Annotated in this window: 53 protein-coding genes, 1 pseudogene and 1 riboswitch (2 of these 55 only partly in view); of the genes and pseudogenes, 35 read left to right on the plus strand and 19 right to left on the minus strand. The window is 61.2% G+C overall.

Going from position 1 to position 55,361, the window contains the following annotated elements; all coding sequences use genetic code 11:
* The 18 genes and pseudogenes from AB5Y94_RS02155 to AB5Y94_RS02240 all read left to right on the plus strand — a co-directional run.
* Positions 1-289, plus strand: partial view of a CaiB/BaiF CoA transferase family protein gene (locus AB5Y94_RS02155; RefSeq protein ID WP_368204630.1) — the 3' portion only. 866 nt of this gene lie to the left of the window's left edge; 289 of the gene's 1,155 nt are visible here — the last part of the coding sequence; the start codon falls outside the window, past its left edge; its stop codon occupies positions 287-289.
* Between the two features lie 147 nt (positions 290-436).
* A complete protein-coding gene (locus AB5Y94_RS02160; protein ID WP_005298523.1) occupies positions 437-847 on the plus strand; it encodes a VOC family protein in 411 nt (136 codons plus the stop codon).
* Between the two features lie 102 nt (positions 848-949).
* Positions 950-1,639 carry a phosphate regulon transcriptional regulator PhoB gene (gene phoB, locus AB5Y94_RS02165; protein ID WP_005298527.1) on the plus strand — a complete coding sequence of 230 codons (690 nt, stop codon included), beginning with the start codon at positions 950-952 and terminating at the stop codon, positions 1,637-1,639.
* 9 nt (positions 1,640-1,648) lie between these two features.
* Positions 1,649-2,944: a phosphate regulon sensor histidine kinase PhoR gene (gene phoR, locus AB5Y94_RS02170; RefSeq protein WP_005298529.1), complete on the plus strand. Its 1,296-nt coding sequence runs from the start codon at positions 1,649-1,651 to the stop codon at positions 2,942-2,944.
* Between the two features lie 377 nt (positions 2,945-3,321).
* On the plus strand, positions 3,322-4,296 hold the full coding sequence (locus AB5Y94_RS02175; protein ID WP_005298532.1) for a PstS family phosphate ABC transporter substrate-binding protein: 975 nt from the start codon (positions 3,322-3,324) through the stop codon (positions 4,294-4,296).
* 150 nt (positions 4,297-4,446) lie between these two features.
* Positions 4,447-5,253 (plus strand): M48 family metallopeptidase, encoded by an 807-nt coding sequence (locus AB5Y94_RS02180; RefSeq protein ID WP_368204632.1) that lies wholly within the window; start codon positions 4,447-4,449, stop codon positions 5,251-5,253.
* The gene (locus AB5Y94_RS02185) at positions 5,241-5,747 is read left to right on the plus strand and encodes a GNAT family N-acetyltransferase (protein WP_017783481.1); all 507 of its coding nucleotides are present in this window, start codon (positions 5,241-5,243) and stop codon (positions 5,745-5,747) included. The genes AB5Y94_RS02180 and AB5Y94_RS02185 overlap by 13 nt, the downstream gene beginning before the upstream one ends.
* A gap of 109 nt (positions 5,748-5,856) precedes the next feature.
* Positions 5,857-6,759, plus strand: coding sequence for an ROK family protein (locus AB5Y94_RS02190; RefSeq protein WP_019839095.1), 903 nt, complete (start codon positions 5,857-5,859; stop codon positions 6,757-6,759).
* A gap of 42 nt (positions 6,760-6,801) precedes the next feature.
* Entirely contained in the window at positions 6,802-7,527 is a 726-nt protein-coding gene (locus tag AB5Y94_RS02195; RefSeq protein WP_368204633.1) for a copper homeostasis protein CutC, read from the plus strand.
* Between the two features lie 34 nt (positions 7,528-7,561).
* Positions 7,562-7,654, plus strand: a pseudogene (locus tag AB5Y94_RS02200) (copper homeostasis protein CutC); the annotation flags it as partial.
* Between the two features lie 199 nt (positions 7,655-7,853).
* Positions 7,854-8,465, plus strand: a complete 612-nt coding sequence (locus AB5Y94_RS02205) for an FKBP-type peptidyl-prolyl cis-trans isomerase (protein WP_005298548.1) — start codon at positions 7,854-7,856, stop codon at positions 8,463-8,465.
* Between the two features lie 129 nt (positions 8,466-8,594).
* On the plus strand, positions 8,595-9,476 hold the full coding sequence (locus tag AB5Y94_RS02210) for an ABC transporter ATP-binding protein (protein WP_017783484.1): 882 nt from the start codon (positions 8,595-8,597) through the stop codon (positions 9,474-9,476).
* A gap of 73 nt (positions 9,477-9,549) precedes the next feature.
* The gene (locus tag AB5Y94_RS02215) at positions 9,550-10,563 is read left to right on the plus strand and encodes an ABC transporter permease (RefSeq protein WP_368204634.1); all 1,014 of its coding nucleotides are present in this window, start codon (positions 9,550-9,552) and stop codon (positions 10,561-10,563) included.
* Entirely contained in the window at positions 10,560-10,886 is a 327-nt protein-coding gene (locus AB5Y94_RS02220) for a DUF2845 domain-containing protein (RefSeq protein WP_010634719.1), read from the plus strand. Before AB5Y94_RS02215 ends, AB5Y94_RS02220 begins: the two co-directional genes overlap by 4 nt.
* A 461-nt stretch (positions 10,887-11,347) precedes the next feature.
* Complete coding sequence (locus tag AB5Y94_RS02225) at positions 11,348-12,367, plus strand: amino acid ABC transporter substrate-binding protein (RefSeq protein WP_005298555.1); 1,020 nt, start codon at positions 11,348-11,350, stop codon at positions 12,365-12,367.
* A 60-nt stretch (positions 12,368-12,427) separates the two neighbouring features.
* Positions 12,428-13,615 (plus strand): amino acid ABC transporter permease, encoded by a 1,188-nt coding sequence (locus tag AB5Y94_RS02230; RefSeq protein ID WP_368204635.1) that lies wholly within the window; start codon positions 12,428-12,430, stop codon positions 13,613-13,615.
* Between the two features lie 9 nt (positions 13,616-13,624).
* A complete protein-coding gene (locus AB5Y94_RS02235; RefSeq protein ID WP_042006542.1) occupies positions 13,625-14,719 on the plus strand; it encodes an amino acid ABC transporter permease in 1,095 nt (364 codons plus the stop codon).
* A gap of 13 nt (positions 14,720-14,732) precedes the next feature.
* Positions 14,733-15,476 (plus strand): amino acid ABC transporter ATP-binding protein, encoded by a 744-nt coding sequence (locus AB5Y94_RS02240; RefSeq protein ID WP_005298561.1) that lies wholly within the window; start codon positions 14,733-14,735, stop codon positions 15,474-15,476.
* A gap of 105 nt (positions 15,477-15,581) precedes the next feature.
* On the opposite strand, the gene AB5Y94_RS02245 is transcribed toward AB5Y94_RS02240, so the two are convergent.
* Positions 15,582-15,797: a DUF1107 domain-containing protein gene (locus tag AB5Y94_RS02245; protein ID WP_005298562.1), complete on the minus strand. Its 216-nt coding sequence runs from the start codon at positions 15,795-15,797 to the stop codon at positions 15,582-15,584.
* A 171-nt stretch (positions 15,798-15,968) separates the two neighbouring features.
* Between AB5Y94_RS02245 and yfcD the strand changes: the two genes are divergently transcribed.
* Positions 15,969-16,472, plus strand: a complete 504-nt coding sequence (yfcD, locus tag AB5Y94_RS02250) for an NUDIX hydrolase YfcD (RefSeq protein WP_017765756.1) — start codon at positions 15,969-15,971, stop codon at positions 16,470-16,472.
* A 63-nt stretch (positions 16,473-16,535) separates the two neighbouring features.
* Here the strand turns inward: yfcD and AB5Y94_RS02255 are convergent, their stop codons facing one another.
* The gene (locus AB5Y94_RS02255) at positions 16,536-17,462 is read right to left on the minus strand and encodes a phenylacetate--CoA ligase family protein (protein WP_010634714.1); all 927 of its coding nucleotides are present in this window, start codon (positions 17,460-17,462) and stop codon (positions 16,536-16,538) included.
* 126 nt (positions 17,463-17,588) lie between these two features.
* Here AB5Y94_RS02255 and AB5Y94_RS02260 point away from each other — a divergent pair, with 126 nt between their 5' ends.
* Complete coding sequence (locus AB5Y94_RS02260; RefSeq protein WP_368204637.1) at positions 17,589-18,062, plus strand: peroxiredoxin; 474 nt, start codon at positions 17,589-17,591, stop codon at positions 18,060-18,062.
* 124 nt (positions 18,063-18,186) lie between these two features.
* Positions 18,187-19,155: a calcium/sodium antiporter gene (locus AB5Y94_RS02265; protein WP_005298570.1), complete on the plus strand. Its 969-nt coding sequence runs from the start codon at positions 18,187-18,189 to the stop codon at positions 19,153-19,155.
* Positions 19,156-19,223: 68 nt separating this feature from the next.
* On the opposite strand, the gene AB5Y94_RS02270 is transcribed toward AB5Y94_RS02265, so the two are convergent.
* Positions 19,224-20,375 carry a type III PLP-dependent enzyme gene (locus AB5Y94_RS02270; protein ID WP_005298572.1) on the minus strand — a complete coding sequence of 384 codons (1,152 nt, stop codon included), beginning with the start codon at positions 20,373-20,375 and terminating at the stop codon, positions 19,224-19,226.
* 508 nt (positions 20,376-20,883) lie between these two features.
* Positions 20,884-20,994, plus strand: a riboswitch (glycine riboswitch).
* A gap of 250 nt (positions 20,995-21,244) precedes the next feature.
* On the opposite strand from AB5Y94_RS02270, the gene AB5Y94_RS02275 reads away from it, so the two are divergent.
* Positions 21,245-22,621: a sodium:alanine symporter family protein gene (locus AB5Y94_RS02275; protein ID WP_005298574.1), complete on the plus strand. Its 1,377-nt coding sequence runs from the start codon at positions 21,245-21,247 to the stop codon at positions 22,619-22,621.
* Positions 22,622-22,731: 110 nt separating this feature from the next.
* Here the strand turns inward: AB5Y94_RS02275 and AB5Y94_RS02280 are convergent, their stop codons facing one another.
* Together AB5Y94_RS02280 and AB5Y94_RS02285 are read right to left on the minus strand one after the other, a co-directional pair.
* Entirely contained in the window at positions 22,732-23,433 is a 702-nt protein-coding gene (locus AB5Y94_RS02280) for a protein ligase (protein WP_368204638.1), read from the minus strand.
* Between the two features lie 99 nt (positions 23,434-23,532).
* A complete protein-coding gene (locus AB5Y94_RS02285) occupies positions 23,533-24,930 on the minus strand; it encodes a nucleobase:cation symporter-2 family protein (protein ID WP_025202058.1) in 1,398 nt (465 codons plus the stop codon).
* 246 nt (positions 24,931-25,176) lie between these two features.
* On the opposite strand from AB5Y94_RS02285, the gene AB5Y94_RS02290 reads away from it, so the two are divergent.
* A complete protein-coding gene (locus AB5Y94_RS02290) occupies positions 25,177-26,316 on the plus strand; it encodes a diguanylate cyclase (protein ID WP_368204640.1) in 1,140 nt (379 codons plus the stop codon).
* Positions 26,317-26,350: 34 nt separating this feature from the next.
* On the opposite strand, the gene AB5Y94_RS02295 is transcribed toward AB5Y94_RS02290, so the two are convergent.
* Both AB5Y94_RS02295 and AB5Y94_RS02300 read right to left on the minus strand, forming a co-directional pair.
* The gene (locus AB5Y94_RS02295) at positions 26,351-26,599 is read right to left on the minus strand and encodes a YciN family protein (RefSeq protein WP_005298586.1); all 249 of its coding nucleotides are present in this window, start codon (positions 26,597-26,599) and stop codon (positions 26,351-26,353) included.
* Positions 26,600-26,738: 139 nt separating this feature from the next.
* Complete coding sequence (locus tag AB5Y94_RS02300) at positions 26,739-28,118, minus strand: MATE family efflux transporter (RefSeq protein ID WP_368204641.1); 1,380 nt, start codon at positions 28,116-28,118, stop codon at positions 26,739-26,741.
* Between the two features lie 120 nt (positions 28,119-28,238).
* Here AB5Y94_RS02300 and AB5Y94_RS02305 point away from each other — a divergent pair, with 120 nt between their 5' ends.
* Both AB5Y94_RS02305 and AB5Y94_RS02310 read left to right on the plus strand, forming a co-directional pair.
* Positions 28,239-29,096 carry a helix-turn-helix transcriptional regulator gene (locus AB5Y94_RS02305; protein ID WP_368204643.1) on the plus strand — a complete coding sequence of 286 codons (858 nt, stop codon included), beginning with the start codon at positions 28,239-28,241 and terminating at the stop codon, positions 29,094-29,096.
* Between the two features lie 68 nt (positions 29,097-29,164).
* Entirely contained in the window at positions 29,165-30,859 is a 1,695-nt protein-coding gene (locus tag AB5Y94_RS02310; RefSeq protein ID WP_017765762.1) for an NAD-dependent malic enzyme, read from the plus strand.
* A 129-nt stretch (positions 30,860-30,988) separates the two neighbouring features.
* Here the strand turns inward: AB5Y94_RS02310 and AB5Y94_RS02315 are convergent, their stop codons facing one another.
* The 4 genes from AB5Y94_RS02315 to AB5Y94_RS02330 form a co-directional block, all read right to left on the minus strand.
* Positions 30,989-32,041 carry an OmpA family protein gene (locus AB5Y94_RS02315; RefSeq protein ID WP_368204644.1) on the minus strand — a complete coding sequence of 351 codons (1,053 nt, stop codon included), beginning with the start codon at positions 32,039-32,041 and terminating at the stop codon, positions 30,989-30,991.
* 218 nt (positions 32,042-32,259) lie between these two features.
* Positions 32,260-33,261, minus strand: a complete 1,002-nt coding sequence (ompA, locus tag AB5Y94_RS02320) for a porin OmpA (RefSeq protein ID WP_005298595.1) — start codon at positions 33,259-33,261, stop codon at positions 32,260-32,262.
* Positions 33,262-33,692: 431 nt separating this feature from the next.
* Positions 33,693-34,727, minus strand: coding sequence for an OmpA family protein (locus AB5Y94_RS02325; RefSeq protein ID WP_017766527.1), 1,035 nt, complete (start codon positions 34,725-34,727; stop codon positions 33,693-33,695).
* 309 nt (positions 34,728-35,036) lie between these two features.
* A complete protein-coding gene (locus tag AB5Y94_RS02330; protein ID WP_211051549.1) occupies positions 35,037-35,633 on the minus strand; it encodes a hypothetical protein in 597 nt (198 codons plus the stop codon).
* A 259-nt stretch (positions 35,634-35,892) separates the two neighbouring features.
* On the opposite strand from AB5Y94_RS02330, the gene AB5Y94_RS02335 reads away from it, so the two are divergent.
* Together AB5Y94_RS02335 and AB5Y94_RS02340 are read left to right on the plus strand one after the other, a co-directional pair.
* Positions 35,893-36,159, plus strand: a complete 267-nt coding sequence (locus AB5Y94_RS02335; protein WP_005298604.1) for a DNA-binding transcriptional regulator — start codon at positions 35,893-35,895, stop codon at positions 36,157-36,159.
* 204 nt (positions 36,160-36,363) lie between these two features.
* On the plus strand, positions 36,364-37,725 hold the full coding sequence (locus AB5Y94_RS02340) for a sodium-dependent transporter (RefSeq protein ID WP_017783395.1): 1,362 nt from the start codon (positions 36,364-36,366) through the stop codon (positions 37,723-37,725).
* A gap of 73 nt (positions 37,726-37,798) precedes the next feature.
* On the opposite strand, the gene AB5Y94_RS02345 is transcribed toward AB5Y94_RS02340, so the two are convergent.
* Complete coding sequence (locus tag AB5Y94_RS02345) at positions 37,799-38,665, minus strand: patatin-like phospholipase family protein (RefSeq protein ID WP_005298608.1); 867 nt, start codon at positions 38,663-38,665, stop codon at positions 37,799-37,801.
* Between the two features lie 33 nt (positions 38,666-38,698).
* Complete coding sequence (locus tag AB5Y94_RS02350) at positions 38,699-40,156, minus strand: diguanylate cyclase (RefSeq protein WP_368205005.1); 1,458 nt, start codon at positions 40,154-40,156, stop codon at positions 38,699-38,701.
* Between the two features lie 306 nt (positions 40,157-40,462).
* Here AB5Y94_RS02350 and AB5Y94_RS02355 point away from each other — a divergent pair, with 306 nt between their 5' ends.
* The 4 genes from AB5Y94_RS02355 to AB5Y94_RS02370 all read left to right on the plus strand — a co-directional run bounded on the left by AB5Y94_RS02355 (position 40,463) and on the right by AB5Y94_RS02370 (position 47,641).
* Positions 40,463-41,512 (plus strand): efflux RND transporter periplasmic adaptor subunit, encoded by a 1,050-nt coding sequence (locus AB5Y94_RS02355; protein ID WP_042049317.1) that lies wholly within the window; start codon positions 40,463-40,465, stop codon positions 41,510-41,512.
* The gene (locus AB5Y94_RS02360; protein WP_368204646.1) at positions 41,512-44,631 is read left to right on the plus strand and encodes an efflux RND transporter permease subunit; all 3,120 of its coding nucleotides are present in this window, start codon (positions 41,512-41,514) and stop codon (positions 44,629-44,631) included. The genes AB5Y94_RS02355 and AB5Y94_RS02360 overlap by 1 nt, the downstream gene beginning before the upstream one ends.
* Before the next feature lie 83 nt (positions 44,632-44,714).
* Positions 44,715-45,086, plus strand: coding sequence for a hypothetical protein (locus AB5Y94_RS02365; RefSeq protein WP_010634698.1), 372 nt, complete (start codon positions 44,715-44,717; stop codon positions 45,084-45,086).
* Positions 45,087-45,223: 137 nt separating this feature from the next.
* A complete protein-coding gene (locus tag AB5Y94_RS02370) occupies positions 45,224-47,641 on the plus strand; it encodes a YgiQ family radical SAM protein (protein WP_368204648.1) in 2,418 nt (805 codons plus the stop codon).
* 153 nt (positions 47,642-47,794) lie between these two features.
* Here AB5Y94_RS02370 and AB5Y94_RS02375 read toward each other — a convergent pair whose 3' ends face one another.
* Together AB5Y94_RS02375 and AB5Y94_RS02380 are read right to left on the minus strand one after the other, a co-directional pair.
* Positions 47,795-48,328 (minus strand): hypothetical protein, encoded by a 534-nt coding sequence (locus AB5Y94_RS02375; protein WP_368204649.1) that lies wholly within the window; start codon positions 48,326-48,328, stop codon positions 47,795-47,797.
* Positions 48,329-49,558 carry a DUF4062 domain-containing protein gene (locus AB5Y94_RS02380; RefSeq protein WP_323902434.1) on the minus strand — a complete coding sequence of 410 codons (1,230 nt, stop codon included), beginning with the start codon at positions 49,556-49,558 and terminating at the stop codon, positions 48,329-48,331.
* 252 nt (positions 49,559-49,810) lie between these two features.
* Here AB5Y94_RS02380 and AB5Y94_RS02385 point away from each other — a divergent pair, with 252 nt between their 5' ends.
* Positions 49,811-50,038, plus strand: a complete 228-nt coding sequence (locus AB5Y94_RS02385; protein ID WP_368204651.1) for a hypothetical protein — start codon at positions 49,811-49,813, stop codon at positions 50,036-50,038.
* 1 nt (position 50,039) lies between these two features.
* Here AB5Y94_RS02385 and AB5Y94_RS02390 read toward each other — a convergent pair whose 3' ends face one another.
* Positions 50,040-51,077: a helix-turn-helix domain-containing protein gene (locus AB5Y94_RS02390; RefSeq protein ID WP_368204652.1), complete on the minus strand. Its 1,038-nt coding sequence runs from the start codon at positions 51,075-51,077 to the stop codon at positions 50,040-50,042.
* A 191-nt stretch (positions 51,078-51,268) separates the two neighbouring features.
* Between AB5Y94_RS02390 and AB5Y94_RS02395 the strand changes: the two genes are divergently transcribed.
* On the plus strand, positions 51,269-51,610 hold the full coding sequence (locus AB5Y94_RS02395; RefSeq protein ID WP_368204654.1) for a DUF805 domain-containing protein: 342 nt from the start codon (positions 51,269-51,271) through the stop codon (positions 51,608-51,610).
* On the plus strand, positions 51,607-52,089 hold the full coding sequence (locus AB5Y94_RS02400; RefSeq protein WP_368204655.1) for a hypothetical protein: 483 nt from the start codon (positions 51,607-51,609) through the stop codon (positions 52,087-52,089). The genes AB5Y94_RS02395 and AB5Y94_RS02400 overlap by 4 nt, the downstream gene beginning before the upstream one ends.
* Positions 52,090-52,277: 188 nt before the next feature.
* Here AB5Y94_RS02400 and AB5Y94_RS02405 read toward each other — a convergent pair whose 3' ends face one another.
* The 3 genes from AB5Y94_RS02405 to AB5Y94_RS02415 all read right to left on the minus strand — a co-directional run bounded on the left by AB5Y94_RS02405 (position 52,278) and on the right by AB5Y94_RS02415 (position 54,566).
* Positions 52,278-53,150, minus strand: a complete 873-nt coding sequence (locus tag AB5Y94_RS02405; RefSeq protein ID WP_368204657.1) for a hypothetical protein — start codon at positions 53,148-53,150, stop codon at positions 52,278-52,280.
* Between the two features lie 454 nt (positions 53,151-53,604).
* Positions 53,605-54,036 carry a hypothetical protein gene (locus AB5Y94_RS02410; protein ID WP_368204658.1) on the minus strand — a complete coding sequence of 144 codons (432 nt, stop codon included), beginning with the start codon at positions 54,034-54,036 and terminating at the stop codon, positions 53,605-53,607.
* The gene (locus tag AB5Y94_RS02415; protein WP_368204660.1) at positions 54,033-54,566 is read right to left on the minus strand and encodes a DinB family protein; all 534 of its coding nucleotides are present in this window, start codon (positions 54,564-54,566) and stop codon (positions 54,033-54,035) included. The genes AB5Y94_RS02410 and AB5Y94_RS02415 overlap by 4 nt, the downstream gene beginning before the upstream one ends.
* A gap of 539 nt (positions 54,567-55,105) precedes the next feature.
* Between AB5Y94_RS02415 and AB5Y94_RS02420 the strand changes: the two genes are divergently transcribed.
* Positions 55,106-55,361, plus strand: the 5' portion of a protein-coding gene (locus tag AB5Y94_RS02420) for a hypothetical protein (RefSeq protein WP_005298645.1). The gene runs 131 nt beyond the window's last position; 256 of the gene's 387 nt are visible here — the first part of the coding sequence; its start codon is at positions 55,106-55,108; the stop codon falls past the right edge of the window.

Raw genomic sequence — 55,361 nt, forward strand, 5'->3', positions numbered from 1 at the left:
CGCCCTGATTGCCGAGCGGCTGCTGGCGCGCAGCAGCGCCGAGTGGAGTGCCATGCTGGAGGCGGCCGGGGTGCCGGGCGGCCCCATCCTCACCCTGGATGCGCTGTTTGCCCTCGAGCAGGGGGCGGTGCGCGGCTGGGTGCAGCAGGTGCAGCGCGGCGAGCAATCCTTGCCCACCCTGGCCAACCCGCTCCATCTGTCGGCCACTCCGGTGCGCTATGGGCGCGCCTCGCCGGCGCTGGATGGGGACCGGGATAGCGTGCTGCGCGACTGGCTCGGGCAGGGCTGAACCGGCCTTATCAGGTGGGGAGTCGCGTCTGTTCGGCGCCATGCACCTCTCTTCCATCCTCTGCCATCTCATCTGCCCCGGTGCTGGAGCCCGGGGCCGTCCCCCGTTATGATGCGCCCCGTCCATTCATCTGTTGAGGTACTTCCCATGGCACAACACATTGGCGCCCTGGCCCTGCTGGTGGCCGATTACGAGCAGGCCATCACCTTCTTTACCCAGGGATTGGGGTTCGAGCTGCTGGAAGACACCCCCCTCGACGAGCCGGGCAAACCGGGCAAGCGCTGGGTGCGGGTTGCCCCCAAGGGTGCCCCCGGTTCCGCCCTGTTGCTGGCGCGGGCGGCCACCCCGGAGCAGCGGGCCGCTATCGGCCAGCAGGGGGGCGGCCGGGTCTTCCTGTTCCTCGAGACTGACGACTTCTGGGGCGACTACCGGCGCATGCAGGCGTACGGTGTCCATTTTTGTGAACAGCCGCGCACCGAGCCTTACGGCACCGTGGTGGTATTCGAGGACATCAGTGGCAATCGCTGGGATCTGCTGCAACTCACTGCTGCCAACTGAATCTGAAAACGTTTATCATCCCGCCTGTCATAAAGTCATAAAAGTGTCACAGAAAGTTCTAATAATTGGCGCACCCATCTTCACAGAGGAGAGAGAAGGGATATGGCTAAGCGAATTCTGGTGGTCGAGGACGAAGCACCGATCCGCGAAATGCTCTGCTTCGTGCTCGAGCAGAAGGGATATGAAACAGTAGAAGCTGAAGATTTTGCCGACGGATTGGCGAAGGTGCGCGAACCCTACCCCGAACTCATCGTGCTGGACTGGATGATGCCAGGCGGCAGCGGTATCCAGTTCATCAAGCAGCTCAAGCAGGATGAGGTGACCCGCCAGATCCCGGTGGTGATGCTGACCGCTCGCGGCGAGGAAGAGGACAAGGTGCGCGGGCTGGAGGCGGGGGCCGATGACTACATCACCAAGCCGTTCTCCCCCAAGGAGCTGACCGCCCGCCTGCATGCGGTGATGCGTCGCGTCTCTCCCACCTCGGTGGACGAGGTGATCGAGGTGCAGGGGCTCAAGCTGGACCCTGTCTCCCACCGGGTCAGCGCCGAGGAGAAGGCCCTCGACATGGGGCCGACCGAATTCAAGCTGCTGCACTTCTTCATGACCCACCCGGAGCGGGTCTACAGCCGCGAGCAGCTGCTCAACAACGTCTGGGGTACCAATGTGTACGTCGAGGACAGAACCGTGGATGTGCATATCCGTCGCCTGCGCAAGGCCATTGAGGAGACGGGGCATGATCGCTTGATCCAGACGGTGCGCGGCGCGGGCTATCGCTTCTCAACCCGTCTCTAAGAGGCACTTATGTTGCAACCATACGCCTGGCGGCGCCAGTTGTGGCGAATGGCATTCTTCTATGCGCCCTTCGTCTTGGTCGGCTGGCTGACGGAGAGCCTGGCCCTGTGTCTGTTGCTGGCTACCGTCATGCACCTGGGCTGGCACTACCGTTTCCAGAAGCGGCTGTCAGACTGGCTGTGGCACGATCGCAGCCTGGTGCCTCCCAACGGCAGCGGCAGCTGGGAGTACATCTTCAACGGCATCTACAAGCTGCAGCAGCGCCACCGGGCCCGCCGTCGCGAGCTGGCGGGTCTGATCCGCCGCTTTCGGGAAGGGGCCGAGGCACTGCCCGATGCGGCCGTGGTGTTTCGCACCGACGGCAGTATCCTCTGGTGCAACCGGCTGGCGGAGCAGCTGCTCGGCTTTCGCTGGCCGGAAGACGCCGGTCAGCACATCGGCAACCTGATTCGCAATCCTGCCTTCGGCGCCTACCTAGGCAAGGGAGAGTATGACGAACCGTTCGAGATGACCTCGCCCATCAACGAGGAGAAGTTTCTAGAGTTTCGCATCATGCCCTATGCCGAGGATCAGGCCATGCTGGTGGTGCGGGACGTGACCCGGCTGCGCAGCCTGGAGAAGACCCGCAAGCATTTCGTCTCCAACGTCTCCCACGAGCTGCGCACCCCGCTCACCGTGCTCAAGGGCTATCTGGAGATGACTGAGGAGCCGCCGCCGCCCGCCATGTGGGCCAAGGCGCACAGGGTGATGATGGAGCAGACCATCCGCATGGACAACCTGGTCAATCAGCTGCTCACCCTGTCGCGCATCGAAGCGGCGCCCACCGTGGATCTCTCCCATCTGGTGGACATGCCCGCCATGCTGGGGCTGCTGGAGCAGGAGGCGCGGGCGCTCTCCGGCGAGCGGGCCCACCAGATCGAGTTCATGGTGCAGCCCAATCTGCTGGTGCGCGGCGATCAGGATCAGCTGCGCAGCGCCGTCTCCAACCTGGTCTACAACGCCATCCACTACACCCCGGCGGGGCGCAAGATCACGGTGGAGTGGCGCAAGCAGGGGACGATGGCGCTGTTTGCGGTGCAGGACGAGGGGGAGGGGATCCCGCCCGAGCACCTGGCGCGGCTCACCGAGCGGTTCTACCGGGTCGACAAGGCGCGCTCGCGGCACACCGGCGGCTCCGGGCTCGGCCTTGCCATCGTCAAGCATGCCCTGAGTCACCACGACTGCCAGCTCGACATCGAGAGTCGGGTCGGCCTTGGCAGCCGTTTCAGCTTCCTCATCCCCGCTCGCATGGTGGTGTTGAAATAAGCTTTTCAAGCAATGGGTTAGCAATGAAAAGAGGGCGGCGGTGGCGGCCCTCTTTTCATTTGGTCAAAAGCCTCGCCATGTCATTAAAGTGTCACATTAAATCCATAAATTTGTCACTGCCAGGTCAGATACTGGCGCCGTCTTGAGAACGGACCTGTGCCAGTGCGGCGCAGGGAGAGAATGAAACGCGACCGGCCGATCGCCCCACTCGGGATGCCACCACGTTTCGGCCTCAGATTGATGACTGCCTTCCACCGCCCCGGAGTCGGGCCAAAGAGGGCAGGGAATGATACTCAGCGCCCCGGTCGGATGACTGGCACTGAGCCAAGTTAACCCGTGTTTTGATGGACTGCGTTCTGCAACCTTGGAGAGATTGGATGAAACTCAACAAACTGGCTGGTGTAATCGGATTCACCGCAGCAACCCTGTTTTCCGTCAGCGCCCTGGCTGCCGGTGTGGATAAAAATCTGCCGGATTACACTCCGACCAGCGGCATCTCGGGCAACCTGTCCTCTGTCGGCTCGGATACCCTAGCCAACATGATGACCCTGTGGGCCGAAGAATTTAAGCGTATGTACCCCAACGTCAACGTGCAGATCCAGGCCGCCGGTTCCTCTACCGCGCCGACCGCGCTGACCGAAGGTGTCGCCCAGTTTGGCCCCATGAGCCGCGCCATGAAGTCCGGCGAGGAAGAGGCGTTCGAGAAGCGCTACGGTTACAAGCCGACCGCCATCCGCGTCGCGGTCGATGCCCTGGCGGTGTTCGTCAACAAGGACAACCCCATCAAGGGCCTGTCCATGCAGCAACTGGATGCCATCTTCTCCAGCACCCTCAAGTGCGGTGAAGCCAAGGCGGCCACCAAGTGGGCCGACCTGGGTCTGGACGGCTCCTGGTCTGGCAAGGATCTGCAACTGTTCGGTCGCAACTCTGTCTCCGGTACTTACGGCTACTTCAAAGAGCACGCCCTGTGCAACGGCGACTTCAAGAGCGGCGTGAACGAGCAGCCGGGCTCCGCCTCCGTGGTGCAGTCGGTCTCCTCCTCCCTGAACGGCATCGGCTACTCCGGCATCGGTTACGTCACCTCCGGCGTGCGCGCAGTGCCGCTCTCCAAGGATGGCAAGACCTTCATCGAAGCGACCTCCGACAACGCCATCACCGGCAAGTATCCGCTGTCGCGCTTCCTGTACGTCTACGTGAACAAGCACCCGAACAAGCCGCTCTCCCCGATGGAGCAAGAGTTCCTGAAGATGGTGCTCTCCAAGGCGGGTCAGAACATCGTCGCCAAAGATGGCTACGTACCGGTACCGGCCAAGGTGGTCGAAGCCGACCTGAAGAAACTGGGCATCATGTAAGCCGGTTTCCTCTGCCATACGGGCCCCGCGGGGCCCGTTTTCTTTTTGGGGCTGGCTGTGACCGCTTTCGCCGGACCGGGTGATTTGTCGACTTGCACCGGACGCCCGCATTTCCGAAAATAGGGCATCTTTATGGTGAAGGACACCTCCATGACATCTCCCCTGTTCAAGCTTGGCCTGGCGGCACTCTGTACGACCCTGCTCGCCAGCTGTGCCCAGTCTCCCACCGGTCGCAGCCAGATGCTGCTCTTCTCGCCCCAGCAGATGAGCAAGCTGGGGGCTGACTCCTTCGAGCAGATGAAGAAGCAGGAGAAGGTGAGCAAGGATGCCAGAGTGAATGCCTATGTCTCCTGCGTCGCCAAGGCGGTGACCGCCCAGGTGCCCGCCAGCTACGGCATCACCAACTGGGAAGTGGTGGTGTTTGACTCCAAGCAGGTGAACGCTTTCGCCCTGCCCGGCGGCAAGATCGGGGTCTACACCGGCCTGCTCAAGGTGGCCAAGAATCAGGATCAGCTTGCCACCGTCATTGGCCACGAGCTGACCCACGTGCTGGCCCAACACTCCAACGAGCGACTCTCTCGCAGCCAGCTGACCGGCCTTGGGCTGGCGGCGGCCGACATCGCCATGGGCAGCAGCGAATACCGCGGTGCCACCATGGCGGCGCTGGGGCTCGGGGTCGAGGTCGGCGTCATGCTGCCCTATGGTCGCGAGCAGGAGAGCGAGGCGGACAGGCTGGGGCTGGATCTGATGGCCCGCGCCGGTTTCAATCCGGCCGAAGCCATTCCGCTCTGGCAGAACATGAGCGCGGCCGCGGGCGGCAATGCGCCGCTCCAGCTGCTCTCCACCCACCCCAGTAACGAGAGCCGGATCGCCGAGCTGCAGGCCCAGCAGGCTGAGGCCGTGCCGCTCTATCAGCAGGCCCGCGCCTCCGGACTGGTGCCCCAATGCAAGGCATAAGCCTGCGCATGGCGCGGCCCGATGACGCCGCCGCCATGACGGTGATGCAGCGGGCCAGCTGGCTCGCCGCATATGGCGGCGTGCTCGGTACCGACATGCTGGCCCAGCTGGCGGTCACCGAGCACCTGCAGATCTGGCAGCGCCGGCTGGCGGAGACGGGCCCAAGGCCCATGCTGCTGTGCCAGGACGAGGTGGTCATCGGCCTGCTCTACTGGCAGCCGGAGCTGGCGGGGGAGTACCCCACCGCCTGGATCCGCGCCTTTTACCTGCATCCCGACCACTGGCGCCAGGGCCATGGCAAGCGGCTGTGGCAGGCGGTGGCGATGCAGATGCGGCGCGCCGGCTGTGAAGGCGTCAGATTGTGGCTGCTCGATGGCAACCACATAGGTGAGGGGTTTTATCTGCGCCGCGGCTTCGTCTTCGATGGCCAGGAGCGCACCCTGATGAGCCTCGGCCAGCCCTGCCTGCAGCGACAAATGTTTCGTTTGCTTTGATCTCTCTCCCGTTTTTCGCCCTCGGTCACTTTATTTTTTTTGCGAATTAATACAATGTCCCCCTCTGGACAGGCTGAGGTGAGGCGGCTCACCGACAAGGGAGTGTGGCATGTATTACGGCTTTGATATTGGTGGCACCAAGATAGCGTTTGCCGTCTATGACGGCGCCTTGAATCTCTGCCACGAGGAGCGCATGAGCACTCCCGGCAATGACTATCAGGGGCTGCAGCAACTCATTCGCGAGCGGGTCGAACAGGCGGATGCCCGTTTCGGCGCGCGCGGTGCGGTGGGCATCGGTTTTCCCGGCATTCTCAACCGGCACGACCACAGCATAGTGGCGGCCAATCTGCCCTCCATCAATGGTCGCCACCTGGGCGCCGATCTGGCCGAACTGCTGGGCAGACCGGTCAAGGTGGACAACGATGCCAACTGCTTCCTCTGGTCCGAGGTACATCAGGGGGCGGCGGCGGGTGCCGACAGCGCCCTCGGCGTCACCATAGGCACTGGCATCGGCGGCGCCGTCTATCTGGCGGGCAAGCTGATCCAGGGCCGCAACTGGCTGGCGGGGGAGATAGGCCACTACCCGCTGCCGGCCACCATGCTGATGAAGTACCCCGACCTGCCTCGTCCCCGTTGCGGCTGCGGTCGCCTGGTCTGTTTTGAAACCTATGCCTCCGGCACCGGGCTGGAGCGGCTCTATCACCACTTCCACGGCCAGCGTGCCAGCGGCCACCAGATAGTGGGGCGCTTCGAGGCGCACGAGCCCCATGCGGTGGCCGCGGTCGACTGCTGGCTCGAGATCATGGCCGCCGGGCTTGCCACCGCCATCTCGGTGGTCGACCCCGACGTGGTGGTGCTGGGGGGCGGCCTGAGCGGCCTGCCCGCGCTCTATGAGCAGTTGCCGCTGCGCCTGCCCGGTCACCTGCTGCCCGGGGTCGCCCTGCCCGAGATCCGCGAGGCCCGCTTCGGCGGCGCCGGCGGGGTGCGCGGGGCCGCCTTGCTCAATTTATGAGATCAGATCCGGGGTCTGATCTCCCCAATAAAGGAGTCCATCATGACCTCTCTTGAAATCTGTATCGACAACCTGGAATCCCTGTTCACCGCCCAGGCGGCCGGCGCCGATCGCATCGAGCTCTGCTCTGCGCTGGGGCTGGGCGGCCTGACCCCCTCCTATGGCTTCATGCAGCTGGCGGCGCGCCATGCCACCATTCCCGTCTACGCCATGATCCGGCCCCGGGCCGGCGATTTCTGCTTTGGCGAAGGGGAGTTCGAGATGATGCTGCAGGATATCGCGGCGGCCCGTGCCGCCGGCCTGCAAGGGGTGGTGGTCGGTCTGCTGGACGAGGAGGGACGGGTGCCTGCCGCCAGACTCGGCCAGCTGGTGGAGGCGGCGGGGCCCCTTGGCGTCACCTTCCACCGCGCCATCGACCTCTCCTCCGACTGGCGCCTCGACTTGGAGACCATAGTCGCCGCCGGCTGCGAGCGCATTCTGAGCTCGGGCCACGCGCCGACCGCGCTGGCGGGGCTCGAGACCCTGCAGGCGATGCAGCAGGCGCTGGCGGGGCGCGCCAGTCTGATGCCCGGTGCCGGGGTCAATGCCGACAACGTGCGTACCATCATCGAGTTTACCGGGGTGAGCGAAGTGCACATGTCCGGCATGGGTTGGCGCGGCGGCATGGTGCCCCATGGCGTCAACATGGGCACGTCGGACGATGGTCGGGTCAATATCACCGACGGCGCCAAGGTAGCGGCGGTGCGGGCTCTGCTGGACAAGGCCTGATACTGGCCGCACGGCGGCATGGTGTCTCGTCATGGGCGTCAACATGGGCACCTCGGACGACGGTCGGGTCAATATCACCGACGGCGCCAAGGTAGCGGCGGTACGGGCCCTGCTGGACATGGCCTGATACGGCTTGAATGTGAGCAGGGGTGATGGTGCTCTGTTTTGCTCCCTTCTCCCCTGGCGGGAGAAGGGGCGGGGATGAGGGGGCTGATGTGAGGCACCTCCCACCTGGGGGAAAAACCGGGGACAGGCCGGCAGCACCCGGTGCAAAAGTCTGATATTATCCCGTCTCTTTTACCCTCAGGACCCGGAGCAACTTCTCAATGTCCCAATACGACTCTATCGAACAGAAGGCCAGCTATGGCATCGGCCGCAACATGGGTGATCAACTGGCGCAGCAAGCCTTCGCCGGTCTGGATATCCCGGCCCTGCAGCAAGGTCTGGCAGATGCCCTGAATGGTCTGGAGTTCGCGGTCAGCCGTGACGATATCAACGATGCCTTCCAGGTCATCACTGCCCGCATGCAGGAAGAGCAGGAAGCCGTTGCCAAGGCTGCCGCCGCCGAAGGCGAAGCCTTTCTGGCCGACAACGCCAAGCGCGCCGAAGTGAAGACCACCGAATCCGGTCTGCAGTACGAAGTGCTGGTGGAAGGCAACGGTGCCGTACCGGTAGCCGGTCAGTCCGTGCGCGTGCACTACCACGGTACCTTCACCCACGGTGGCGTGTTCGACAGCTCCGTCGCCCGCGGCCAGCCGGCCGAATTCCCGGTTACTGGCGTGATCGCCGGCTGGGTAGAAGCGTTGCAACTGATGCCGGTTGGCTCCAAGTGGAAGCTCTACATTCCGCAGGATCTGGCCTACGGCGCACGCGGTGCCGGTTCCATCCCGCCCTACTCTGCACTGGTATTCGAAGTGGAGCTGCTGGACATCCTGTGATCCGGCTGGCTTGATTGATACAGACGGCGACCCTAGGGTCGCCGTCTGTTTTTTTGCGCCGCGCACGGCGGGGCATGGGCAGCGCCTGCGCTTTTGGATATAGTCATGGCTCCTGCTGGGAGAGCGCCCATGGCTGCCATCATTGAAGTCGTCGATCTCGTCAAGCACTTCCCCGGCGTCAAGGCGGTGGACGGGCTCAGCTTTGCAATTCCTGCCGGCAGCTGTTTCGGCCTGCTCGGCCCGAACGGGGCGGGCAAGACCACCACCATCGAACTGCTGGAGGGGATCCTCACCCCGGACAGCGGCCAGATCCTGTTCCACGGCGCCCCACGCGGCCCCGACTATCGCTCCCGCATCGGCATCCAGTTCCAGCACACGGCGCTGCAGGATTTCCTGACGGTGCGCGATACCCTGCGGCTGTTTGCCAGCCTCTACCCGGCCCCCTTGCCCCAGGCTCAGCTCATCGAGCTGTGTGCGCTGGGGGAATTCATCGATCGGGACAGCCGCAAGCTCTCCGGCGGTCAGCGGCAACGGCTGCTGCTGGCCTTGGCCCTGCTCGGCGACCCCGAGCTGCTGTTTCTGGATGAGCCCACCACGGGTCTCGATCCCCAGGCCCGTCACCACTTCTGGCAGCGCATCGAGGCGATCAAGGCGCAGGGCAAGACGGTGGTGCTTACCACCCACTACATGGACGAGGCCCAGCAGCTGTGCGATCAGATTGCCATCGTCGATCACGGCCATCTGCTCAGCCTGGATACCCCGGTCGCCCTGCTGGCCCAACACTTTGACGGCGTGCTGGTGCGCCTGGCGGCTCACCCGGCCCTCGCCAGTCTCGGCTACCCCCTGCGCCCGCTGGGCGAGCAGGTGGAGCTGAGCTGCCCCGACGTGGCGGACTTGCTACCACGGCTGCTGAGCCTGGGCGTGCCGCTGACCGGCATGCAGGTGCGCTCCCCCAACCTGGAGGATCTCTTCCTGAACCTGACCGGCCACAGCCTGCGGAGCGGCGCATGAAAGCTACCCCGTGGCACCCCGCAGGGGCGCCTGCCGGCATGCCGCTCCAGCCTGCCAGCCCAAGGAGCACCAGATGACGGGATCACTCAAGCGCATCGGGGCGCTCTTCTATGCCCGCAACCTGGAGTTCGTGCGGGATCGGGCCGCGCTGATCTGGAACCTGGCCTTTCCGCTGCTGCTGGTACTGGGGTTCACCCTCATCTTCTCCGGCCCACCCAAGCCGCTGGTGCAGATGGGCGTGGTGGGGGAGCTGCCTGCGGCCTATGCCCCACTACGCGCCGTGCCGCTGCTCAAGATCATCCCCTATGACGAGGAGGAGAAGGGCCGGCTCAAGGTGCGCCACCACCAGCTGGATCTGCTGCTCTCGCCCGGCACGGGCCGTTACTGGATCAACCCGGATGCCCCCCAGGGCGCCATGGCCGAGTATCTGCTGCGCCAGGCCGTGCCGGCGCCGCTGGTGCGGGAGACCCTGAGCGGGCGCGCCATTCGCTATGGCGACTGGCTGCTGCCCGGGGTGATCGGCATGAACCTGATGTTCTCCGGCCTGTTCGGGGTGGGCTTCGTCATCGTCCGTTACCGCAAGAACGGGGTGCTCAAACGGCTTGGGGCCACCCCGCTCTCGGCCGCCGAGTTTCTCTGCGCCCAACTGCTGTCGCGCATCCTGATCACCCTGGTGGTGAGCCTGCTGGTGTTTCTGGTGGCCTACTTTCTGCTCGGGGTGCCGCTGCTCGGCTCGGGCTGGCTGCTGCTGTTGATCGCCCTGCTGGGCGGGGCGGCCATGGCGTCCCTCGGCCTGCTGGTGGCGGCCCGCATCCAGAACGAGGAGCTGGCGAGCGGGCTACTCAACGTCATCAGCATGCCGATGATGTTCCTCTCCGGCGTCTGGTTCTCGCTGGAAGGAGCTCCCGCCTGGCTGCAGCAGCTGGCGGCCTGGCTGCCGCTCAGCCAGATCATCGCGGCGGCCCGCGCCGTCATGCTGGAAGGAGCAGGCTGGGCCGAGGTGGCTACGCCACTGGGCTGGGTCCTGCTGTTTACGCTCTGCTGCATCACCCTGGGCAGCGCCCTGTTCAAATGGAGTCACAGATGAAGCTATTGATGAAGTCACTGCCGCTGGTTGGCGGAACCCTGCTGGCCCTGCTGCTGAGTCTGCCGGCCAGTGCCGGCGCCATGCGCTGCAAGAATGCGCTGATCACCGAAGGGGACAGCACCGCCGAGATGCTGATCAAGTGCGGCGAGCCCATGCTGCGCGAGGAGCTGACCCGCAACGAGGAGAACCAGTTCGGCAACCTGGTGCAGGTGAAGTATGGGGAGCGCTGGACCTACAACTTCGGCAAGAACGAGTTCATGCGTTTCGTCACCGTGCGCAACGGGGTGGTCACCGACATCGAGAACGGCCCGCGCGGCAATTGATCCTGCCGACCGGATGCTGCGCGCCGAGTGCGGTGGTGTGGCTCCGGTCTCTTTCCGGCGTTTACGCCCCCGTTCCCACCTTTCATCCCTCTCTTCCGGTTGCCCGGTATTGGTTCATGCCCCCCAATAACGGGCCCTGTTGTTGGCAAAACGCGCCCGATAAATGCGTTGTCAGCGCGTTTTTCTGCCCCAATCCGGTGCGTCCGATTTTTTGCGAAAAATAATCCTCACATTATCGGGGGCTTGGAACCGTAGGCCATTTTGCGAATAAGGGTCTATTTTTAATTCTAAGAGTGCATATCGGCCCGTTGACCTATTTTGTGCTGCTGCACCAAGGTTGGGCCGGCTTGCACCGATTGACAGGTTTTTGAGCCGCTCGATAAGCTGTGAAAAAGCAGAGAAACGAAGGCATCTTGCCAGGTTCTGGTGCCTATTTGAATCAAACCACAGGGAAGCGTGAGATGAAGCAGATACACAAGGCAGGTATGGTGATGGTGCTGTCGCTGGTGGCAGCCAATGCATGGGCCGACGGCACCCTGGATGCCGTCAAGAAGAAGGGATTCGTGCAGTGCGGGGTGGGTGACGGCCTGCCTGGTTTCTCCAATCCGGATGCCAAGGGCACCTGGACCGGTCTGGACGTGGATGTGTGCCGCGCCGTGGCCGCGGCCGTGCTGGGGGATGCCGGCAAGGTGAAGTATGTCTCCCTCACCGCCAAGGAGCGTTTCACCGCCCTGCAATCCGGCGAGGTGGATCTGCTGTCGCGCAATACCACCTGGACCCTGACCCGGGACGGGTCGCTGGGTCTGACCTTTGCCGGGGTGAACTACTACGATGGCCAAGGCTTTCTGATCAAGCAGTCCCTCGGGGTGAAGAGCGCCAAGGAGCTCGACGGTGCCGCCGTCTGCATCCAGTCTGGCACCACCACAGAGCTCAACCTGGCGGACTATTTCCGCGCCAATGGCGGCATGAAATATACCCCTGTGGTGTTCGATACCTCGGATCAGACCGTCAAGGGGTTCGAGGCGGGCCGCTGTGATGTGCTGACCTCGGATCAATCCCAGCTCTATGCCCTCAAGATCAAGCTCAGCAAGCCGGCGGAGGCCATGGTGCTGCCTGAGGTGATCTCCAAGGAGCCGCTGGGGCCTGCCGTGCGCCAGGGTGACGATCAGTGGTTCAAGGTGGTGCGCTGGAGCCTCAACGCCATGCTCAACGCCGAGGAGGCCGGGGTCACCAGTGCCAACGTGGACGAGATGCTCAAGTCCACCAACCCGGATATCCGCCGTCTGCTGGGGCTGGAAGAGCCCAAGGGGTCGGTGCTCGGGCTGGATGACAAGTGGGCCTACAACATCGTCAAGCAGGTCGGCAACTATGGCGAATCCTTCGATCGCAACGTCGGTGCCGGTTCCCCCCTCAAGATCGAGCGCGGCATCAATGCGCTCTGGAACAAGGGTGGCCTGATGTACGCGCCGCCCATCCGCTGAATCGACAACAATCGGGGGGCAATGCCCCCCATTTCCCCTGGCTTTGTCGGAGTCATCCTCATGGCGTTACACGCATCAAACCATAGGAAGGAACAGGGCCGCTGGTGGTATGACGCCAAGGTGCGGGCATTGATCTTCCAGTGCCTGGCCATCGCGGTCGTGGTCGGCTTCCTGTTCTACATCATCCACAATGCCCTGACCAATCTGGCCACCCGTGGCATCACCACAGGCTTCGATTTTTTGGGCAACACGGCTGGCTTTGGCATACTGCAGAGCCTGATCCCCTATGACGAGACCTATACCTTCGGCCGTACCTTTCTGGTGGGGCTGCTCAATACCCTGCTGGTCTCCGTGCTCGGCATCCTGTTTGCCACCCTGCTCGGTTTCATGCTCGGGGTGGCGCGCCTGTCGCGCAACTGGCTGGTGGCCAAGATAGCGACCGTCTATATAGAGACGTTTCGCAACATCCCGCTGCTGCTGCAGATCTTCTTCTGGTACTTCTCGGTGCTGCGCACCCTGCCATCTCCGCGCCAGAGCGTGGATCTGGGGGGGCTCGCCTTCCTCAACGTACGGGGCCTCTATCTGCCCAAGCCCGTGTTCGAAGAGGGATTCGGTTACGTGCTCTTGGCCCTGCTGATCGCCGTGGTGCTGAGCTGGGGGTTGAGCCGCTGGGCACGGCGTCGCCAGGCCCTGACCGGCAGGATATTCCCGTTCTGGCGCAGCGTGGCCGCCCTGGTCATTCTGCTGCCGGCCGCCGCCTTCCTGCTGGCGGGCAGCCCGCTCAGCTGGAGCGTGCCAGCCCTGCAGGGGTTCAACTTCCGGGGCGGTCTGACGGTCTTGCCCGAGCTCGCGGCCCTCTTGCTGGCGCTGACCATCTACACGGCGGCCTTCATCGCGGAGATAGTGCGCTCCGGCATCATGGCCATCAGCAAGGGCCAGACGGAGGCGGCCTCCGCCCTCGGGCTCTCACCCGCCAAGACGCTGCGGCTGGTGATCATTCCCCAGGCGATGCGGGTCATCATCCCTCCCTTGACCAGCCAGTATCTGAACCTCACCAAGAACTCCTCGCTGGCCACGGCCATCGGCTATCCGGATCTGGTGTCTGTGTTCATGGGCACCACCCTCAACCAGACCGGGCAGGCCATCGAGGTCATCGCCATGACCATGGGGGTCTATCTCGTCATCAGTATCACCACTTCGCTGCTGATGAACATCTACAACCGCAGAATGACGCTGGTTGAGCGCTAGGGAGTAGTCATGTTCGTGAACGAATTGCAGGAGGCTCTGCCGCCTCCCAGCCATCGCCGGGGCCTGGTCGCCTGGCTCAGGCAGAATCTGTTTCCCAACTGGTGGAACGGCCTGCTGACCCTGGTGCTGGCTTATCTGCTGCTGCCGCTGATCTGGTCTGCCCTGGACTGGGCGCTGTTCTCGGCCACCTGGCAGGGGAGCAGCCGCGAGGCCTGCGGCCAGGGCGGCGCCTGCTGGATCTTCATCGAGAGCCGGCTGGGGCAGTACCTCTATGGCTTCTACCCGGCCGATCAGTACTGGCGCATCAACCTGACCTTCGCCGGCCTGGCGGTGTTGCTGGCCCTGCTCATCTGGCCCAAGACCCCGCGCAAGGGGTTGCTGGCGCTGTTCACCCTGCTGGTATTCCCTGTCATCGCCTTCTTCCTCATCCATGGCGGGGCTGGGCTGGAGGTGGTGGAGACGAACCGCTGGGGCGGGCTGATGCTGACCCTGGTGCTGGCGGTGGTGGGCATAGTGGTTGCGCTGCCGTTCGGCATCCTGCTGGCGCTGGGGCGTCGCTCCCACATGCCGGTCATCTCCAGCCTCTGCACCGTCTACATCGAGTTCTGGCGGGCGGTGCCGCTCATCACCGTGCTCTTCATGGCGTCAGTCATGCTGCCGCTGTTCATGAGTACCGAAGTGGAGCTCGACAAGCTGCTGCGGGCGCTCATCGGCATCATCCTGTTCCAGGCGGCCTATGTGGCCGAGGTGGTGAGAGGCGGGCTGCAGGCGATCCCCAAGGGGCAGTACGAGGCGGGGGAGGCCCTGGGGCTCTCCTATTGGAAGGTGATGGGGCTCATCATCATGCCGCAGGCCCTCAAGATCACCATCCCCTCGCTGGTGAACACCTTTATCTCCCTGTTCAAGGACACCAGCCTGGTGCTGATCATCGGGCTGTTCGATCTGCTGGCCATCTCCAAGGTGGCGCTGGCGGATCCGGCCTGGCTGGGGTATTCCACCGAGGCGTATGTCTTTATCGCCATGATCTTCTGGATGTTCTGTTTTGGCATGTCCCGCTACTCCATCTATCTGGAGCGCAAACTCAACACGGGCCACAAGCATTAGGAGTAGTTTCGAGATGAAAACGGACGCTGTCGTCGAACTGAAAGCAGTCAACAAGTGGTACGGTGAATTTCACGTGCTGCGCAACATCAACCTGCAGGTGGGCAGAGGGGAGAAGATCGTCATCTGCGGACCATCGGGCTCTGGCAAGTCCACCATGATCCGCTGCATCAACCGGCTGGAGGAGCACCAGAGCGGGGACATCCTGGTCAAGGGCACGGCCCTGACCTCGGATCTCAAGAACATCGAGGCGGTGCGCCGGGAGGTGGGCATGGTGTTCCAGCACTTCAACCTCTTCCCCCACCTGACCGTGCTGGAAAATTGCTGCCTGGCCCCCATCTGGGTCAAGCAGCTGCCGCGCAGGGAGGCCGAAGAGATCGCCATGAACTTCCTGCGCCGGGTGCGGATCCCGGAGCAGGCCCTGAAGTATCCGGGTCAGCTCTCCGGCGGTCAGCAGCAACGGGTCGCCATCGCCCGCAGTCTCTGCATGAACCCCCAGGTGATGCTGTTTGACGAACCCACCTCGGCGCTGGATCCCGAGATGGTGCGCGAGGTGCTGGACGTCATGGTGGAGCTGGCCCACGAGGGGATGACCATGCTCTGCGTCACCCACGAGATGGGGTTTGCCAAGCAGGTGGCGGATCGGGTGATCTTCATGGACCGGGGGCAGATCATCGAGGAGAACGTGCCGGATCAGTTCTTCGACAACCCTCAGTCGGATCGGACCAAGCTGTTCCTCTCCCAGATCCTGCAACATTGAGCCGCATGGGGGGATGTCGTCCATAAAAAAGCCCGCACTCTGGTGAGCGGCGGGCAAGTAGTAAAAGCATGGACGCAGACTACAAAACAGAAAGGACTATGGAAGTTACCCCAACAGCAGGGTGGTGTGGCGCAGGCCGCGAACCTCCAGATTGATCTGCCGGGCCAGACTCAGGGTCTGACGGCAGGTCAGGCTCTCCAGATTGATCTCGCCGCCGCTGAACTCGAACCGCCCGTGGGTCTCCACCATGAAGCTGCCGTGATGGAAGCTCTTGATGTAGCGGGCAATCTGGCGGGGAGACAAGTTCTTGAACACCTTCATCACAAAACACCTGTTGCGTGGACAGGGCACACTATGGCCTCGCCAGGTGACACGGATGTGACAATTTATGGAGGTTTGTATGAATCCGGTTTGCCGTCGGCGGCTGGCCGGGACGCAATTGAAAAAAGCTGCCATGACAAGCCGTTACCCCGATATACTGCGGTCACTTGGATGAATCAGAAGGGTCTGCGTGTGGAGTGGGTGGATGTGGTGGATGGAGAGAACCGGGTGATCGGCGTGGCCGAGCGGGCCAAGGTGCGGCGAGAGAACCTCTGCCACCGCGCCAGCTATATCCTGGTGCTCGACGAGGCTGACCGGATCCTGGTGCAGCGGCGTACCCTCTGCAAGGATTTCTGCCCTGGCATGCTGGACGCCTGCGCCGGCGGTGTGGTCACCACGGGCGAACAGATGGAACCCTCCGCCCGCCGCGAACTGGCCGAGGAGCTGGGCATCGAAGGGGTGCCGCTGCAGGGCTTTGGCACCTTCTATGCCGAAGGGGAGGGCTACCGGGTCTGGGGTGGCCTCTACAGCTGCCACTATCAGGGGCCGCTGCGGCTGCAAGCCGAAGAGGTGAGCGAGGTGTACTGGATGAGCCAGGCGGAGATAGCCGCGCGGGCTGCTGAATTCACCCCCGACTCTTTGCTCGCCATCGCCACCTGGCAGGCGCGGCGCTGAGCAGCGTTGTATGCAGAACGGGCAGCCACTGGCTGCCCGTTCTGTTTCTGGACGGATGGAACCTCATACCAGCCTGAGTCGCCGGTTGGTGCGCCCGCAGGGGCTGGCACCGGCGAGCCAGTGGCCCTGCCACTCGGTCACCAGGCGCAGCAGCGGGTACTCCAGATCGAGCCGGGTCACCACCAGCTGGCCGACGGCGTCTCCGATGACCGGCTCACCGCTGGCCAGATCGATGATCTCGACCAGACAGTTCTCGTTGACGATGAACCCCTGGCCGGGCTGGCTCTCGTAGGCGATCACCCCGGCATCCTGCAGCAGCAGACAGTTGAGCGCGCGGATGCCGTGCACCGCCTGCAGCGGCCGGGTGTCGGGGTGGGACGATTCGCACAGCAGGGCGCAGCGCAGGCTGTCGCTCGGCACCTCGGCCCGCTCTGCCGCCTCCAGCAGATCCAGCAGCACCGCCAGCGGTCCGACGAAGCCGGTTGGTTCAAAGCGTTGCAACGCCTCCAGCTGGCGGCGGGTATCGTGGGGGCCGCAGGGCACCACCGGGCTCCCCAGCTGGCGGGCGCCGTTGTCGAAGATGAAGGCGGTGGGGCTGATGTGATAGTCGTGACCGTTGAGCAGCACCTCCCCGGCCTTGAAACCGGCGGCGAACAGGGCCCGCGCAGCCCCCCACCAGTCGGCCCCGGCATATTCGGGAATGGCCAGCTGGCCGGGGCAGGCAAACACCCGCAGCGCTTGGCTGGCGGGGCGGCCGGTAAGGCCGGCAAAGGGCGGGTGGGCCTGCTGGGCGGCGAACAGCTCGCCTGCATTGAGCAGGGGCAGGCTGGCCAACTCCCCCAGATCCTGCAGGCGGCGCTGGCGGTAGGCGCTGGAGTAACCGGTACAATACTGGCCGACATGGGCAAGCAGGTGGTTGAGCTGATCCAGCTGCTGCTGCTCGCGCAGGGGGGAGGGGCGAATTTCCAGTCCATCGTAATAGTGCTGCATGAAGCCTCCTTGGTCGGCTGATCCTGCTCAAGGTTAGTTCAAATGATCCCGCTAAAGGGGGGCCTGTGTCACAGCTCGGTCGTGGGGTAGACTGGGGCTCCTTCCCTCCACTTAAGGATGAGCACAATGATTGCGATGGGTCAGACCCTGCCTGCGGGCGAATTCACCTTCATCACCCCAGAGGGGAAACAGCAGCGGGATAGCCACAGCCTGTTTGCCGGCAAGCGGGTGGTGCTGTTTGCGGTGCCCGGCGCCTTTACCCCCACCTGTTCCAACGCCCATCTGCCGGGATACGTGGTGCTGGCCGATCGATTCAAGGCCAAAGGGGTGGATGCCATCTGCTGCCTGTCGGTCAACGACGCCTTCGTGATGAAGGCGTGGCAGGATGCCCAGAACGCCGCTGCCATCACCATGTTGGCGGACGGTGACGGTAGCTGGACCCGGGCCATGGGGCTGGCCAAGGAGACCGGTGCCTTTGGCGGCGTGCGCGCTCAGCGCTTTGCCCTCATCGCCAATGACGGCGTGGTGGAGCGCCTCTTCGTGGAGGCGCCGGGCAAGTTCGAGGTGTCGGATGCCGAGAGCCTGCTGGCGGCGCTGTGAAAGATTAATCGCCGTTTGATTTCATCTTGAAATAGCAAGGCGGCCCGTTACACTGTTGCCGCGTTTGGATGGAGCCAGGCAAGTTGCCTGGCTCTCGTGTTTGCCGTGGATGAGATAGAAAAATATGACCCTGGCTTTTGTTGCCCTGATTGCCGGACTGGCGTTGCTGGTCTGGAGTGCCGACAAGTTCGTGGACGGTGCCGCCGCCACTGCCCGTTATGCCGGTATGCCGCCGCTGCTGATCGGCATGGTGATCATCGGTTTTGGTACCTCGGCCCCTGAAATGGTGGTCTCCGCGCTGGCGGCTTCCCAGGGCAACCCCGGGCTCGCGCTCGGCAATGCTTATGGCTCCAACATCACCAATATCGCCCTTATTCTCGGCTTGACGGCCCTGATCAGCCCCATCGCCGTAGCCTCCCAGGTGGTGCGCAAGGAGATCCCCATCCTGCTCGGTATCACCCTGCTCTCCGGCGCCCTGTTGCTGGATGGTCGCCTGGATCGCACGGACGCCGCCATCCTCGGCGTGGTGTTCCTGGCGCTGATGGGCTGGTCCATCTGGGCCGGCATGCGCGGCAAGGGGGATGCGCTGGATGCGGAGACCGAGGAGAGCATCGACAGCGAGGGCATGTCCCTCAAGCTGGCCCTGTTCTGGCTGGTGGTCGGGCTGGTGCTACTGATCGGTGCCTCCCGCCTGCTGGTGTGGGGGGCGGTGACCATAGCCCAGGGCTTTGGCATCAGCGATCTGGTGATTGGTCTCACCATCGTCGCCATCGGCACCTCGCTGCCGGAGCTGGCCTCTTCGCTTATCGCCATTCGCAAGAACGAGCATGATCTGGCCCTTGGCAACGTGCTCGGCTCCAACCTGTTCAACACCCTGGCGGTGGTCGGGATCGCGGCCGGCATTCACCCGCTGGACGTGGCACCTGAAGTGCTCTCCCGCGACTGGAGCCTGATGATGGGGTTGACCCTGTTGCTGCTGGTGATGTGCCTGGGCCGCAAGGGACAGGGGCGCATCAACCGGCTGGAGGGGGGCGTGCTGCTCGCCTGCTTCGTCGCCTACACCGGCTGGCTGCTGACCAGCCAGTTTATCTGACGATTCGCCAGACCATAGCAAGAAGGGGGAAGCATCGGCTTCCCCCTTCTGTTTTTGGCGCAGGTCTGTCAGGCCACGGCAACCATCTTCTGCCCTTTCTGGCTGCTGTCCAGAATGAGGATGTTCGCCTTGGGGAAGAAGTTGAAGGTGGAGGCCGATGCCCAGGTGTAGGCCCCCATCACCCGGCCCACCACCAGCTCGCCGATGGCCAGATCAGGCAGCATGATGCCGTCGCGGATCACATCCACGCTGTCGCAGGTCGGGCCGGAGAGCACAGAGTTGTGCAGCTCGCCGCGAGCCAGCGGGGTGCTCACCGGGTAGGTGACGTGGTCATAGAGCTGGCCGTTGTAGCTGCCGTAGAGACCGTCATCCAGGTAGTACCAGATCTTGTCGCCGCGATGGGCCTTGCCCATCACGCTGGATACCGAGGTCATGGCCGGCGCGCTGATGAAGCGGCCCGGCTCGGCAATCTTCTGCACCGTGGCCGGCAGCTTGGCCAGCGCCTCGCGGATCGGCGCGCAGAAGCCGTCGATGTCGAACTCGCCGCCCTCATAATCTACCGGGAAGCCGCCGCCGATATCCAGTACCCAGGGCTTGAGGCCGAGCTCCCAGGCCTGCTCCATGATCTCGCGGCAGGCGTCGATGGCCTGCACGTGGCGACGGGCGTGGGGCACCTGGGAGCCGACGTGGAACGACAGCCCCATCACCTTGATCCCCTTGGCGTGGGCCAGCTGCAGCAGCGGCAGCGCCTGCTCCGGAGTGCAGCCGAACTTCTTGGAGAGGTCGACCTTGGTCTCGGGATTGGGGAAGCTGACCCGCAGCAGCAGTTTCACCTCGTCCTTGTAGGGGAGGAACTTCTCCAGCTCCAGCGGGTTGTCGTAGACAAACACGGTGCAGCCGTACTCCAGCGCATAGCGGATGTCGCTGTCGCGCTTGATGGGATGGGTATGAATGCAGCGCCCCGGGCGGACACCCTGACTGCGCACCAGATCCACTTCGCCATTGGTGGCCAGATCGAAACAGGCCCCCTCTTCCTTCAAGACAGAGACCACTGCCTCGTGGGGCAGGGGTTTGAGTGCATAGTGCAATCGTACATCGGGCAGGGCGGCGGCCAGGGCCCGATACTGTTTGCGGACGGCTGCCTTGTCGAGCAGCAGCAGGGGGGAGCCGAATTGTTCAACCAGCTGACGGTAATCTTGTGCAACCAGGGTCTCGTTCATTCTCTTTTGGTCATCCTTAGGGGGCGTGATATGCCCAAGCCATATGCGATTGAACCGGCGACGGCCGGCTCAGGCGAGCGGTCCGGGGGGACCAACCAGGCACACTGCATAACTTCCTTGCGAAGTGCTTAGTTATGCGCGGGATTATCGGCTTATTGCGTTTGTGTGCAACCCTTTTGATTGGATATGTCGGCAAGTTTTTCTGGTCGAGACGAAAGATCATCTTGATATGGCCCATGTTTCGACTAGCAAGCGGCAGGTTGTGCAGGCAACCTTGTCTAACGTATTGATAGTTAACGAACAAATAACATTCGGCCCCAGCCTGGCCAGAATCGAAAAAAATCGGCGACGAGGGGGCGCGAGTGGGAGACAGCTCACACTTTTTGGATTACCATGCCCGCTTCCTAATCCAAACTAGTTCGGATGAAGGTAGCAGGAGAGCGATGGGCAACCATCCACCGAAGAAGTGAATCTTTCAGGTACCGGGCAACCGGTGTGGACTGCTACTGGACGATACTCTGGAGAGACCCGTTGAATCGGGCGCCGAAGGAGCAAGGCACCGTGATTGCATCGCAATCTGGCGCCGGAAACTCTCAGGCAAAAGGACAGAGGGGATGGGATGGTTGTACCTGAGCTTGAAACTGTTCACGGTCTGTAACGAGAGGTCGTCAGCAAGGTAAAGAGCAGCGCAGGAACCGGAGTGTATGTGAATACATGAGGCTTTCGAGCAGCGCATGAGCCTTGATCACGGCCTCGCAGCAAGAGTGTGAACACGTTTTTTGCCCGCATCCGATCGCCTCTGGCCGATCGCGACACCTATGGGAAGATCATCCTTCTCCTCCTTAATTTCTGTTTCTTAAGGAGGATGCATGTCATCAATTCAATCGGCGCTCGCCGCCATCGATAGCTTTATCTGGGGTCCACCCCTGCTGATCCTGCTGGTCGGGACCGGCGTCTACCTCACTCTGCGTCTGGGTCTGCTTCAGGTCGTGCGTTTGCCGCTCGCCCTGCGTCTGGTTTTTGGCCGCGATCAGGGTCAGGGCAAGCAGGGGGATGTTTCCAGCTTCGGCGCGCTCTGCACCGCCCTCTCCGCCACCATAGGCACCGGCAACATCGTCGGGGTCGCCACCGCCATCAAGCTGGGCGGCCCGGGCGCCCTGTTCTGGATGTGGATGGCCGCCCTGTTCGGCATGGCCACCAAGTACGCCGAGTGCCTGCTGGCGGTGAAATATCGCCAGCAGGACGCCAACGGCCAGATGGCAGGCGGCCCCATGTACTACCTGGAGAAGGGGCTCGGCTCCAAGGTGCTGGCCAAGCTGTTCGCCCTGTTTGGCATCGGCGTCGCCTTCTTCGGCATCGGCACCTTCCCCCAGGTCAACGCCATCAGTGATGCCATGAGCCTCTCCTTCTCGGTGCCCCGGGAAGTGACCGCCGTGCTGCTGACCCTGATCGTGGCACTGGTGACCCTGGGGGGGATCAAGTCCATCTCCAGCGTGTCGAGCAAGGTGGTGCCCTTCATGGCCATCTTCTACATCGTTGCCTGCCTCGGCGTGCTGGTGAGCAATGCCGCCGCCCTGCCGGATGCGGTGGCGCTGGTGCTGCAGAGCGCCTTCACCGGCCATGCGGCCACCGGTGGCTTCGTCGGTGCCGGCATCATGCTGGCGATCCAGTCCGGGGTGGCGCGCGGGGTTTTCTCCAACGAGTCGGGACTGGGTTCTGCCCCCATCGCGGCGGCGGCGGCCAAGACCGATTCCTGCGTGGAGCAGGGGCTGGTCTCCATGACCGGCACCTTCATCGACACCATCATCATCTGCACCATGACCGGCCTGACCCTGGTGGTGACCGGGGTGTGGAGCGGCGATGCGAGCGGCGCGGCCATGACCAGTCTGGCCTTCGCCCAGGGGCTCGATGCCCATGTCGGCCAGTATCTGGTGAGCATTGGCCTCCTGTTTTTCGCTTTTACCACCATCCTTGGCTGGAACTACTACGGCGAGCGCTGCACCGAGTACCTGTTCGGGGTGAAGGCGATCAAGCCCTACCGCCTGGTCTACCTGGTGCTGGTGGCGTGCGGCGCCTTCCTGCATCTGGACATGATTTGGCTCTTGGCCGACATCGTCAACGGCCTGATGGCGGTGCCCAACCTCATCGGCCTTATCGGCCTGCGCCACGTGGTGATTGCCGAGACCCGCGCCTACTTCAGCCGGGACAGCGATACGGAGTCCGAGCCCGAGCCGCAGACGGCCTGATGCCACGGCCATCCATTCAAAACGAAAAGCCACGACCCGGGTCGTGGCTTTTTCTATGGGTGCTTTTATGAGGGAAGTAGGCTGCTGCAGCCTAGCTGCAGGGCCTGTGCTCACTCCTTGCTCAGCAGCGCGGTGAGCCGGGCTTTCACCCTCTCTACCAGCTCGCCCTCGCGCCCTGGCCAATCGATGGCTTGTGCGATGGTGGTGGAGGTGCCCGGCAGAAAGCGCAGCTCGCCACCCGCCAGCTCGTAGAAGCGGCTCGCCATCCGGGTGCCTTCGTCCACGTCGCCGGCCACCAGCAGCATGGCCTGGGCCAGCACAGCGCCGTGGTGATCCTGACCCGGCGCCAGCCAGCGCTGGGCGGTGCCGGTCACCTTGCGACCCCCGATCACCAGATTGTACTGGCCGTCGCAAAACGAGCCGAGCACGAAGTCATAGCTGCCTGCGAGACCGTATTCCCCCAGCAGGGCGAGCAGCGGTGCCCCTAGCAGCCGGTAGTAGTGAGCGAGATCCGTGGTGGTGCGAGGCAGCATGAGCGACAGATTGAGGATGCCGGCGCCGTGGGGCACGGCGGTGCCGCCGCTGTCGCGCACATGCACGGGCCAGCCCTCGGCGGCAAGCTGCTCGCAGGCGGCCTGGTAGCGGGGCAAGCGGGTGTCCTTGCGGGTGACGATAAGGCTCTGGGGCGCCTGCCAGAGGTGGGCGAGGGGCTGGCGGTCATGGGCACACTCTCGCAGCCAGCGCTGCTCCTCGGCCAGGATCTGATCCGGGGTGTGGTTGCTGGGCAGAGGGGGAAGCAGGGTATAGGGCATGAAAGGCATCCTGAGCAGAGGCTGCCAAGCACACTACCCGTGGCGGCTGGCAAGGTAAAGCCCCGCATGGCGGGGCTTTGGTGCAAGGATGGCGGAGTGTCAGGCCTGTGCGGCGGCGCGCTTGGGCAGCAGCAGATTCATGATGATGGCGGTGAGGCCGCCGGTGGCGACACCGTAGGAGAGCACGCTCTTGGCCAGATCCGGCAGGTGCTGCAGCACTTCCGGCACCTGTGCCACCCCGAGGCCCATGGCCAGCGACACCGCCAGGATCATCAGGGCGCGGCGGTCCAGCTCCTCGCGGGAGATGATGCGCACGCCGGCGGCGGCGATGGTGCCGAACATGACGATGGTAGCGCCGCCCAGCACGGGTTCGGGGATCTGCTGCACCAGGCTCGCCACCGCCGGGAACAGGCCGAGCAGGGCCAGCATGGCGGCGATAAAGAGACCGACGTGGCGGCTGGCCACCCCGGTCAGCTGGATGACGCCATTGTTCTGGGCGAAGGTGGACATGGGAAAGGTGGAGAAGACCGCCGCCAGCATGGAGTTGGCGCCATCGGCCAGCACGCCTCCCTTGATCCGCTCCATGTAGACAGGTCCTTCCAGCGGCTCGCCGGAGATGTCGGAGGTGGCGGTCATGTCGCCGATGGCCTCGAGCGCCGTCACCACGAAGATGATGGCGAGCGGCACGAACAGCTGCCAGTCAAAGCCGAGCCCGTAGTGCAGCGGAACAGGCACCATCAGCAGCGGGCCGTCGAAGGTGGGGGCGTTGACCTTGCCCAGCAGCAGCGCCACCGCATAGCCCACCAGCATGGCGATCATGATGGCGGAGAGGCGCAGCCAGGGGTTGCGGCTGCGCTGCAGCAGCACGATGAGGCCGAGCACCAGCAGGGAGAGGAAGAGGTTGGTGTGGCTGGCGAAGCTGCCGTCCGCCAGGGCGCCGTAGCCGCCCCCCATGCTGATGAGCCCCACCTTGATGAGGGTCAGGCCGATGAGCAGCACCACGATGCCGGTCACTAGCGGGGTGATGATCCGTTTGACCAGGTGCAGGAAGCGGCTCATCACCACGATAGTGAGGGCGGCCGCCAGCATGGTGCCGAACAGGGTGCCCAGCAGATCCTCTGTGGGCATGGCCGCCTGTTTGAGGGCGAGGCCGGAGGCGATGATGGGGCCGAGGAAGTTGAAGCTGGTGCCCTGCACCGAGAGCAGGCCGGAACCGAGGGGGCCGAAGCGGCGGGTCTGGATGAAGGAGGCGATGCCGGACATGACCAGCGACATGGAGACGATATAACGGGTGTCGGCGGCAGGGAGGCCGAGGGCGTTGGCGATGATGAGAGGAGGAGTGATGATGGCGACAAACATGGCGAGCATATGCTGCAGAGCGGCGAACAGGGTCTGGGGCAGGGGTGGGACATCCTCTATGCCGTAGACCAGTTCGCTGTGGGCTCGTCTGGGTGGATGGGCCTCTCGGGTTGCGCGTACGGCGGCAGCCTGTTCCATAAATACCTCGAATATGTGGGGGAGGGGGGAGAAAATTGGGCGCTATTTTAGTGATTGAGAACGGGCTGACCAGCGCTAATTCGGCTGGAAACGGGTTTATTTTTCCATGGGTTGAAACGTTTGCGCGCGGCGATTATGATCCGCCGGTTTGTGTGACGGCGCTCGCCCGTAAATGGCCCGGGTTGCATAGGATTTTGCCGCCGCACGGCGTAGAATGAGGCCTCTGTTGCGATTTGGAGGCTCTGGATGCTGAAGCTGTCGGAGTTCTGGAGTGCCCGTGCCCACTCCGAAGATTTTACCCTGACCCGCATGGGCTTTATGACGGTGCGTCTTCGGCTGCTCACCTGTCTGCTGATGGTGGGCCTGCCCGCCTGGGCGGTGGTGGACTGGCTGACCTTGCCTGCCGCCCAGTTCGATGAACTGTTTCAGGCCCGGATCTTCTGCCTGCTCGCCCTCTCCCCGCTCATCCCCTTCTCCTACCTCATCCATTTCAAACGCGAACGCATGAAGCTGGCGCTTGGCTACCTGATGGCGGTGATGATGCTCTTCTCCCTCATCTGCCTGCACAGCTTCGGCGCGGCTCAGGAGCTGCAGGCGGGCTACATGGCCTTCCCCTACCTGCTCATCAGTCTGTTCGCCATCTTCCCCATTCCGCTCTCCCTCGGCCTGCAGCTGGCGGGGGGCATTCTGGTCACCATGCTGGCCGGCAACTGGCTGCTGGTGGGGCAGCCGCTCTGGAGCGTGCAGACCCTCAACCAGATCTGGCTGCTGGGGCTGTTTACCCTGGCCAGCAGCTGGGTGCAGTGCGGCCAGCTCAACATGCTGCTGCAGCTCTACCGGGAGTCCACCACCGACGAGCTGACCGGCATGATGAACCGCCGCCTGCTGATGAAGCAGCTGGAGAAGGCGAGGATGAACATGGTGCGCAAGCAGGTGCCGTTTGCGGTGCTGTTGCTGGATCTGGATCGCTTCAAGCGCATCAACGACACCTTCGGCCATCTGGCGGGGGATGCGGTGCTCAAGGAGGTGGCGGCGACCCTGGCGGAGCAGCTGGAGCCCGGCATGGTGCTGGGCCGCTACGGCGGCGAGGAGTTTGCCATCCTGCTGCCCAACTGCGCCGAGCTGGCCCAGGCCAAACGGGTGGCCGAGCGGCTGCGGGTGGCGGTGGAGGCGCGGCTGGTGAAGAGCCCCACCTCCGATGAGCTGCTGGAGGTGACGGTGAGTATCGGCCTGACCCTGGCCCTGCGCGGCGAAGGGGTGGAGGATCTGCTCAATCGGGCCGACGAGTGCCTCTACATGGCCAAGATGGCCGGGCGCAACTGCGTGGTGGGGGAGCCGGGCGGCACGCCGGCACAGCCTGCCGCCATACAGACAGATGCCGCCTGAGGGCGGCATCTTGCTTGAGCGGGGTTGGGCGGGCTCAGCCCAGCTGGTACTTGCCGGAGAGCTGCTGGGCCAGCAGCTTGAACATGTTGAACACCGCCATGGTCTTGCCGGTCGGGGTGCCATCTTCGGCCAGGAAGAACTCCCCTTTGAACACCAGGATCTCCCCCTTCTGCTCCACCGAATCGGCACGCATGCCGTGGATGAAGTCTTCGTGTTCCTTGATGATCTTGTTGGCCATCTCCAGCAGGGCAGTCTCGGTGATCAGCTCTTTTTGTGGTTGCATGCTCGTCTCCTTAAACGACTACTGGGCAGGGGGCATAAGGGTCGGCCCTGCCTCTGATTGAAGAGGAGGCCAGCATACTGCAAAGCGGGATTTTCTGTCATTGATATGACCCCGCATTTTCCCGCTTTGCTCTCTTCCCTTATCCCAGCACCAGATTGCGCAGCCAGCGGCGCTGACGGATGCGGCGCTGCACCAGCAACACCTTGCTGAGCTCTTCCAGCAACATCACCGCCACCACCCAGGAGAGGGGCCAGCCGAGCAGGTTGACCGCTCCCCAGGCGAGCGGCAGGCCGATGCACCACATGCCGACGATGTCGATGAAGATGCTGTAGTTCACATCCCCGCCCGAGCGCAATACCCCGACGATGCCCACCATGTTGAACACCTTGAGCAACATGCCCAGACACAGGATGGCGAGCACCTGGCCAGCCTCCGTCATCAGCTCGCCCGGCAGGTTGCCGACCCACTGCAGCAGGTGGGTCTGCAGCAGCCAGACCGCGATCCCCACCAGCAGGGCACCGATGGGGGCAAGCAGCAGGAAGAGCTGGGAGTGCTGCCAGGCGACCTCGTACTCCTCGGCCCCGAGCCGGTGGCCGAGCAGGGTGGAGCAGGCCACCGCCAACCCGAAGAAGAGGGAGATGAGGATACTCTCGAGGGTGCCGAGGGTGGTCATGATGGCCAGCGAGTCGGTGCCGAGGTGGGCGTAAAGAAAGCCGTAGAGCAGCATGCCGAAGGCCCAGAGCCCGTCGTGCAGCAGCAGCGGCAGGGCGATCAGGGTGAAGCGCACCACCTCCTTGCGCTTGAAGGCGGCCAGCCAGTCTTGCTTACGCGGGATAAGACGGGGTTCGATGCGCCACACATAGCACAGCAGCAGCGCAGTCTGCAGCAGCCGCGAAATCGTGGTGCCCCAGGCCGAGCCGGCCACCCCCATCGCCTCGAAACCGAAATGGCCGAAGATGAGGGCGTAGTTGAGGATGACGTTGGCGATGATGGCGATGATGCCGATGCGGGTGGGGGCGGCGGCATTGCCGACCGAGCGCAGCGCCGACTCCAGCGGCACCACCACAGCGGTGCAGAGGATGGTGGCACCGGTGATCATCAAAAACTCGTCCGCCAGCTCGCGCAGCGCGGGCTCCTGGCTGGCAAAGCCGAGCACGCTGCCAGGTGAGAGCACATAGACGAGGGCAAATGGCAGGCTCACCGCCAGGGCCCCCACCAGCGCCAGCGCCAGCGAGCGGCGCACCCCGGCCATCTCGCCGCGGCCGTAATATTGTGCCGCCAACACCGAGACCCCGCCAGAGAGCCCCGCTATCACCAGCAGATTGAAGAAGAAGACCCGGTTACCCAAGCCGACCGCCGCCACAGCCGTGGTGCCAAGCTGGCTCACCATCATGATGTCGATGAGACCGAGCAGGGAGAACATCATGGATTGCAGCGAGACCGGCAGGGCCAGCCGCCACAATCGGGTCATGAACTCGCGATCGGTGGTTTGTTTTAAAATCGCTTGCCAATAATTCATTTATGTTAACCGGGTAGATAAAAAGCAAGGTTTGTCATAGGTATGATAGGGGGAGTAGCGGGTGGCTTCACTGTGAGCCTCTCTCGGCTTTCTTGTGCAAAACTATCCTGTTGAGGTGCTATGCCGTTTGTCAGCGAGTGTCTGGAAATCGCCCCGGCCTGCGAGGAGCGAATGCTGGGGCGCGAAGGGCTGCCACTGCTCGGGGAGGCGGGCATCTTCCTGACCGGGCTGTCGCACATCCGCGATCACTACCTGATCCGCCGCAACCGGCCGGAGTTTCACATCCTGATGGTGAGCCACGACGAGGGGGGCTCCCTGCTCACCGATGACGGCGAGCAGCCCATCCCGGCCGGTTCGCTCATCTTCTTGCCGGCGGCAGTGCCGGGCGGCCTCAAGCTGGTGGGGGCGCAGTGGCGCACCAGCTGGATCCTGCTTGACGACGTGCCGCGCTGGCAGCACCTGCACCGGCTCGGTCACCGCATCTGGCAGGGGGAAGAGGGGGAGCCGCTCTATCACCTGCTCAGCCTGATGCAGGGGGAGGGCGTGCGTTCACCGCTGCAGCCCCAGCTGCTGAGCCTGCTGCTGGCGCTCTTGGAACGCACCCTGCAGAGGGAGGTGCGCGGCACCCCCGAGCTCAGGTTGCAGGCGTTGTTTCGACGGGTGGAGGCACGCCTCGACGAGCCCTGGAGCGTGGCCTTGTTGGCCGACCAGATGGCCTGCTCGGTGCCCCACCTGCACCGGCTCTGCCGGCAGGTGTTCGGCATGAGCCCCATGGCCTGGCTCACCGAGCTTCGTATGAACAAGGCGCGCCAGCTGCTGCTCTATACCAACTGGCCGTTGGGCGAGCTGGCCAGCAGGGTCGGTTACAGCGACGGTGCCAACTTTGCCAACCGCTTTCGCCGGCTCACTGGTCTGACCCCTGGCGCCTTTCGTCGCCTGGGTCGCAAACCTTTTGCAACGGATGTGCAAACTCTTTGAAATTAACGGCGCAAGCCCATAGGATCGGCGGACTCCTTCGTCCAGGTCATCGTTTAGGTACCCGATCCATGTTTGAAGATAATAACCAGAAACGTCCCCTCTACATTCCCTATGCCGGTCCGGCCCTGCTGGAGACCCCGCTGCTCAACAAGGGCAGCGCCTTCACCAGCGAAGAGCGCAGCAACTTCAACCTCGAAGGCCTGCTGCCCCAGAATATCGAGACCATCGAAGAGCAGGCCGAGCGGGCCTACCGTCAGTTCATGGCGTTCGGCAACGACATGGACAAGCACATCTACCTGCGCAACATCCAGGACACCAACGAGACGCTGTTCTACCGGTTGCTGACCAACCACCTGACCGAGATGCTGCCGGTCATCTACACCCCGACCGTCGGCAAGGCGTGCGAGGAGTTCTCCAACATCTATCGCCGTGCCCGCGGTCTGTTCATCTCCTATCCGGACAAGGACAGGATCGATGACATGCTGCAAAACGCCACCAAGCAGAACGTCAAGGTGATCGTGGTCACCGACGGAGAGCGGATCCTGGGCCTTGGCGATCAGGGCATCGGCGGCATGGGTATTCCCATCGGCAAGCTGTCGCTCTACACCGCCTGCGGTGGCATCTCGCCGGCTTACTGCCTGCCGGTGGTGCTGGACGTGGGCACCAACAACCAGCAGTTGCTCAATGACCCCTTCTACATGGGCTGGCGCAATCCGCGCATCTCGGGCGAAGAGTATGCCGAGTTCGTCGACGCCTTCATTCAGGCGGTCAAGCGCCGCTGGCCCGACATCCTGCTGCAGTTCGAGGATTTCGCCCAGAACAACGCCATGCCGCTGCTCAATCGCTACAAGAACGAGCTCTGCTGCTTCAACGATGACATTCAGGGCACCGCCGCCGTGACCCTCGGCAGCCTCATCGCCGCCTGCAAGGCCTCCGGCGCCAAGCTCTCCGAGAAGCGGGTCGCCTTCCTCGGCGCTGGCAGCGCCGGTTGCGGCATCGCCGAGCAGATCGTGGCGCAGATGAAAGCCGAGGGGCTGACCGATGCCCAGGCTCGCAGCCGGGTCTTCATGGTGGACAGATTCGGTCTCATCACCGACAAGATCCCCAACCAGCTCGACTTCCAGCGCCGCCTCTCCCAGCCGGTGGAACGCATCGCCGACTGGCCGGTGGGGGACAACATCTCCCTGCTGGAGGTGATGGAGCACGGTCGTCCTGACATCCTGATCGGGGTCTCCGGCCAGCCGGGGCTGTTCACCGAAGAGGTGGTCAAGACCATGCACAAGCACTGTGCCCGCCCCATCATCTTCCCGCTCTCCAACCCCACCTCCCGGGTGGAAGCCACCCCGGCCGACCTCATCCGCTGGACCGACGGTCAGGCGCTGGTGGCCACCGGCAGCCCGTTTGCACCGGTGGAGTACAAGGGCAAGCGCTACGTCATCGCCCAGTGCAATAACTCCTTCATCTTCCCGGGGATTGGCCTTGGCGTCATCGCCGCCGGCGCCACCCGGGTGACCGACGCCATGCTGATGTCGGCCAGCCGCGCGCTGGCGGAGTGTTCACCGCTGGTGAAAGGGGAAGAGGGCTCCTTGCTGCCGGATCTGGCGGACATTCATGAGGTTTCCCGCTACATCGCCAAGATGGTGGCCAAGACCGCCATGCTGCAGGGCAAGGCGGTGCAGACCCCGGACGAGGTGATCGATCAGGCCATCGAGGCGAACTTCTGGCGCCCAGAGTACCGCCGCTATCGCCGTACCTCCTTCTGATCCTGCGCAAAGGAGCAAAGCAAAAGGGATGCCTCGGCATCCCTTTTTTGTGCATGGCGTGGCGGGCTTGCTGGCCGGCGCGCTGTCATCTGCACCTGGTCACACGTCCGGCCCTCTGCTCGGCCGGGTTCACTGCTCTGCTGGCATCTCCGGCGCGGCGCTTCCCTGGGTACCGGTGACCCGCACTTCCACCCGGCGATCCGGGGCCAGGCAGTCGATGAGGGCGGCTTTGGCCTTGATGGCATCACACTGGCTGCCGGTGACCGGATTGCTCTCGCCATTGCCCTGGATGCTCACCTTGTCGGCGGGCAGCCCCTTGCCGATCAGGAAGTTGGCAACCGTGCTGGCGCGGGCCTCCGACAGCCTCTGGTTGTTGGCATCCGTGCCTATGCGGTCGGTGTAGCCCATCACCACGGCGCTGCCATCCTTGGGCTGGACGTCGACGATCTGCTGGTAGAGCGAGTCGAGTGCCTGCATCCCCTCCGGCTTGAGATCCGCCTTGCCGAACGCAAACAGCACGTCCGAGCTCAGGTTGAAGGTCTGATCCACCGGCTCGGGGGCGGGGGGGGGCGGGGGAACGACCATGGGGGCGGGGGCCGGCTCGACCGGTTTGCTGCGGTTGGGGTGGATCACCAGCTCCAGGGTGGCGGTGCTGATGTCGCTGACCCAGCGCTGGGTACCGCTGCCCACCTTGTCGTTGTCGGGATCGTCGCCGACCCGGACCAGATAGCGGTAGCGGGCCTGGATGTCGACCCAGTCGTGCAGTTTGGCGGTGAGGCCGAGGCCGGCCAGCGGGGCCAGGTTGTTGTCACCGCCGTTGACGGATTTGACGTGGTAGAGGTAACCGCCCCCCTCGGCGAACACCGAGAAGATATCCCCCAGCGGCAGCCGCCCAATCACCGACAGGGTGGCGCCCTGGCTGCTGAAGTCATTGCCCTGCACATCCCAGTTGCCGGTCGACAGGTAACCCAGTTCACCCCCCAGGTTCTCGGTGAAGTTGTAGCCGCCGAACAGGGAGAGCGCGGTGGCGTCCTTGCTCGCATCCTTGCCAAAGTCACCCAGATCGTGAGCGATGGCCCAGCCGCCACCCACCCCGGCGTACCAGTCGTTGTCCGGCGCCGCCTGGGCACCCGTGGCCGCCAATGCCAATGCAATCCAAACCGGTTTTAGTTTTATGTTCATCGCGTATCCTCGTCGATGCTGGTGTAGTAGGGCGCAAGCCCTGTTGAGTACAACCACCACTATTTATAGGTGATGCAGAGCGTTTAACCAGCTGACGGGGCAGGTTGGCAGGAAATGTGCACAGAAATGCGCACAAAAGCGGACCAGGATGGCGGGCCTGACGAGGGGAATAAAAAAGGAGGCCTGATGGCCTCCTTCATGGTCAGCGGGCTGACGACTTACTGTTGAACTTGCTGTACACCGGTGACGCGCACTTCAACGCGACGGTCTGGCGCCAGGCAGGAGATCAGCTGAGCCTTGGCCTTGATGCCGTTGCACTGGGTGCCGGTGACCGGGTTGGCCTTGCCTTGACCCTCGATGGAGACCTTGCCAGCCGGCAGACCCTTGCCGACCAGGAAGTCGGCCACGGTGCGGGCACGGGCTTCGGACAGCTTCAGGTTGTAGGCTTCGGAGCCGATGCGGTCGGTGTAACCGACGACCACGGCGCTGCCATCTTTGGGCTGAACGTCAACGATCTGCTGATACAGGGTGTTCAGGGCGGCCACACCTTCCGGCTTCAGAGTGGATTTGCCGAAGGCAAACAGCACGTCCGAGCTCAGGGAGAAGTTCTTGTCGACCATCACCGGCTCAGGAACGGGCTCGGGTGCCGGGGCGGGCACAGGGGCCACATAGGTGGTGCGGTTCGGGTGCATCACCAGCTCCAGGGTCGCCACGCTCATGTCGGTTTCCCAGGTCTTCTGCTCGTCACCCAGGTTCCACATGTAGCGGTAGCGGGCTTGCAGATCGAGCAGGTCGGAGAGCTTGGCGGTCACGCCCAGACCGGCCAGCGGGGCTGTACCGTTGTCGCTGCTGCCGTTGCCGTTGACGTGGTTGAAGTAGGCGCCGCCTTCTGCAAACACGGAGAAGATGTCGCCGAGCGGCAGACGAGCCAGACCGGACAGGGTCGCGCCCTGGGTCTTGAAGTCAACGCCGTCAACGCCGCCTTTGCCGGCATAGAGGTAACCCAGCTCGGCGCCGAAGTTCTCGTTGAAGTTGTAGCCGCCGAACAGGGAGAGCGCGGTGGCGTCCTTGTCTGCGTCTTTGCCGAAGTCGTCCAGGTCGTGACCATAAGCCCAACCTGCGCCCATACCTGTGTACCAGTCGTTGGAGGCTTGAGCGGTGGTGGTGCCCATGGCTGCAATGGCCAGAGCAATCAGGGTGGGTGCCATTTTCATTTTCATCGTTTTATCCTCGTTGAGTTTGCCGTGCTAGGGCGTACTGCGCACTCTTTCAGTTATACCGGCCGCAGATGACAGTCACGCTGCGACCTCCATGGTGAACCACGGTTGGTCTGAATGAAAAAAGAGATGGTTCCTGGATACTCACGAAGCCTTGGCTTCATGGACAACTAACCGGGCCGAATGCACTTTTAATAGTTCATCCAATACCTTACAAGCGGGTTTACTGTATTCTTTTGACTCGCACGGATCAAGTTTCTGTACAGATATCCAGCACTGGCGCGGCGCTGCGGTGATTATGGAGAAGGAAGCCGAGGGAAACGATTTGACAGGAAGTGACGCTGGTTGCTGTGTTTTTGCTCAAAAACAGGCGGCGGGCAAACAAAAGGGGATGCCGTGGCATCCCCTTTTCGCATTATCTGAACTAAGTCAGATTACTTCTGAACTTCTTGTACGCCAGATACGCGAACTTCTACGCGACGGTCCGGAGCCAGGCAGGAGATCAGCTGAGCTTTGGCTTTCACGCCATTGCACTTGGTGCCGGTAACCGGGTTGGCTTCGCCACGACCTTCGATGGCAACCTTGCTGGCAGCCATACCCTTGCTGACCAGGAAGTTGGCAACGGTGCGGGCACGGGCTTCAGACAGCTTCTGGTTGTAGGCGTCGGAACCGATACGGTCGGTGTAACCAACGACAACAGCGTTGCCATCTTTCGGCTGGAACTCAACGATCTGCTGGTACAGAGCGTTCAGGGCAGCAACGCCTTCCGGCTTCAGGCTGTCTTTGCCGAAGGCGAACAGCACGTCGGAGTTCAGGGCGAAGTTCTTCTCAACTACCTGCGGAGCCGGGGCCGGGGCTTCTTCAACAACTGGAGCCGGAGCCGGAGCTACGTAGGAAGTACGGAACGGGTGGTATACGGCTTCCAGGGTCGCAACGCTCTGGTTGGACTTGTAGCGTACGTCGTCCGGGGCGTCGCCTGCGTGCAGGTCAGCCACGTCCCACATGTAGCGGTAGCGAGCTTGCAGATCCAGGGCGTCGTTGACCTTGTAGGTCACGCCCAGGCCAGCCAGCGGGGATACTTTGGTGTCGCTGGTGCCCAGACCGTCGGTGTGAGCCCAGTAGGCGCCGCCTTCAGCGAAAGCGGAGAAGTCGCCGCCCAGCGGCAGACGAGCGATACCGGACAGGGTGGCACCCTGGTTCTCGTAACGCAGACCGTCGGTGTTGCCGCGGCCAGCGTACTGGTAACCGAATTCGGTACCGAAGTTTTCGGTGAAGTTGTAACCGACGAAGGCGTTGGCAGCAGCAGCGTCTTCAGTACCAGCGTAACCGCCACCACCGATCTTGTTCAGACCGTTGAAGTGGGCAGCACCGGCACCGGCACCGAAGTAGATGTCGTCAGCGGCGTGAGCGGCAGTTGCACCCATGGCAGCCATGGCGATGGCGATCAGGGAAGGAGCCATTTTCATCATAAAAAAATCCTCGTTGAGATGGCACGTTGTTCACGTGCTTCGCACTTTTTAATTTATGTAAGCTGCAGGCTCTGCCGAACAACAGCGTTGAGTCTGGCAGGGATCCCGGTTCCTTCCGGGAGGCACGCATTCCTGGTGCACTAGCGAGCGGGGGACATTGCAAAAACAATGGTTCACCCCTTCACGAACAGCCGGTGTCATTCCGATGACGTGGCGCACTCTATGCCGAATTCAAAACATGATCAAGCTCACACATAATCCATATGGCAGATTGTGTCGTGTGGGTAACTAGCTGTTTATCCAGATTAATTAGTGATCCAAATAGGATCTGTGCAGTCTCTTTTCGAGTTTCATATAGGCCTGAACCCAGTCAGATTGCGCCATGGCGGGAGATTCCCTCGCCTGGAACACCGCCAGATAATCGGCCTCGGTTGCTTCGCACAGTAAGGGTGTAAAACTGACCAAAAAATGCCGAGCCAGGTAGGGATCGAGGGGCCAGATATTGAGGATGGCCCGGGCCACAGGCTGTACTGCAGCTGAACAGCAAAAGTGGCGGTGGCCCGCCTCGAGCCAGTCGGCCATCTCGGCAAGCGCGCGGGTGGGGACCAGACCGCCATCCCCTTTTGTGCTGGCCAGTGTCAGCTGTTGGCCATTGCCAAGCAGCAGGGTTCCCGCTTCCTGCATGACACCGTCGTGGCTGCGCAGGGAAAGTCCGGCAACGGGCTGGTCGAGAAACAGGCTGCTCTTGTCATCCAGCGCAGCCAAAACTGCTGCCGCCTGATCGTGCAGGGCGGCGGGCAACCAGAAGGCTTCGGCGCGTGTCTGCTGGCCCTGCTGCAATTGGCGACTGAGTTCTGCGGGGGAGGATACCGGGTGTAAACAGGAGATTATGCCGGGAAGTGCCATGGGTTCTTACTCTTAAGGGATAGCCCGCGGATTATACGAGTAATTCCTGTGGCAACAATAAAGGTTTCTTTTCGAGACTGTTTACCTGAGGCGGTTGAGCGATTACCATCCCCGATGTTTGCAAGGGTTGTCGTCGAAAGACGCTGATTAAAGATAGAGACTCGACCATAACGAGTCCGTTCAAAACTGATACACTTGACTACGAGTCGTCGCGAAAAATAAAGGTGGAGTCAATCCGCCGTACGGAGTATGGAACAATATGAATTCAAATATCGTAACTGTTGGTAAGAAGATCCGTCAGATCCGTGAAGCAGTCGGCCTGAGCCGTCCCAAGTTTGCTGATCTGCTGGGCGTTCCCCCGACCACCCTGAAGAACTATGAGCTGGGTTATCGTGAAGTTGGTGGCGCCTTCCTGGTGGCCCTGGCTCACCACCCGGAACTGCACAAGTTCACCCTCTGGCTGCTGGCTGACAAGAAAGTCGCCGAGATCGGCCAGATCGGTCCGGACGATATTGCCAAGGCTTGAGCTGATTGAGCCCTGACAAAAATGCCGCCCTCGAGGCGGCATTTTTTATTCATCATATTTATTATTGATTTAATTAAATTTGGCTATTTGTGCTCTCACCAAGGCTTTTCACGAAAATACCTTGGCAAGCCGAATCAATCCTCAGAAAATTCCGACCGCTAAAATTAGCAGTACCCCTCGCATGATGCGCACAGTGAGACAAGCATGAGTCAAATCACCCCCAAGGCCAGAGATGGCTTTACCAGCAAATTCGGCGTCCTTGCCGCCACCCTGGGCTCAGCCGTCGGGCTGGGAAATATCTGGAAGTTTCCCTACCTGACGGGCGAAAACGGCGGCGCCGGTTTCCTGCTGGTCTATGTCATCGCCACCCTGCTGGTCGGCCTGCCGGTGATGATCTCGGAGATCATGCTGGGGCGCAAAGGCAAGTCCGATGCCGTCACCACCCTCAGCAAGCTGGCCCCCAAGGGGCAGCCCTGGTGGTTGATCGCCCTGATGGGGGTGCTGGCCGCCTTCCTTATCATGTCCTTCTACTCCGAAGTGGCGGCCTGGGTCTTTGCCTACATCTTCAAGGCCGTTGACGGCTCCATCCTGTCGACTGATCCCAAGGTGACCGGGGCGGCCTTCGGGGCGCTGATAAGCGACCCATTGCAGAGCCTGCTCTGGCAGTGGCTGGTGCTGATCCTGATGGGCGGCATCCTGCTGATGGGGGTCTCCAAGGGGATCGAGGCGGTCACCAAGAAGCTGATGCCGGTGCTCTTCATCCTGCTGCTGGTCATCGGCATCCGCAGCCTGACCCTGCCGGGCGCCAGCCAAGGGCTGCACTTTCTGTTCTCGCCGGATCTCTCCAAGATCACCGCCGGGGTGGTGCTGACCGCCATGGGGCTCGCCTTCTTCAAACTCTCCATCGGCATGGGCTGCATGATGACCTATGGCAGCTACTTTCGGGATGATCAGAACATCCCGCTGACCACCTTCCGGGTGATGTGCGCCGATCTGTTCGTTTCCATGCTGGCCGGCATCGCCATCTTCCCGGCGGTATTCGCCTTCGGCTTTGAGCCCACAGCCGGTCCCTCCCTGCTGTTCATCACCATACCGGCGGTGTTTGCCAGCATTCCGTTTGGTCATCTGTTCATGGTGCTGTTCTTCGTGCTCTCCGCCATCGCCGCCACCGGCGCCATGCTCTCCATCCTGGAAGTGCCGGTCTCGGTGGTCTCCGAGCGATTCCACATGAGCCGCCCCAAGGCAACCCTGCTCAACCTGCTGGTGCTGGGGGCGGTGGGGTCGACCTGCGCGCTTTCCAACAGCTCGCTGGCGGACGTTCATATCGCCGGCAAGACCTTCTTCGACCTGTTCGACTTCGTCTCCTCCAACGTGTTGATGCCCCTTGGTGGCATCTTCCTCTGCCTGTTCGTGGGCTGGGTGTGGGGTTTCGAGCGGATGAAGGAGGCGCTGACCAACGGTGGCGAGCTGGAGCTGGCCATCCTCAAGCCGCTCTTCTTCATCATCCGTTACGTGTCGCCGCTGTTGATCCTGATCGTGATGCTCAAGGGGTTGGGGCTGTTCTAGACCAGCCGTTTCCACAGTAAAAGAGCGCCGCAAGGCGCTCTTTTTATTGGTGATGCGGATCCGGTGAACCGTGCTAGATGAGGCCTAAGCGGGACAACTCTTCCTTGAGCTGATCGGCGTTGCGCTCGACGCAGGCCTCGCCCTCGTTGATAGCATCGCTGGCGCGGTGGAAATCCATGATGGAGAAGCTGCCAAGGCGCGGGCAGAGCTGGATCTCGGGCGGGTCGCCGGCCATCCGGGCCCGGGTGATGCGCTCCTGCATGATGTTGATGGAGCCGGTCATCACGCTCCACATGCCGGGTGTGTTGGGGCTGTCGCCCCGGTTGAACCACTGGCTGAAGCGGTTGCCGCCACTGGGTTCGTCCGGCTCGTCGGTCCAGGGTTGGTGCATGTCGGCGTTGAGGTTGACCGCGATCACCACCTCGGCCCCCATGGCGCGGGCCAGCGAGATGGGCACCGGGTTGACCACGGCGCCGTCCACCAGCCAGCGATCGTCGACCCGGGTCGGGGTCAGGATGCCGGGCATGCCGCAGGAGGCGCGCACGCACTGGCGCAGCGGCCCCTGCTGCAACCAGATCTCGCGGCCGGTGTCGAGCTCGGTGGCGACGCAGGCGAAGGGGAGCGGCAGGCTCTCGATGGCGGGATCCCCTAAGTGGTTGGCGGCGATGCCGAACACCTTTTCGCCGCGAAACAGGCCGCCGGAGAGGGCCGGATCGAGCAGGCTGACCACCTGCAAGCGGCTGAAGCCGCGCACCCAGCTCTCCAGCTTGTCCAGTTCACCGGCGGCATAGGCGGCGCCGACAAAGCTGCCGATGGAGCAGCCGGCCACCAGATCCGGTTTGACACCGAGCCGCTCCAGCGCCCGTATGATGCCGATGTGTGCCCATCCACGGGCTGCGCCGCTGCCAAGAGCCAGTCCCACACGGGGTTTTCGTGCCACTTTGTCTCTCCGAACATGAGTGAGGGGATCAGCTTACCCGCAGTTGCCGGCGCCGTCATCCTGCCAGGGTTCACTGCGGTTGCGCCCGTTGGCCTTGGCCTGGTAGAGCGCCACGTCGGCCCGCCTGATGGCCTCTTGCAGCGGCGTCTCGGCGCTGCTGTGGTGATAGCCGAGGCTGATGGTGACAGCCAGCGCTGGCGCCAGCTCCTGCCAGGGGTGACTGGCGATGTGCTGGCGCAACCGCTCGGCCAGCTGGTCGAGTGGTTCGCCCCCTTTGGCCGCCAGCAGCAGAAACTCCTCGCCGCCCCAGCGGATCAGGGCATCTTCCCGCCGCAGGTGCTGCTGGCACAGGCGCACCAGCTGGATCAGCACCTGGTCGCCCACCTCGTGACCAAAGCGGTCGTTGACCTGCTTGAAGTGATCGCAGTCGAACATGATCACCCCGACGCTGCCCCCGCGCTGTTGATGGCGGCGCTCGAACTCGTCGAAGTAGTGGCGGTTAAAGGCGCCGGTCAGGGCGTCGTGGTTGGAGAGGTAATCCAGCTGCCGGTTCAGGCGCCGGGACTTGAGGTTGGCGAGCACGGCCCAGGCCATAAAGAAGAGGGCGATCAGGGTTGGCGCGGACTGACTGAGCAGGGCCCACAGCAGGGAAGGCAAAGGGACGCGATGGAGCAGGGTGAGCCCGGTGTCAGGAATGGCGTACTGGAACTGAAACGCCCCCTGGAGCCAGCGATAGCCATCCCATGCCTCTACCGGCTTGGGGGCTCGGCTATGCTCCCGCGCGCTGCTGGCCAGAATATGGTGATCTTGATTGACCAGAAACAGGGTTCCAATTCGTGGTGCGTGTTCCCTCATCATCTCATCGAGCCGTGAGAGTAAAATATCCATGCTGATGACTCCCACCAGCATCTGCTCCCGCACTATGGGCTTGGACAGCGTGATCATCATTCCCTGACCTGCAGTATCTGCGTAGGGACGCGATATGATGACGCGCTGGCTGGGGTTTTGCTTTTGCAGGGCATCCAGCCAGTAGGATTGTTGATAGAGTTTTCGTTGAAAATGAAAGCGGCTTGAGGGCACCCACGGATAGACATAGATAAAATCATCTGCCCCGGTGAAATAAACCCAGGTGACCTTGTCTTTCAGCAACTTGGTGGCGGTGGACAATAAAGGCGAGAGGCTTAATGCCAGGTGGATCCTGGCTTCGCGCTCGCCGCCCGGGTCAGGCAATGGTCCTAGCCCGGTCAGATTGCCAACGAGCCCGACGGGCAGGTCGGGGGGGATCTGATCCAGTGAGAATCTTCGCGTCGGGTCTACGTGAAGGACCTTATAAAGCTGGCGGGTCAGCGTCGACTGCGGATTGCTGCGCAGCCGTTCCTCTGCCTGGCCTCGCATGGCTTCGAGGAAGGCTGTCATCTGCTTAAACTGAGACTGCAAGTGAGTCGCACTATGGAGAGAATCTTGTTTGTTGAATTCGACGAGCTGTTCCAGCGTCTGATGGAGGGTGAGGGCGAGCAACAGCATGACGACAATACCAGGCAGCCAATGCTGTCGGTGTAGAGCATTGTGAAAGCGTGTTATTGGCATATTGACGGTCGTACCTGATTTTCACTGATTCAATTGTCAGTCTAGGTAGTAACCATGGAGAACATCTCTTCTGGATGCTATTTCGGTGATCTCACCCCACTCTTGTTACGTTTTGTCACATTTATACATAGTCACGGCATAGTCAGGGGGTAACATGGTGACCATCATTGATGAAGTGCCCTCTTTTCTCTTAATTTCATGGATTGCTTGATGAAAATGCGTACTTGGCTGGTGCTTGCCTGCCTCTCTCTGCTGATTTCCGCCGGCTGGTATTACCGCCACTCCGCCCCTGCCGGCAAACCCCAGCCACGTCAGGTCAACATCCGGGCGCAGACGGTCAGCCAGAGCCTGGCCGAACCCTCCATCAAGCTGGTGAGCAAGCTGGCCGCCAACCGCTCCGTGGTGATAAGCCCCGAGGTGACGGGCCGCATCGTCAAGATAGCGGTGCGCTCCGGCCAGCAGGTCAAGCAGGGGGACGTGCTGATCGCCCTCGACGCCGGCAAGCAGCAGGCCGAGCTGGCCGAGCAGAGCGCCAGCGTGCGCGACGAGACCCGCAAGCTGCGGGACATGCGCCGGCTGGTGGCGCGCGGCGCCATCACCACCTCCGAGCTGGAGGGGCAGGAGGCCACGGTCGCCCAGGCTCAGGCACGCGCCGATGCCGCCAGGTACGAGCTCTCCCTGCGCACCCTGCTGGCGCCGTTCGACGGTTCGGTCAGCCTCATCGATCTGAGCGAAGGGGCCCTGGTCAACAGCGGCGATACTCTGCTCCATCTGGACGAGCTGGCCAAGCTGCGGCTCGATCTGGCGGTGCCCGAGCGCTACCTCTCGCTGCTGCGCCCCGGCATGGCGGTGACGGCGACCAGTTCGGCCTGGCCGGATCAATCATTTCGCGGCGTGCTGGAGACCCTGGACAGCCGCGTCTCCAACGATACCCAGAACATCAAGGCGCGGGTGATCATTCCCAATCCTGACGGTCAGCTGCGCCCCGGCATGCTGCTCAATGTCGAACTCTCCCTGCCACCACAGAAGATGACCCTGATCCCGGCCCAGTCGGTGGAGTATGCCGGCGAGCAGCGCTTCGTCTATCGTCTCGAACCCAATGGCAAGGTCAAGCGGGTGCCGGTGGTGCTGGGGGATACCCATGGCGAAGAGGTGTGGGTGACCGAAGGGCTCAAGGTGGGCGATCGCATCGTGGTCGAGGGGCTGGTCAACCTGCGTGACGGCGTCAGCGTGCACGATCTGGCGGAGGTCAAAGGCTGATGTGGCTCTCCGATATTTCCGTGCGCCGCCCGCTGGTGGCGGTGGTGCTGAGCGCGCTGCTCACCGTGTTCGGTCTGGTGGCGTTTTCCAAGCTGACGGTGCGGGAGATGCCGGACGTGCAGACGCCGTCCGTCTCCATCACCACCATGTACGAGGGGGCCGCCCCCGCCGTCATGGAGAGCCAGGTCACCAAGCCCATCGAGGATCAGCTCTCCGGCATCAGCGGCATCAAGAACATCAACTCGGTGACCCGCAAGGGGCGCTCTGTCATCACGGTGGAGTTCAAGCTCGGCTGGAACATGGTGGAGGGGATCTCGGATGTGCGCGACGCCATCTCCCGCGCCCGCCCCAAGCTGCCGGACGAGGTGGATGAACCTCTGGTCACCAAGGACAACGGCAACGGCGACGTGGCGGTCTGGCTCAACTTCAGCAGTACCCAGATGGACCGCACCGCCATGACCGACTACGCCAACCGGGTATTGGTGGATCCCTTGAGCCTGGTGGACGGGGTGAGCGAGGTGTCGCTCTCCGGCGATCTGACCCAGGTGATGTACGTGCGACTGCGCCCGGCCGACATGGCGGCGCGCGGCGTCACGGTGGCGGACGTGCAGGACGCCCTCAAGCGTGAGAACATCGAGCTGCCGGGGGGCGAGATCCGCAACAACAGCATGACCATGGCGGTGCAGATCGCCCGGCTCTATCACACCGCCGCCGATTTCCAGGCGCTGCAGGTGCGCACCGCCGCCAACGGCCAGAGCATCTATCTGGCCGACATCGCCGATGTGGAGGTGGGGGCCAAGAACGAAGACAGCGCCTACCAGCGCAACGGCCGCGAGAGCCTGGGGATAGGCATAGTCGCGCAGTCCACCGCCAACCCGTTGGCGGTGGCGCAGGGGGTCGAGAAGAAGATGGCCGAGATGCAGCGCTTCCTGCCGGAGGGGGCGACCCTGGAGGTCGACTACGACTCCACCATCTTCATCAAGCAGGCCATCGACGAGGTGTACGAGACCCTGGCCATCTGCGCCGTGCTGGTGGTGGCCGTGCTCTACCTGTTCCTGGGGCAGGGGCGCACCACCCTCATTCCGGCCATCACGGTGCCGGTCTCCCTCATCTCCGCCTTTATTGGCGCCTGGTATCTGGGCTTTTCCATCAACCTCATCACCCTGCTCGCCCTTATTCTCGCCATCGGTCTGGTGGTGGATGACGCCATCGTGGTGGTGGAGAACATTCACCACCATCTGCAGCGCGGCGAGCCGCCCCTGCTGGCGGCCTGGCACGGCACCCGCGAGGTGGGCTTTGCGGTGATCGCCACCACTGCTGTACTGGTGATGGTGTTCGTGCCCATCGCTTTCATGGATGGCATGGTGGGCCGGCTCTTTACCGAGTTCGCCATCCTGCTGTCGCTGGCGGTGCTCTTCTCGTCGCTGATCGCGCTCACCCTGACCCCGGCCATGGGCTCCTGGCTGATGCGCTCGGTGGATCAACCCAACCGGCTGACGGCGGCGCTCGATCGCGGCCTCGGCTGGGTGGAGAAGCACTATCGCACTCTGCTTGGCGCCGTGCTGCATCACTCCCGTTGGACCCCGCTGGTGCTGGTGCTCTGCCTGGGCGGCATCGGCGCCCTGTTTGCTCAGCTGCCCACCAGCCTGACCCCGACCGAGGATCGGGGCGTGCTCTACGTCTTCGTCAAGGGGGCCGAGGGCACCAGCATCGAGCGGATGAAGCGCAACATGCAGCAGGTGGAGGCGGCCATCATGCCGCTGCTCGGCAAGGGGGTGGTGCAGGCCATGAGCTTCAGTGCCCCGGCCTTCGGCCGCGGCGGCGATCAGACCGGCATGGCCATCATCCAGCTCACAGACTGGGCCGAGCGGGATGAGACCGCCACCGAGTTTGCCAAGTCCCTGAGCGGGCGGCTGGCCGGTATTCCGGACGTGATGATCCGCACCTTCCAGCCGGGCTTTCGCGGTGGCTCCACTGCGGCGGTGCAGTTCGTGCTGCAGGGCTCCGATTACGCCGAGCTCTATCAGCAGGGGCTGGCCCTGAAAGAGGCGGCAGCCCAGAGCGGCCTGATGGAGACGCCGGATCTCGACTATGCCGAGAAGACCCCGGAGCTGCAGGTGACCATAGAGCGGGATCGGGCCAACCAGCTCGGCATCCCGGTCTCCACCGTCGCGAGCTCCCTGCAGGCCCTGCTCGGCGGCATCAGCCAGACCACCTATGTGGACAGAGGGGAGGAGTATGACGTCTACCTGCGCGCCAACCAGCGCGATTTCAATGGCGTCTCCGACTTGAGCCGCATCTACCTCAAGGCAGCCAACGGCGAGATGGTGACCCTCTCGACCCTGGCCACCGTCAAGCAGGTGGCGAGCCCGCAGCGCCTCAATCACTACCAGCGCCAGAAGGCGGTGACCCTGACCGCGGATCTGGCGCCGGGCCATACCCTGGGTGAGGCGCTGGATTACCTGGACGGCTGGGCCAATGCCAACCTGCCAAACGGAATGACGGTGGATTATGCCGGCGAGTCCAAGGACTATCGCGACAACCAGGGCGAGATGGTGATGGTGTTCGCTCTGGCCCTGCTGGTGGTCTATCTGGTGCTGGTGGCTCAGTTCGAGAGCATGCTGACCCCGGCGGTGGTGATGGTGACGGTGCCGCTCGGTATCTTCGGCGGCCTGCTCGGCCTCTGGCTGACTGGGCAGGAGATGAGCATCTACAGCCAGATCGGCATGATCATGCTGATCGGCATGGTGACCAAGAACGGCATCCTGATCGTCGAGTTCATCAACCAGCTGCGCCAGCGCGGTGAAGGGTTCGACGAGGCGATCATCGCAGGCTCGGTGCGCCGCTTGCGCCCCATTCTGATGACCTCGCTCACCGCCATCATAGGGGCCGTGCCGCTGATGCTCTCCATGGGGGCGGGCTACGAGAGCCGGATGTCGGTGGGCACAGTGGTCTTCTTCGGCTTGTCTCTCGCGACCCTGGTGACCCTGCTGCTGGTGCCCGCCATCTACCATCTGCTGGCCAGACGGGCCGGCATGACCGGCGCGCGGGATCAACAGGTGGACGAGGCACTGGCCGCCAGCGAGGGCGCCTCGCAGCAGGACAAACCGGCCGCCTGATGCGGCCCCCCATATAGGGGCAGAGGCTGGCAAGCAAATGGCTGCGGGTTAATATGTAGCCAGTTTGATACTCGAGGTGAGTCATGTTGCCATCAGCCATTTATGAGCCGCTGCCCTTTGCCTACATGGGCAGCGGTTTGCTGTTGTTGGGGATTGCCGATCAGCCGGGGCTGTTGCTGGCCGGGTTGGCACTCTATCTGGCCGGTTCGCTGGCCTGGTTTCGGCGCGGCGCCTATCGCCGCCCAGACAAGCACCGGCTGATGCGAAAGCAGGGCTGGCCGCTGTGGCTCTACGAGAGCCGACCGTTTGCGCTGATCCTGCTGGGTTTGCTGATGCTGCGTCTGGCCACCCACCCGGTGTTCCTGGCGCCCGCCCTGGTCTGGTGCCTGCTGGGGGGCTATCAGCTACTGCAGCGCCACTACAACCGCATCGTGCTGGCCCGCGCCCTGGCCTGAGCCGACCATTGACCCGCACTTTTGAGGCGAGCCCCGCTGGCTCGCCTTTTCCGCATCTATCGTAGGGGCAAAAAGCCGTCGCCCCCGCCTTGCTCTGCCGGTATAATGCGCGACCCGAATTGTTCCAGGTGGTCAAAATGCAGCCGGTTACCAACCTCTTCTCCTATCCCCGTTACTGGGCCGAGTGCTACGGCACGGCGCCCTTCCTGCCCATGTCCCGTGCGGAGATGGACAAGCTCGGCTGGGACAGCTGCGATATCGTGCTGGTGACAGGCGACGCCTATGTGGATCACCCGAGCTTCGGCATGGCGGTGATCGGCCGCATGCTCGAATCCCAGGGTTTTCGGGTCGGCATCATCGCCCAGCCGGACTGGTCATCGAAAGATGACTTCATGCGCCTGGGCAAGCCGAACCTCTTCTACGGGGTGACGGCGGGCAACATGGACTCCATGATCAACCGCTACACCGCCGACAAAAAATTGCGCCACGACGATGCCTACACCCCGGGGGATGTGGGCGGCAAGCGGCCTGACCGCGCCACCCTGGTGTATACCCAGCGCTGCAAGGAGGCCTATAAAGAGGTCCCGGTGGTCATCGGCGGCATCGAGGCATCCCTGCGCCGCATCGCCCACTACGACTACTGGTCAGAGACCATCCGCCGCTCGATCCTCATCGACGCCAAGGCCGACATCCTCATCTACGGCAACGCCGAGCGGCCGTTGATCGAGGTGGCTCACCGCATCGCAGGCGGTGAGACCATCGACACCATGCAGGACATTCGCGGCACTGCGGTGATCCGCAAGGAGCCGCTGCCGGGCTGGCGCGGGGTGGATTCGAGCAAGCTCGATCAGATTGGCCGCATCGATCCCATTCCCAACCCCTATATGGAAGGGGCGCCCTGCTCTGACGACGAAGGGACGGCGCCGGTGGAGCAGGAGGCCAAGCCCATCCTGGTGCAGCCGCCCAAGCAAAAGCCGTGGGAGCTGACCTACGTCAAGCTGCCGGCGTTCGAGCGGGTGAAGGAAGACAAGGTGCTCTACGCCCATGCGTCCCGCATTCTGCACCACGAGACCAACCCCGGCTGCGCCCGCGCGCTCTCCCAGGCCCACGGCGATCGCATCATCTGGGTCAACCCGCCTGCCTTCCCGCTCGAAACCGACGAGATGGACGGGGTGTTCGGCCTGCCTTACCAGCGGGTGCCGCACCCGGCCTATGGCAACGCGAAGATCCCGGCCTACGACATGATCAAGACCTCGGTCAACATCATGCGCGGCTGCTTTGGCGGCTGCTCCTTCTGCTCCATCACCGAGCATGAGGGGCGCATCATCCAGAGCCGCTCGGAAGAGTCGATCTTGAAAGAAATCGAAGAGATCCGCGACAAGGTGCCGGGCTTTACCGGCGTCATCTCGGATCTGGGCGGCCCCACCGCCAACATGTACAAGTTGCGCTGCAAGAGCCCCAAGGCCGAGCAGACTTGTCGCCGCGCCTCCTGCGTCTGGCCGACCATCTGCCCGCACATGGACACCGACCACAGCCCGACCATCAACCTCTATCGCAAGGCGCGCGACCTCAAGGGCATCAAGAAGATCCTGATCGCCTCCGGCGTGCGCTACGACATCGCGGTGGAAGATCCGCGCTATATCAAGGAGCTGGCCAAGTACCACGTCGGCGGCTACCTCAAGATCGCGCCGGAACACACCGAGGAGGGCCCGCTCTCCAAGATGATGAAGCCGGGCATGGGCAGCTACTACAGCTTCAAGGAGCTGTTCGACAAGTACTCCAAAGAGGCGGGCAAGCAGCAGTACCTGATCCCCTACTTCATCTCCGCCCACCCGGGCACCACGGATGAAGACATGGTGAACATGGCGCTCTGGATCAAGTCCAACCGCTTCAAGCTCGATCAGGTGCAGAACTTCTACCCGTCGCCGCTGGCCAACGCCACCACCATGTATTACACCGAGAAAAACCCGCTCAACAAGGTGAGCCGCCAGGGCGGGGACGTGTTCGTGGTGAAAGGGGAGCGTCGCCGTCGCCTGCACAAGGCGCTGCTGCGCTACCACGATCCGGCCGGCTGGCCGATGATCCGCGAGGCCCTGCTGGAGATGGGCAAGGGCCACCTGATCGGCAATGGCCCCGACTGCCTGGTGCCGCCGGAAGGGCGTGGCGAAGCCAAGGCCGAGCGCAGCCGCGGCAAGGGCCTGAAACCTGCATTGACCCGCCACAGTGCCATCACTCACCAGCGCAGCAACGGGATTGGCAACAAGGCCGCCCGCAGCGAGGCCGGTGCAGGCAATGCCCCGGCGGCCAGCCGAAACGGCGGCAAGGCGGGCAATGGCAAACCGGTGGGATCCCAGTTGCAGAAAGGGGCTGGCAACGGCAAGCCCAGTTCGCAAGGTACAGGTCAGGGCGCAGGCCAGAGTGCTGGTAAGAGCAAACCGGTCGGCAAACCCGCCCACAAAGGTAAAACCCCGACCCGCGCCGGCTCTGCCAAACCTGCCACTCAGGGCGGCAAGCCCGCGGCCAAAAGCAATGGTGCCAAGCGACCGGCGCGGTGAGTTTTCCTGATTGGAAATCGATAGAAATAAAAAAGGCGACTAGATGGTCGCCTTTTTGTTTTAGAGCTTGGGGATAGTTGAGGCGTCGAAAATAATATGTGAGATTTCTGCCAACAATTAATTTAGTGTCTTAATATATGTTTGGAATATAAATTAATCTATTTTTTGTGTTATTTCATTTGACCATTTCTCAGAAAGAAGATAGAAACCAGCAACTATTGACGCATAGTATGTAGATGGGTGTACTGTCTTAAAAAATTCAATTGAGCCTGCCGAGAAAATCCCACAAAATCCGAAAGTAAGGCCTAAAACTCCAAAAATATGAAACCAGTCAGGCCCCAGTTTATATCTAAAATTTTTAATAATAGCTACAGGAAAATAAAATGCGAACAATACTTCTATAGTTTTAAATATAAATATACCAATAAAATAGAGCCAATACTCTGAGAAAGTTCCATTTTCTGGAATAGCTATGATAAAAATGTCATTTTCGACAACTAATCCTGTATTGGCAATGAAGCTAGCCACTAGAATAGGGCCAACAAGCAACTTGCTTAATCCCTGTAGAGTTTTAACATCACCAAATTTAGGTATCCATTCTATAGCCATTTCTAGACCTTCTTTATACCCATAGTTAAGTAGGTATTTAAATTGAATTTCCTGCTGAGATTTTTTAAAATCCAACACTTACGCTGAGTATTTTTTGAGCATCCTTGCCAATACCTTTTTACGTTGTTCTTCAGTCGATTCTTTAACCCCTTTTTCAAACAAATACTCTCTTGTTTTACTTTGGCTATCATTAATTCCCAAAACAAAAACTCTATCTTCATAAATATTTGCTGTGCACTCTATAGCATCCATCCACTCAGAGTTTTGATCATCAGGATCAGCAGGGATTAAAGATGGAGAAAATAATCCGAGTTCAATTAGGTAACTATACCAGTTTAGATTATCAGGAGATGTTTTAGATAATTTTTCAGGATCAAACTTGTTTTCATCGAGAGGATAGTATTCATTATCTTGCCAAGATGGAAATAGTACATCATCAAAGAATCGTTCAACTAAACTATAAGTTTCTATAGACGTTATTTCTTGCTCCGCTTTACCCTCATTGGATGAGCGATATAAGCTTTTTATTAATTCCTCAAGCTTACTGCTTGATGTCATGATCCCTGAAATTAGATGATTTGTAGCATCAATTTGTGCTTTAACTTCTTTAGATTTTAGAAGATCGAAAAACATCCCTGCCCATTGCTTTCTCAGATGATTTTCAATGTCTTGAAAGTTTTTGAATCCTTCGAATGCGTTATTAGTTGGCGATCGTCTAACTTCATCAATAAAGTTAAATATGTCAATTGCATGTTCTTGTTTTTCTATTGCAGGGTAGGAGATATCAGAAACAAACTCTTTTTTCTTATTTTGGATGTAAATAAAATGGTTTGATATTACATTTTCTCTTATATAAGTAAATATTGGTATTTTTTGCTCCCTAGCAGCTGTATATTCAGCATTTGTGATAGATTTTTTTCTATCGGCAACATACTCACCACCAAATCGCCCTCCAATTATCAAAATGAACATCTGACAATTGGACACCTCATGTACACAAGATTCATGTGTATGTAATTCAGGATGATAAAAAACATCACCATTCTCACTGAGCACTGGTTCGAATCCAAAGGATTTAACAAATTTAGATAGTTGTTCTCTTATTTCACTTAGATCAAAGCATGTTGAGCTTATAAATACCTTTGGAGTTGCCATAATTTTCCTATGTGAAAAACTGTTTTCAATATTTTTTGGAAATTTTTGGCACTCACCTTTTTGAGTAAGGCATAATGCCACTAAATCCCACGCTACCGCCCATGTATTACTGCTTCCAATATGCTCCCTTGACCAGCGAGGGCAGCAACCCATCGCAGCTCAACAGGTTCTAGGCAGCTATGGTATGCCAAACGAAACTGCATCGGCGAGCCTTAGAATGATCTAACCATCAGAATTTCATCGTTTTTTGAACTGGATCAGCAAATGGATTTGAAAGGGGTATATATGGCTATTTTTATCGCCCCAAAAGATGACTGTCCCGATTGGGGGAGGCTTTGTTATCTTGCCGGGGATATCGGCAGGGGTGAGCGGTGCCCCTTTATCTCATCTCAGCAGGAGCAATAGATGGCAATAAAAACGCGATCCCGCAGGGAGAAGGTGGGCAGCGGCCTTGGGCTGCTGCTCGGGATCATCGGCTTCAATCTGCTGGTGCCTTTTTTCTTTGAAAAGCAGGCGGGCTTTGATGGCAACCAGATGCTCTGGGCCGCCGTGACGGCGCTGGTCTGCGCCGAGCTGGGGGCCAGGATGGGCAAGTGGCTGGATCGCCGGGAGCAAACGAGAGCCGGCGACTGATTCAGGAGGCGGCCGACAGGTCGCGCCTTGCTCTGAACTGGCTGGGAGTCAGGCCGGTGATGCGCTGAAATTCGCGATTGAAATTGGATTTGGTCTGAAAACCGGCGTTCATCAAGATCTGGGTAATGCTCTCATCCGTGTTAAGCAGAGCCTGTCTGGCATGGGCAATCCGATATTCGTTGATGACCCTGGGGATGCTCTGCTGGCGCACCAGATTGACGGCACTGGATATCTGCTTGGCGGGAATGCCCAGTTTGCGTGAGAGACGGGCCAGGGTCAGCTCAGGATCCAGATAGCAGGCTTTCTCCTTCATCAGGTTATCGAGCTGGGCCACTATCTCCCGGGCACGATCGTCGCTCAGCAGCGGTGCTTTCTCCGCAGGCTCGGGTTCGGAGGCTGGCATCTCCTCCTCTTCTGCGTCAGGGGTATTGACCCCCACCATCACCACGGCCGCCGCCAGCATGGGCACCAGCATCAGGTGACCCAGCGACAGGATATAGGGCGCCAGCTGGCCTTGATTGAAGGCGAAGTCGAGGGAGACGGTGGCATCGATGGCCGTCGAAAACAGCAGCATCCAGCCTGCGATATGTTCCGTCCGCCTGACCCCCTCCCACTCATTGAACGAGACATAAAGCAGCTGGGTCTTATCGGTAAAGCGCACCAGCGCGATGCCGTAGCAGAGATAGATGGCGGTCAGCAGGCCATCCAGTGGCAGTGGCAACCAGTTGTGGGTCAGCATGCCGAGGGCAACCAGCGCGGGGCCGACGCCGTGCAGCCAGGAGACACGGGCCCCTGGCGCCTTGGCCTGGCTGAAGATATGCCAGGCGGCCACCGGGATAAGTGAGGCGAGGATCGGCTGCGCGAGAGTGAGCAGCGCCAGATCGAAGGTCCAGCGCAGCCCCACCACGCCGGTGGTGATGGCGCACAGCAGCAAAAAGAGGGCGGTCGTTCTGGCAGATCGCCCGAGGCGCGCCAGCAGCACGGCGGCCAGCAGTGCCAGCAGCAAGGAGACGATAAAGGGTATGGGTATGGCCAGCATCATGTATCCCGTGTGCAAAGAGAAGCCGTTGACCGGCGGCTGCATGCCAGCATAACGGCTTGGGTCAGGCGAATGAAGCCCATGATGGCGCGGGCGCGGTTCGAGGACGACCTGAAACCGGTTTGAGGACGCCCGGGGGCGCTTTGCTCCCCATGATAAGGGCTCCCAATCACCATAACAGGCAGGTATCCATGTTCTCTTTCTATTGGCTGGGGTGGCAACGCGCCCTGGATTTTTCGGGTCGTGCCACCCGGGCCGAATGTGGGTGGTTCATGTTGGGCCATCTGCTGATCACCCTGATCTGTATCTGGCTGGACGTGCTGCTTGCCAGCCTGGGCTGGCTGGATCTGAGCTACGGCCTGGTAAGCAGCGTGCCCCTGATTGCGGTTATCGTGCGTCGTTTGCACGACACCGGCCGCTCCGGTTGGTGGGGCTGGGTCTTTCTGGTGCCGGCCGTGGGGCCCTTGCTGCTTATCTATTTGTTGGCGCAGCAAAGCGAGGCAACCCATGTTGGCAAGGAGGCATCGGCATGAGACACGCACTCTGGCTGTTTATGTTGTGCTGCTCGCTGGCTGTGGCCGTCGTCGACAATCCCCACGATTTTCCCAAGGGGGCACTGGGCCTGCTGCAGGTCGACAGTCTGACCCGTGGCGAGCTGCTGTGGCTGCAAGGGCGGGTGGGGGAGGGAACCTATACCACCACGGATGCCGAGGGACGTCACTGCGCCATCCGGGTGCCGGTGGCGGTCGGCAAGGCGGCGAGCAGCGGCCTTGGCATCGACTCTGCTGCGGGGCTGGCCATCGTCGTCATGACGCCGCGGCTTGATGCGGCGCTCAGCAAGGGGGAGCGGGTGAACAGCAGCGACTTCACCTTCTCCCGCGAGGCCGCTGACCCGGCGGCCGACGGCTATATCGTCAGCGGGATCGCGGCCGACGAAGGGTTTGTGCTGAACTCGCGGCGGCGCTGGATAGCCTGGCTGCTGGAAGACAAACCGGCGCTGCGTTGTCAATGAGACCTCCCTCGTCGGGAGGATGCGCCGGCCCAGTAAGGCACCCTGACCGAACTGGCGTGATGATCTACCAATTAGAGTTAAAAGGATGATGGATGCGATGATTTATTGAAATTCAAGGCATTTATTATTTTAGTCATAACAAATAAGCCATTTTATGGAAAATGGCTTATCCCAGTAAGTAAAAATTCTTATCTTACAAAAACCATTAACTGGTTACTATATGCAAACTGTCTTTGAGGATGCCAATTTGACTTTATCCATAGATTTGGATAAGCACTGGTCCAGTTATCCTTCTTATATCCGTAGAAACTACCTTGATAATCTTTACTGCTCGGGTGACCAACAATTGTATAATCTAAATTAGCTCCATCACAACCATATTTTTCTGCATGAATAATCCTTGCTTTTCCTAAATTGTTGTCAAGCGGGGAGCAGAATGCAGCATTACTGGCTTGAGCAATGTTCATAATTCCCCATAATTTAGTGTTTGGTTGAACAAACAAAATCTCAGTTGACTCATCTTTTAATTGTGCCCAAGCCCCAGGGTTGAGATATTGATTATTTGTTAGAGTCGTGATTTTATCAACTTGAACATATGGAGTGTTATTGGTTCGTACAGCAACAAGACGCCATCCACCACCATCTATATCAGCATTGCAATATAGGTCATGATACCATCCAGTTTCTGTTGCCAAACGACAATCAGGGTTGTTATCCTCACCCCACTCAATTCGGAAATCTCCACCTCTCCCCGTCATGTCATACCAAACACCTTGATATTGTCGTTCAGCAATAAGCTTGCCCAAATAATAAGTAGTGTTCTTATTTATATTTTGTTTCAGTTGGATAAGTTTATTATCCTCCATGAATGCACCGTTTATATTATCTCCTGAGCTTCCCGGGGCAATTATATTTCCTTCAATCTGAGCTAAAATTGTTGATGATGATGATGTGTTTTTATCTATGTTTCCATCAACCCATTCATCTTTTATTAACTTGTAGTCCTGCTCGGCTGCCGAAATACTTGTAGAGAGTAATAGCGAAAGAATCATATACTTCATAATAGCCACTCTGTATTTTAATTTTATTAAAAAGAAAATGTGAGGGACAGCTTCAATCTAGCCACGCTATCACAAATTCTATGCTTGAATCCCCAAATTACAACATCCATTACTAATAAAAGAGTCTGTTATTTGCTTTTGGTGGGACTCGGATGGCATTCTATGCGGCTAGTGCTATATGGGCAAGTAGTAAATTCAAAACTCAAGTAATAATATGTTCAGAGCTAGGCTGAACTAACGGTATGGGCTCTATTGGTCCGGACTTTATTGATCTGTAGGGTAAGCAGGAAGCACTATCAGTCAGTGCGATACATAAGCTTATTTTGGCATCTATTTTGAGACTGCCAAAGATTGCTCTCTCCTGATGGGTGATACCGGCGGTAGATGTAAATAGAGGCGATCAAACATTCTGTCAGTGGCATAGTGGTGAGTGAATGCAATCGTTGATGGCATCTTATTGCCACACTTCCTGCCCCTTGCCATTGAGCAGGGTGTGAAAGAGATAGTGATCGTCCCGATCGTAATAGACTGTAATGGTGTGCTGCTCGGTGTAATCCGCCGCCACGCTGGCCACCGTCATGGGCACCAGGATCAGCTCCCCCAGCCCCATTGTTACGGCGCTCGCCGCGGCCTGGCCATTGCCGTCACCGCGCTTGTGGATCTTGCCGAGCACGGTAAAGCGATCGCAGCCCTGCACCTTATCCTCGGTCAGAAAGGTGGCCTGCTGGCAGAGCTGGGGATCGCCCAGTTCGGCGCGAATGGTCGTGCGGGTCTCCCCTGACACTAGGGTATTGCGAAAGCGTCCCGAGTAGTGATCGAGGGCGGCGGCGCAGCCGCCCAGCAGCAATGGCAGCAGCGGCGTGAGCCGCAGACAGGTGCGCTTCATGGGCGGGCCTTGTCATCTGCAAGGGCAGCATCGCCCCGCCGCTCAGGTTCGCTGCGATGCAAGAAGGTGGTCAGGGTATCGCGCGGCGGCGTGATGCCGCACTGCACCAGGATCCGCCCAATCGCCCCCCTGTGATAGCCGCCGTGGGTTACCAGGTGCAGCAGCATCTCGGCGCGGCTCATCTGCCCCTGGTCGCCATCCGTGAACTGAAACCGGACCTGGGTATTGCACGCCTGCAGGCTCAGGGTCGCCACATACTCCACCAGCCAGTTATCCAGTGCCGTGACCGCGCCGTGCAGCGCCGCCAGGGTCGGCGTCTCGGGGGTATTGGTGGCGGTAAAACCGTGGGGCTCCCCCAGCAGATTGGCCTTGAAGATGGTATCGACCACATGGATATGGTTGAAGATGCGCAGGGCCGTGTGGTGAGCCTCGCCATATTGCGCGGCATCCAGGGTGGCGAGAGCCGCCAGCAGTTCGTCATCGGCCCAGCGCTTGTAATGAAAAAGGGATTGCAGCATCTCGTTGTTCATCGGTTCCTTGCCCTCATCTGCTCCTTGAAAGGTGGGCATGGTAGCCAAGTAGAGACCGATATGAAACCTGTTCTGCAGCGATATCGACAGCAGGCCGGCTGCTGCAAGAAAGCGGTCAGCCGGGCCCCATGGGCCTGCCAGCCTATGATCCGCTCTCGCTCCAGTTGGTGAAACATAAGGTGATCAATCAGTTACATAGGGCTGACCATAAGGCCGTCATCCCAGGCGTCGCTGAAGGCTGGGGGAGCCAGAGACACTCGTCCGAAGCCAGCGCCGCCGCCAGGTTTGCAGGGCAGAGAGAGGTGGCAAAGGGGCGGCCAGATGCCCTGAAATATCTGGTTACACTCTTCCCGTCCTGTTGATTGAATAGTGATTGAATAACGAGGGGCCGGGTGTGAAGATGCGCGCCACTCGCGACACGAGCCTGCTCGGCGAGAGATATCAAAAAAGCGACAGCGGTGATGGCGGCGGCGAGCGTCGCGGTCAACACCGCGGCAAAACCGGGCCGGGATGGCCCGCCATCTGTGAGTTCAGACCCCATGAAAAAACTGTTTCTGTTGTTGCCCGCGCTGGCGCTGACGGCCTGTGCCGGCAGCATGACCTCTGTTGACAAGACCAGCCCGCAAGGGCGCAAAGTGGTGGTGGGCCAGTTCCCGCCCAAGCCGGAGAACTTGTGCACCCTCAAGCACAACGAAGAGCTCCCGATGAACCTGCTGGAGCGCTATAGCAGCGCAGGACTGCTCAACTCCTATCTGAACAACAACCAGGAGAGCGTCAAGGTGGCCGACGAGAAGC

This window comes from Aeromonas sp. s5, from assembly GCF_040907865.1.
GTDB classification, from domain to species: Bacteria; Pseudomonadota; Gammaproteobacteria; order Enterobacterales; family Aeromonadaceae; genus Aeromonas; species Aeromonas dhakensis.

Bases quoted from the DNA above. Each gene is read 5' to 3' on its own strand.
- AB5Y94_RS02160 (WP_005298523.1), top strand. From the start codon at position 437: ATGGCACAACACATTGGCGCCCTGGCCCTGCTGGTGGCCGATTACGAG.
- phoB (WP_005298527.1), top strand. From the start codon at position 950: ATGGCTAAGCGAATTCTGGTGGTCGAGGACGAAGCACCGATCCGCGAA.
- phoR (WP_005298529.1), top strand. From the start codon at position 1,649: ATGTTGCAACCATACGCCTGGCGGCGCCAGTTGTGGCGAATGGCATTC.
- AB5Y94_RS02175 (WP_005298532.1), top strand. From the start codon at position 3,322: ATGAAACTCAACAAACTGGCTGGTGTAATCGGATTCACCGCAGCAACC.
- AB5Y94_RS02180 (WP_368204632.1), top strand. From the start codon at position 4,447: ATGACATCTCCCCTGTTCAAGCTTGGCCTGGCGGCACTCTGTACGACC.
- AB5Y94_RS02185 (WP_017783481.1), top strand. From the start codon at position 5,241: ATGCAAGGCATAAGCCTGCGCATGGCGCGGCCCGATGACGCCGCCGCC.
- AB5Y94_RS02190 (WP_019839095.1), top strand. From the start codon at position 5,857: ATGTATTACGGCTTTGATATTGGTGGCACCAAGATAGCGTTTGCCGTC.
- AB5Y94_RS02195 (WP_368204633.1), top strand. From the start codon at position 6,802: ATGACCTCTCTTGAAATCTGTATCGACAACCTGGAATCCCTGTTCACC.
- AB5Y94_RS02205 (WP_005298548.1), top strand. From the start codon at position 7,854: ATGTCCCAATACGACTCTATCGAACAGAAGGCCAGCTATGGCATCGGC.
- AB5Y94_RS02210 (WP_017783484.1), top strand. From the start codon at position 8,595: ATGGCTGCCATCATTGAAGTCGTCGATCTCGTCAAGCACTTCCCCGGC.
- AB5Y94_RS02215 (WP_368204634.1), top strand. From the start codon at position 9,550: ATGACGGGATCACTCAAGCGCATCGGGGCGCTCTTCTATGCCCGCAAC.
- AB5Y94_RS02220 (WP_010634719.1), top strand. From the start codon at position 10,560: ATGAAGCTATTGATGAAGTCACTGCCGCTGGTTGGCGGAACCCTGCTG.
- AB5Y94_RS02225 (WP_005298555.1), top strand. From the start codon at position 11,348: ATGAAGCAGATACACAAGGCAGGTATGGTGATGGTGCTGTCGCTGGTG.
- AB5Y94_RS02230 (WP_368204635.1), top strand. From the start codon at position 12,428: ATGGCGTTACACGCATCAAACCATAGGAAGGAACAGGGCCGCTGGTGG.
- AB5Y94_RS02235 (WP_042006542.1), top strand. From the start codon at position 13,625: ATGTTCGTGAACGAATTGCAGGAGGCTCTGCCGCCTCCCAGCCATCGC.
- AB5Y94_RS02240 (WP_005298561.1), top strand. From the start codon at position 14,733: ATGAAAACGGACGCTGTCGTCGAACTGAAAGCAGTCAACAAGTGGTAC.
- AB5Y94_RS02245 (WP_005298562.1), bottom strand. From the start codon at position 15,797: ATGAAGGTGTTCAAGAACTTGTCTCCCCGCCAGATTGCCCGCTACATC.
- yfcD (WP_017765756.1), top strand. From the start codon at position 15,969: ATGAATCAGAAGGGTCTGCGTGTGGAGTGGGTGGATGTGGTGGATGGA.
- AB5Y94_RS02255 (WP_010634714.1), bottom strand. From the start codon at position 17,462: ATGCAGCACTATTACGATGGACTGGAAATTCGCCCCTCCCCCCTGCGC.
- AB5Y94_RS02260 (WP_368204637.1), top strand. From the start codon at position 17,589: ATGATTGCGATGGGTCAGACCCTGCCTGCGGGCGAATTCACCTTCATC.
- AB5Y94_RS02265 (WP_005298570.1), top strand. From the start codon at position 18,187: ATGACCCTGGCTTTTGTTGCCCTGATTGCCGGACTGGCGTTGCTGGTC.
- AB5Y94_RS02270 (WP_005298572.1), bottom strand. From the start codon at position 20,375: ATGAACGAGACCCTGGTTGCACAAGATTACCGTCAGCTGGTTGAACAA.
- AB5Y94_RS02275 (WP_005298574.1), top strand. From the start codon at position 21,245: ATGTCATCAATTCAATCGGCGCTCGCCGCCATCGATAGCTTTATCTGG.
- AB5Y94_RS02280 (WP_368204638.1), bottom strand. From the start codon at position 23,433: ATGCCCTATACCCTGCTTCCCCCTCTGCCCAGCAACCACACCCCGGAT.
- AB5Y94_RS02285 (WP_025202058.1), bottom strand. From the start codon at position 24,930: ATGGAACAGGCTGCCGCCGTACGCGCAACCCGAGAGGCCCATCCACCC.
- AB5Y94_RS02290 (WP_368204640.1), top strand. From the start codon at position 25,177: ATGCTGAAGCTGTCGGAGTTCTGGAGTGCCCGTGCCCACTCCGAAGAT.
- AB5Y94_RS02295 (WP_005298586.1), bottom strand. From the start codon at position 26,599: ATGCAACCACAAAAAGAGCTGATCACCGAGACTGCCCTGCTGGAGATG.
- AB5Y94_RS02300 (WP_368204641.1), bottom strand. From the start codon at position 28,118: ATGAATTATTGGCAAGCGATTTTAAAACAAACCACCGATCGCGAGTTC.
- AB5Y94_RS02305 (WP_368204643.1), top strand. From the start codon at position 28,239: ATGCCGTTTGTCAGCGAGTGTCTGGAAATCGCCCCGGCCTGCGAGGAG.
- AB5Y94_RS02310 (WP_017765762.1), top strand. From the start codon at position 29,165: ATGTTTGAAGATAATAACCAGAAACGTCCCCTCTACATTCCCTATGCC.
- AB5Y94_RS02315 (WP_368204644.1), bottom strand. From the start codon at position 32,041: ATGAACATAAAACTAAAACCGGTTTGGATTGCATTGGCATTGGCGGCC.
- ompA (WP_005298595.1), bottom strand. From the start codon at position 33,261: ATGAAAATGAAAATGGCACCCACCCTGATTGCTCTGGCCATTGCAGCC.
- AB5Y94_RS02325 (WP_017766527.1), bottom strand. From the start codon at position 34,727: ATGATGAAAATGGCTCCTTCCCTGATCGCCATCGCCATGGCTGCCATG.
- AB5Y94_RS02330 (WP_211051549.1), bottom strand. From the start codon at position 35,633: ATGGCACTTCCCGGCATAATCTCCTGTTTACACCCGGTATCCTCCCCC.
- AB5Y94_RS02335 (WP_005298604.1), top strand. From the start codon at position 35,893: ATGAATTCAAATATCGTAACTGTTGGTAAGAAGATCCGTCAGATCCGT.
- AB5Y94_RS02340 (WP_017783395.1), top strand. From the start codon at position 36,364: ATGAGTCAAATCACCCCCAAGGCCAGAGATGGCTTTACCAGCAAATTC.
- AB5Y94_RS02355 (WP_042049317.1), top strand. From the start codon at position 40,463: ATGAAAATGCGTACTTGGCTGGTGCTTGCCTGCCTCTCTCTGCTGATT.
- AB5Y94_RS02360 (WP_368204646.1), top strand. From the start codon at position 41,512: ATGTGGCTCTCCGATATTTCCGTGCGCCGCCCGCTGGTGGCGGTGGTG.
- AB5Y94_RS02365 (WP_010634698.1), top strand. From the start codon at position 44,715: ATGTTGCCATCAGCCATTTATGAGCCGCTGCCCTTTGCCTACATGGGC.
- AB5Y94_RS02370 (WP_368204648.1), top strand. From the start codon at position 45,224: ATGCAGCCGGTTACCAACCTCTTCTCCTATCCCCGTTACTGGGCCGAG.
- AB5Y94_RS02380 (WP_323902434.1), bottom strand. From the start codon at position 49,558: ATGGGTTGCTGCCCTCGCTGGTCAAGGGAGCATATTGGAAGCAGTAAT.
- AB5Y94_RS02385 (WP_368204651.1), top strand. From the start codon at position 49,811: ATGGCAATAAAAACGCGATCCCGCAGGGAGAAGGTGGGCAGCGGCCTT.
- AB5Y94_RS02390 (WP_368204652.1), bottom strand. From the start codon at position 51,077: ATGCTGGCCATACCCATACCCTTTATCGTCTCCTTGCTGCTGGCACTG.
- AB5Y94_RS02395 (WP_368204654.1), top strand. From the start codon at position 51,269: ATGTTCTCTTTCTATTGGCTGGGGTGGCAACGCGCCCTGGATTTTTCG.
- AB5Y94_RS02400 (WP_368204655.1), top strand. From the start codon at position 51,607: ATGAGACACGCACTCTGGCTGTTTATGTTGTGCTGCTCGCTGGCTGTG.
- AB5Y94_RS02405 (WP_368204657.1), bottom strand. From the start codon at position 53,150: ATGAAGTATATGATTCTTTCGCTATTACTCTCTACAAGTATTTCGGCA.
- AB5Y94_RS02410 (WP_368204658.1), bottom strand. From the start codon at position 54,036: ATGAAGCGCACCTGTCTGCGGCTCACGCCGCTGCTGCCATTGCTGCTG.
- AB5Y94_RS02415 (WP_368204660.1), bottom strand. From the start codon at position 54,566: ATGAACAACGAGATGCTGCAATCCCTTTTTCATTACAAGCGCTGGGCC.